At 34.9% G+C, this 57,671-nt stretch carries 59 protein-coding genes, 1 pseudogene, 1 riboswitch and 1 other annotated feature (2 of these 62 running past the window's edge); of the genes and pseudogenes, 48 read left to right on the forward strand and 12 right to left on the reverse strand.

What is annotated here, in order from left to right:
* The 3 genes in view from BW732_RS11000 to BW732_RS11735 are tightly spaced (at most 45 nt apart) and all read left to right on the forward strand, a layout consistent with a single transcriptional unit that may run on beyond the window.
* Positions 1-374, forward strand: partial view of an aldehyde dehydrogenase family protein gene (locus BW732_RS11000; protein ID WP_161485566.1) — the 3' end only. Its footprint begins 997 nt before the window's first position; only the last 374 of its 1,371 coding nucleotides appear in the window; its start codon lies beyond the left edge, outside the window; its stop codon occupies positions 372-374.
* A gap of 45 nt (positions 375-419) precedes the next feature.
* Entirely contained in the window at positions 420-1,115 is a 696-nt protein-coding gene (locus tag BW732_RS11840) for a hypothetical protein (protein WP_077276780.1), read from the forward strand.
* Positions 1,116-1,132: 17 nt separating this feature from the next.
* Complete coding sequence (locus BW732_RS11735) at positions 1,133-2,758, forward strand: DNA translocase FtsK (protein ID WP_418369025.1); 1,626 nt, start codon at positions 1,133-1,135, stop codon at positions 2,756-2,758.
* Positions 2,759-2,813: 55 nt separating this feature from the next.
* Here BW732_RS11735 and BW732_RS11015 read toward each other — a convergent pair whose 3' ends face one another.
* The 3 genes from BW732_RS11015 to BW732_RS11025 all read right to left on the reverse strand — a co-directional run bounded on the left by BW732_RS11015 (position 2,814) and on the right by BW732_RS11025 (position 6,634).
* A complete protein-coding gene (locus BW732_RS11015; RefSeq protein WP_077276781.1) occupies positions 2,814-4,925 on the reverse strand; it encodes a cation:proton antiporter in 2,112 nt (703 codons plus the stop codon).
* A 107-nt stretch (positions 4,926-5,032) separates the two neighbouring features.
* Positions 5,033-5,815 carry a pyrroline-5-carboxylate reductase gene (proC, locus tag BW732_RS11020; protein ID WP_077276782.1) on the reverse strand — a complete coding sequence of 261 codons (783 nt, stop codon included), beginning with the start codon at positions 5,813-5,815 and terminating at the stop codon, positions 5,033-5,035.
* 66 nt (positions 5,816-5,881) lie between these two features.
* Entirely contained in the window at positions 5,882-6,634 is a 753-nt protein-coding gene (locus BW732_RS11025) for a helix-turn-helix domain-containing protein (protein ID WP_161485567.1), read from the reverse strand.
* 287 nt (positions 6,635-6,921) lie between these two features.
* Here BW732_RS11025 and adhE point away from each other — a divergent pair, with 287 nt between their 5' ends.
* The 5 genes from adhE to BW732_RS11050 all read left to right on the forward strand — a co-directional run bounded on the left by adhE (position 6,922) and on the right by BW732_RS11050 (position 14,128).
* The gene (gene adhE, locus BW732_RS11030; RefSeq protein ID WP_077276784.1) at positions 6,922-9,516 is read left to right on the forward strand and encodes a bifunctional acetaldehyde-CoA/alcohol dehydrogenase; all 2,595 of its coding nucleotides are present in this window, start codon (positions 6,922-6,924) and stop codon (positions 9,514-9,516) included.
* 455 nt (positions 9,517-9,971) lie between these two features.
* On the forward strand, positions 9,972-11,921 hold the full coding sequence (thrS, locus tag BW732_RS11035; RefSeq protein WP_077276785.1) for a threonine--tRNA ligase: 1,950 nt from the start codon (positions 9,972-9,974) through the stop codon (positions 11,919-11,921).
* A 136-nt stretch (positions 11,922-12,057) separates the two neighbouring features.
* Complete coding sequence (locus BW732_RS11040) at positions 12,058-13,200, forward strand: cysteine desulfurase family protein (RefSeq protein ID WP_077276786.1); 1,143 nt, start codon at positions 12,058-12,060, stop codon at positions 13,198-13,200.
* A 73-nt stretch (positions 13,201-13,273) separates the two neighbouring features.
* Positions 13,274-13,615, forward strand: coding sequence for a cysteine desulfurase (locus BW732_RS11045; protein WP_077276787.1), 342 nt, complete (start codon positions 13,274-13,276; stop codon positions 13,613-13,615).
* A 93-nt stretch (positions 13,616-13,708) separates the two neighbouring features.
* Positions 13,709-14,128: a phosphate-starvation-inducible PsiE family protein gene (locus tag BW732_RS11050; protein WP_077276788.1), complete on the forward strand. Its 420-nt coding sequence runs from the start codon at positions 13,709-13,711 to the stop codon at positions 14,126-14,128.
* Between the two features lie 78 nt (positions 14,129-14,206).
* Here the strand turns inward: BW732_RS11050 and BW732_RS11055 are convergent, their stop codons facing one another.
* Entirely contained in the window at positions 14,207-15,418 is a 1,212-nt protein-coding gene (locus tag BW732_RS11055; RefSeq protein ID WP_077276789.1) for an FtsW/RodA/SpoVE family cell cycle protein, read from the reverse strand.
* A gap of 208 nt (positions 15,419-15,626) precedes the next feature.
* Here BW732_RS11055 and BW732_RS11060 point away from each other — a divergent pair, with 208 nt between their 5' ends.
* Positions 15,627-17,159 (forward strand): AMP-binding protein, encoded by a 1,533-nt coding sequence (locus tag BW732_RS11060; RefSeq protein ID WP_077276790.1) that lies wholly within the window; start codon positions 15,627-15,629, stop codon positions 17,157-17,159.
* A gap of 108 nt (positions 17,160-17,267) precedes the next feature.
* Here the strand turns inward: BW732_RS11060 and BW732_RS11065 are convergent, their stop codons facing one another.
* The 4 genes from BW732_RS11065 to BW732_RS11080 are packed head-to-tail and all read right to left on the reverse strand — an operon-like array spanning position 17,268 to position 20,536.
* A complete protein-coding gene (locus BW732_RS11065; RefSeq protein ID WP_077276791.1) occupies positions 17,268-18,017 on the reverse strand; it encodes a TatD family hydrolase in 750 nt (249 codons plus the stop codon).
* Positions 18,018-18,043: 26 nt separating this feature from the next.
* A complete protein-coding gene (locus BW732_RS11070; protein WP_077276792.1) occupies positions 18,044-18,766 on the reverse strand; it encodes an ABC transporter ATP-binding protein in 723 nt (240 codons plus the stop codon).
* A 2-nt stretch (positions 18,767-18,768) separates the two neighbouring features.
* On the reverse strand, positions 18,769-19,791 hold the full coding sequence (locus tag BW732_RS11075; protein WP_126844162.1) for an ABC transporter substrate-binding protein: 1,023 nt from the start codon (positions 19,789-19,791) through the stop codon (positions 18,769-18,771).
* Positions 19,784-20,536, reverse strand: a complete 753-nt coding sequence (locus BW732_RS11080) for an ABC transporter permease (protein WP_077276793.1) — start codon at positions 20,534-20,536, stop codon at positions 19,784-19,786. Before BW732_RS11080 ends, BW732_RS11075 begins: the two co-directional genes overlap by 8 nt.
* A gap of 60 nt (positions 20,537-20,596) precedes the next feature.
* Positions 20,597-20,704, reverse strand: a riboswitch (TPP riboswitch).
* A gap of 112 nt (positions 20,705-20,816) precedes the next feature.
* On the opposite strand from BW732_RS11080, the gene BW732_RS11085 reads away from it, so the two are divergent.
* The 7 genes from BW732_RS11085 (at position 20,817) to BW732_RS11115 (ending at position 27,060) form a co-directional block, all read left to right on the forward strand.
* Entirely contained in the window at positions 20,817-21,779 is a 963-nt protein-coding gene (locus BW732_RS11085) for an asparaginase (RefSeq protein WP_077276794.1), read from the forward strand.
* A gap of 136 nt (positions 21,780-21,915) precedes the next feature.
* Positions 21,916-23,226: a ribosome biogenesis GTPase Der gene (gene der, locus BW732_RS11090; protein ID WP_077276795.1), complete on the forward strand. Its 1,311-nt coding sequence runs from the start codon at positions 21,916-21,918 to the stop codon at positions 23,224-23,226.
* 237 nt (positions 23,227-23,463) lie between these two features.
* On the forward strand, positions 23,464-23,739 hold the full coding sequence (locus BW732_RS11095) for an HU family DNA-binding protein (protein WP_077276796.1): 276 nt from the start codon (positions 23,464-23,466) through the stop codon (positions 23,737-23,739).
* Positions 23,740-23,884: 145 nt separating this feature from the next.
* Entirely contained in the window at positions 23,885-24,127 is a 243-nt protein-coding gene (locus BW732_RS11100; RefSeq protein WP_077276797.1) for a GlsB/YeaQ/YmgE family stress response membrane protein, read from the forward strand.
* 75 nt (positions 24,128-24,202) lie between these two features.
* Positions 24,203-25,246, forward strand: a complete 1,044-nt coding sequence (locus BW732_RS11105) for a hypothetical protein (RefSeq protein ID WP_077276798.1) — start codon at positions 24,203-24,205, stop codon at positions 25,244-25,246.
* Between the two features lie 12 nt (positions 25,247-25,258).
* Positions 25,259-26,518: a tetratricopeptide repeat protein gene (locus BW732_RS11110; protein ID WP_077276799.1), complete on the forward strand. Its 1,260-nt coding sequence runs from the start codon at positions 25,259-25,261 to the stop codon at positions 26,516-26,518.
* Positions 26,519-26,520: 2 nt separating this feature from the next.
* Positions 26,521-27,060: a YpiB family protein gene (locus tag BW732_RS11115; RefSeq protein ID WP_077276800.1), complete on the forward strand. Its 540-nt coding sequence runs from the start codon at positions 26,521-26,523 to the stop codon at positions 27,058-27,060.
* A 46-nt stretch (positions 27,061-27,106) separates the two neighbouring features.
* Here the strand turns inward: BW732_RS11115 and BW732_RS11120 are convergent, their stop codons facing one another.
* Positions 27,107-28,003: a YitT family protein gene (locus BW732_RS11120; RefSeq protein WP_179946095.1), complete on the reverse strand. Its 897-nt coding sequence runs from the start codon at positions 28,001-28,003 to the stop codon at positions 27,107-27,109.
* Positions 28,004-28,280: 277 nt separating this feature from the next.
* Between BW732_RS11120 and BW732_RS11125 the strand changes: the two genes are divergently transcribed.
* The 8 genes and pseudogenes from BW732_RS11125 to BW732_RS11160 all read left to right on the forward strand — a co-directional run bounded on the left by BW732_RS11125 (position 28,281) and on the right by BW732_RS11160 (position 35,089).
* A complete protein-coding gene (locus BW732_RS11125) occupies positions 28,281-28,622 on the forward strand; it encodes a nucleotide pyrophosphohydrolase (protein ID WP_077276801.1) in 342 nt (113 codons plus the stop codon).
* Positions 28,619-29,419, forward strand: coding sequence for a 4-hydroxy-tetrahydrodipicolinate reductase (dapB, locus tag BW732_RS11130; protein ID WP_077276802.1), 801 nt, complete (start codon positions 28,619-28,621; stop codon positions 29,417-29,419). Before BW732_RS11125 ends, dapB begins: the two co-directional genes overlap by 4 nt.
* Positions 29,416-30,630, forward strand: coding sequence for a CCA tRNA nucleotidyltransferase (locus tag BW732_RS11135; protein ID WP_077276924.1), 1,215 nt, complete (start codon positions 29,416-29,418; stop codon positions 30,628-30,630). Before dapB ends, BW732_RS11135 begins: the two co-directional genes overlap by 4 nt.
* Positions 30,620-30,982: a thioesterase family protein gene (locus BW732_RS11140; RefSeq protein WP_077276803.1), complete on the forward strand. Its 363-nt coding sequence runs from the start codon at positions 30,620-30,622 to the stop codon at positions 30,980-30,982. Before BW732_RS11135 ends, BW732_RS11140 begins: the two co-directional genes overlap by 11 nt.
* Before the next feature lie 104 nt (positions 30,983-31,086).
* A complete protein-coding gene (locus tag BW732_RS11145; protein WP_077276804.1) occupies positions 31,087-31,545 on the forward strand; it encodes a hypothetical protein in 459 nt (152 codons plus the stop codon).
* Positions 31,546-31,689: 144 nt separating this feature from the next.
* Positions 31,690-33,596 (forward strand): annotated as a pseudogene (locus BW732_RS11150) (ABC-F family ATP-binding cassette domain-containing protein).
* A 13-nt stretch (positions 33,597-33,609) separates the two neighbouring features.
* The gene (locus BW732_RS11155) at positions 33,610-34,557 is read left to right on the forward strand and encodes a thymidylate synthase (RefSeq protein ID WP_077276805.1); all 948 of its coding nucleotides are present in this window, start codon (positions 33,610-33,612) and stop codon (positions 34,555-34,557) included.
* Positions 34,558-34,591: 34 nt separating this feature from the next.
* On the forward strand, positions 34,592-35,089 hold the full coding sequence (locus BW732_RS11160) for a dihydrofolate reductase (protein WP_077276806.1): 498 nt from the start codon (positions 34,592-34,594) through the stop codon (positions 35,087-35,089).
* 40 nt (positions 35,090-35,129) lie between these two features.
* On the opposite strand, the gene trhA is transcribed toward BW732_RS11160, so the two are convergent.
* Positions 35,130-35,786, reverse strand: a complete 657-nt coding sequence (gene trhA, locus BW732_RS11165) for a PAQR family membrane homeostasis protein TrhA (RefSeq protein WP_126844166.1) — start codon at positions 35,784-35,786, stop codon at positions 35,130-35,132.
* A gap of 109 nt (positions 35,787-35,895) precedes the next feature.
* Here trhA and BW732_RS11170 point away from each other — a divergent pair, with 109 nt between their 5' ends.
* The 6 genes from BW732_RS11170 (at position 35,896) to BW732_RS11195 (ending at position 40,626) form a co-directional block, all read left to right on the forward strand.
* Positions 35,896-36,732 (forward strand): DegV family protein, encoded by an 837-nt coding sequence (locus tag BW732_RS11170; RefSeq protein WP_077276808.1) that lies wholly within the window; start codon positions 35,896-35,898, stop codon positions 36,730-36,732.
* Positions 36,733-36,795: 63 nt separating this feature from the next.
* Positions 36,796-37,701 (forward strand): SGNH/GDSL hydrolase family protein, encoded by a 906-nt coding sequence (locus tag BW732_RS11175; RefSeq protein WP_077276809.1) that lies wholly within the window; start codon positions 36,796-36,798, stop codon positions 37,699-37,701.
* Positions 37,702-37,711: 10 nt separating this feature from the next.
* Complete coding sequence (locus BW732_RS11180) at positions 37,712-38,374, forward strand: YpmS family protein (protein WP_077276810.1); 663 nt, start codon at positions 37,712-37,714, stop codon at positions 38,372-38,374.
* Positions 38,375-38,379: 5 nt separating this feature from the next.
* Positions 38,380-38,895, forward strand: a complete 516-nt coding sequence (msrA, locus tag BW732_RS11185) for a peptide-methionine (S)-S-oxide reductase MsrA (protein WP_077276925.1) — start codon at positions 38,380-38,382, stop codon at positions 38,893-38,895.
* Between the two features lie 5 nt (positions 38,896-38,900).
* Positions 38,901-39,119 (forward strand): YozE family protein, encoded by a 219-nt coding sequence (locus BW732_RS11190; protein ID WP_077276811.1) that lies wholly within the window; start codon positions 38,901-38,903, stop codon positions 39,117-39,119.
* A gap of 19 nt (positions 39,120-39,138) precedes the next feature.
* Positions 39,139-40,626, forward strand: coding sequence for a S41 family peptidase (locus tag BW732_RS11195; protein ID WP_228414945.1), 1,488 nt, complete (start codon positions 39,139-39,141; stop codon positions 40,624-40,626).
* Between the two features lie 121 nt (positions 40,627-40,747).
* On the opposite strand, the gene yidC is transcribed toward BW732_RS11195, so the two are convergent.
* Positions 40,748-41,680, reverse strand: a complete 933-nt coding sequence (gene yidC / locus BW732_RS11200; protein WP_077276812.1) for a membrane protein insertase YidC — start codon at positions 41,678-41,680, stop codon at positions 40,748-40,750.
* Between the two features lie 80 nt (positions 41,681-41,760).
* Entirely contained in the window at positions 41,761-42,033 is a 273-nt protein-coding gene (locus BW732_RS11205; protein WP_077276813.1) for an acylphosphatase, read from the reverse strand.
* Between the two features lie 119 nt (positions 42,034-42,152).
* On the opposite strand from BW732_RS11205, the gene BW732_RS11210 reads away from it, so the two are divergent.
* From BW732_RS11210 to fabZ, 18 genes are all read left to right on the forward strand, one after another.
* On the forward strand, positions 42,153-42,911 hold the full coding sequence (locus BW732_RS11210) for a TrmH family RNA methyltransferase (protein WP_077276814.1): 759 nt from the start codon (positions 42,153-42,155) through the stop codon (positions 42,909-42,911).
* A 120-nt stretch (positions 42,912-43,031) separates the two neighbouring features.
* Positions 43,032-43,532: an HD domain-containing protein gene (locus BW732_RS11215; RefSeq protein WP_077276815.1), complete on the forward strand. Its 501-nt coding sequence runs from the start codon at positions 43,032-43,034 to the stop codon at positions 43,530-43,532.
* Between the two features lie 86 nt (positions 43,533-43,618).
* A complete protein-coding gene (locus BW732_RS11220) occupies positions 43,619-43,966 on the forward strand; it encodes a winged helix-turn-helix transcriptional regulator (protein WP_077276816.1) in 348 nt (115 codons plus the stop codon).
* 38 nt (positions 43,967-44,004) lie between these two features.
* Positions 44,005-44,217, forward strand: a binding site (T-box leader).
* 49 nt (positions 44,218-44,266) lie between these two features.
* Positions 44,267-45,313 (forward strand): phenylalanine--tRNA ligase subunit alpha, encoded by a 1,047-nt coding sequence (pheS, locus tag BW732_RS11225; protein WP_077276817.1) that lies wholly within the window; start codon positions 44,267-44,269, stop codon positions 45,311-45,313.
* Positions 45,314-45,317: 4 nt separating this feature from the next.
* The gene (gene pheT / locus BW732_RS11230; protein ID WP_077276818.1) at positions 45,318-47,735 is read left to right on the forward strand and encodes a phenylalanine--tRNA ligase subunit beta; all 2,418 of its coding nucleotides are present in this window, start codon (positions 45,318-45,320) and stop codon (positions 47,733-47,735) included.
* An 82-nt stretch (positions 47,736-47,817) separates the two neighbouring features.
* Complete coding sequence (locus BW732_RS11235; RefSeq protein ID WP_077276819.1) at positions 47,818-48,846, forward strand: 3-deoxy-7-phosphoheptulonate synthase; 1,029 nt, start codon at positions 47,818-47,820, stop codon at positions 48,844-48,846.
* 35 nt (positions 48,847-48,881) lie between these two features.
* Positions 48,882-49,283 (forward strand): hypothetical protein, encoded by a 402-nt coding sequence (locus BW732_RS11240; RefSeq protein WP_077276820.1) that lies wholly within the window; start codon positions 48,882-48,884, stop codon positions 49,281-49,283.
* A gap of 28 nt (positions 49,284-49,311) precedes the next feature.
* The gene (locus tag BW732_RS11245) at positions 49,312-50,058 is read left to right on the forward strand and encodes an NADPH-dependent oxidoreductase (protein ID WP_077276821.1); all 747 of its coding nucleotides are present in this window, start codon (positions 49,312-49,314) and stop codon (positions 50,056-50,058) included.
* A gap of 144 nt (positions 50,059-50,202) precedes the next feature.
* Positions 50,203-51,072, forward strand: a complete 870-nt coding sequence (locus tag BW732_RS11250) for a YitT family protein (RefSeq protein WP_077276927.1) — start codon at positions 50,203-50,205, stop codon at positions 51,070-51,072.
* Positions 51,073-51,397: 325 nt separating this feature from the next.
* The gene (locus tag BW732_RS11255; RefSeq protein ID WP_077276822.1) at positions 51,398-51,838 is read left to right on the forward strand and encodes a MarR family winged helix-turn-helix transcriptional regulator; all 441 of its coding nucleotides are present in this window, start codon (positions 51,398-51,400) and stop codon (positions 51,836-51,838) included.
* Positions 51,839-51,860: 22 nt separating this feature from the next.
* Positions 51,861-52,835 (forward strand): beta-ketoacyl-ACP synthase III, encoded by a 975-nt coding sequence (locus tag BW732_RS11260; RefSeq protein WP_077276823.1) that lies wholly within the window; start codon positions 51,861-51,863, stop codon positions 52,833-52,835.
* A 36-nt stretch (positions 52,836-52,871) separates the two neighbouring features.
* A complete protein-coding gene (locus tag BW732_RS11265; protein ID WP_077276824.1) occupies positions 52,872-53,117 on the forward strand; it encodes an acyl carrier protein in 246 nt (81 codons plus the stop codon).
* Positions 53,118-53,193: 76 nt separating this feature from the next.
* The gene (fabK, locus tag BW732_RS11270; RefSeq protein WP_077276825.1) at positions 53,194-54,159 is read left to right on the forward strand and encodes an enoyl-[acyl-carrier-protein] reductase FabK; all 966 of its coding nucleotides are present in this window, start codon (positions 53,194-53,196) and stop codon (positions 54,157-54,159) included.
* Between the two features lie 9 nt (positions 54,160-54,168).
* Positions 54,169-55,107: an ACP S-malonyltransferase gene (gene fabD / locus BW732_RS11275; protein ID WP_077276826.1), complete on the forward strand. Its 939-nt coding sequence runs from the start codon at positions 54,169-54,171 to the stop codon at positions 55,105-55,107.
* Positions 55,108-55,113: 6 nt separating this feature from the next.
* On the forward strand, positions 55,114-55,848 hold the full coding sequence (fabG, locus tag BW732_RS11280) for a 3-oxoacyl-[acyl-carrier-protein] reductase (RefSeq protein WP_077276827.1): 735 nt from the start codon (positions 55,114-55,116) through the stop codon (positions 55,846-55,848).
* 15 nt (positions 55,849-55,863) lie between these two features.
* On the forward strand, positions 55,864-57,105 hold the full coding sequence (gene fabF / locus BW732_RS11285; protein WP_077276828.1) for a beta-ketoacyl-ACP synthase II: 1,242 nt from the start codon (positions 55,864-55,866) through the stop codon (positions 57,103-57,105).
* Positions 57,106-57,579, forward strand: coding sequence for an acetyl-CoA carboxylase biotin carboxyl carrier protein (accB, locus tag BW732_RS11290; RefSeq protein WP_077276829.1), 474 nt, complete (start codon positions 57,106-57,108; stop codon positions 57,577-57,579).
* 12 nt (positions 57,580-57,591) lie between these two features.
* Positions 57,592-57,671, forward strand: the start of a protein-coding gene (gene fabZ / locus BW732_RS11295) for a 3-hydroxyacyl-ACP dehydratase FabZ (protein WP_077276830.1). 349 nt of this gene lie beyond the right edge of the window; the window shows 80 of its 429 coding nt (coding positions 1-80); the start codon lies at positions 57,592-57,594; its stop codon lies off the right edge, out of view.

The following is a 57,671-nucleotide window of genomic DNA, read 5'->3' on the forward strand; positions in this document are numbered from 1 at the left end:
TGACTGAAATTTTTGGGCCAATTTTTCCTGTGTTAGGCTATGATAAGTTAGGAGAGGCTGTGCAATTTATTAAACGTCATCCGCATCCACTAGCTTTTTATCCTTTTTCAAATAAAAAACCAGAAATTAATTGGTTAGTTAATCAAGTTGATTGCGGTGGTATTACAGTCAATGATACAATTTTACATTTAGCGAATGATCATTTACCGTTTGGTGGAGTTGGGCCTTCTGGTATGGGAGATTATCATGGGATTGAAAGTATCCGGGCCTTCACTTATAATAAGTCTGTCTTAAAACGTTCACGGATTATCAGTATTCCGTTTTTATTCCCACCATATACTGAAAAAAACATAAAATCATTCGTTTATTTTTAAAATAAACTTGATGGTATCTGAAAATTTAATATAAGGAGTAGAGCAATGGTTAAGAAGAAACAAACAAAAAAGGCTACTAAGAAGCCGACTGCCAAGCAAAAGAAACAACAAGACCGTACAACCTATTTCATCATTGGACTTAGTTTTATTATTTTTGGTTTGTTAGGTGCGCTTAAACTAGGCTTTCTTGGTTTGCTAATGGCAAATGTGTTTCGGTTATTAGTTGGTAATAGTTATTTAGTAATGGCTATTTTCTTAATTTTTTATGGTGCTCTGCTAATGTTTATGGGGAAAGACCCTAAATTCAAGCGAGCTACAATTTGGATTGGTGCCTTAGTTTTCTATTTGGGTGTATTACTATTTCTAGAAATGGGCTTATTCAAACAAATTACACGAGATACACCTATTTTTTCTCATACATGGAGTAAAATTTACGCTGATTTAAAAGTTAATCAAATCACTCAGTCAGTTGGTGGTGGAGTGATTGGCGCAAGTTTATATTCAATCACATACTTTTTGGTATCTAAAATAGGTTCATATATTATAGCCTTTGGTACAATGATTGTTGGTATTTTATTATTTTTAAATATTGGATTAAATGATGTAGCTAATAAAGTCAGAGAATTTGGCGGGAAATCAGCTGAGAACCTTAAAGAAAAATCTGATCAAATTATTGAAGAAAAAAAAAAGCTAGCTGAAGAGAAAAAAAAAGGAAACTTTCAGAGAAAACTAGCAAAATAAATAATGTGAAGGAGACATTGCCCGTTGAAAAAATGGTTGTTGATGTTCCAATAGACGAACCGGTTCAAACTGAATTGCTTAGACCCATGACACCACCGCCAGTTGTCGAGACTGTGCAACAACAAGAAAGCGAAGATAAAAGTACCTTAGATTGGGATATTCCATTAGGAGAAGGGGATAATCCCAACTATCAGTTGCCGACAGTGTCACTATTAACAAAAGTACCAGCGGTCGATCAAACTAATGAACTAAAAATAGTAAAGCACAATACGCAAGTTTTAGAACGTACCTTTGACAGCTTTAACGTTGATGCAAAGGTGACTAATTATAGTTTAGGACCATCAGTGACAAAATTTGAAGTTCAACCAGCTGTTGGAGTGAAAGTTAGTAAAATTGTTGGATTAACAGATGACATTGCTCTAGCTCTTGCAGCGAAAGACATCCGTATGGAAGCACCAATTCCTGGGAAATCGGTGATTGGAATTGAAGTGCCTAATCAGACAACTAGCATGGTTTCTTTCCGTGAGGTTATGGAAGCATCTCCTGTGCATCCAGATAAACTATTAGAAGTACCTTTAGGCCGTAGTATTTCTGGCGATATCGTATCGGCTGATTTAACAAAGATGCCACATCTACTAATTGCTGGGTCAACTGGTAGTGGGAAATCAGTTTGTATTAATGGGATTATTTCCAGTATTTTAATGAAAGCTAAACCTAATCAAGTCAAACTTATGATGATTGATCCAAAGATGGTTGAATTAAATGTTTACAATGGGATTCCTCATTTGCTGACGCCTGTGGTCACTAATCCACGTAAGGCAGCTCAAGCTCTACAAAAAGTGGTTGAAGAAATGGAAAAACGTTATGAGCTATTTGCAGGTTTTGGTGTCCGTAATATCAATGGATACAACGAGATGATTCAAAAACATAACTTAGAAACTGGTGATATTAAAACGTTTCTTCCATATATTGTGGTAATTGTTGATGAGTTAGCCGACTTAATGATGGTTGCTTCAAATGAAGTTGAGGATGCGATTATTCGTTTGGCTCAAATGGCGCGTGCTGCCGGAATTCATATGATTTTAGCGACACAACGTCCGAGTGTTGATGTTATTACCGGTATTATTAAAGCCAACGTGCCTTCAAGGATTGCCTTTGCCGTTTCAAGTGGAACAGATTCTCGAACGATTATTGACGGTAATGGTGCAGAAAAACTATTAGGTCGTGGTGATATGCTGTTTGTTCCAATGGGTGAAAATAAACCAATTAGGGTACAAGGCGCATTTATTTCTGATGGCGAAGTCGAGCAAATCGTCAGTTTTGTCCACTCACAACAGGAAGCTAACTATGTTGAGAGTATGATGCCAACAGATGAGGGGACATCATCTAATCAAAATAGTCAAGATGCGTTTGATGAGTACTATCAAGATGCGAAAGCATTAGTTATTGATATGCAGACAGCGAGTATTTCCCTATTGCAGAGACGTTTTAAAATAGGTTATAATCGTGCAGCACGAATTGTTGATGAACTTGAAGCAAGCGGTGTTGTTGGACCATCTGAAGGCAGTAAGCCACGTAAAGTGTTAATGACTAAGGCTGAAGAAAATTTGGTGCCAGCTTATGATGAAACGACACCAGGATAGTTTTAATAAAAAAACATTTTGCTTACTTAACAATAAGTAGGCAAAATGTTTTTTTTTAATCAATATTCCCTTGCAAGAACGTCGCTTCATTATAATTAATTGTTTGACGTAATTGATTTGCTAAGGTTGGTGAAATACGGCCTTTTTCTAATAATTTTTGGATAACAGCTCGTTCTTCATCGAGTGATTTTAAATAAAATTCACGATGTAGAAGTTGATATTCACTATGATCACTATTATCAGCGTAATTAATCCGTTCAATCTTATATTGGTATTCTAATGAAATCTGATTGATAATGCTAGTTTTTAAACGATAATATTGGTCTTGTTCAGATAAAGCGATTTGTGCATCTCTTAATGCATCAGTCGCTTTTTCAGCGCTAACTTTTTCAAGCAACATAATATCTTTACGATTAGTATTTTCTGTTGATCGTTTGCGTAAAATATTTTTGAAAATCATCCGTTTAGTCGCACGTTTAGCACGATAAAGAAATTGTTTCATAACGATTGTCACATTAGTCGAATGAGCTTTTTTCTTATAATTAATCATTTGTAAATAATTTTTGATTAATTTTTTATCGATGTTATCATTAATACCTAATTCCATAATGGCGTCAAATTCAGCATTAACAGCAATCTTACGGTAGTTTACGTCCAGTTCATGATAAAAATCATTTGACGTCTTTTCATTATGTAAGTATAAATAACGTAACTGTTTATCTAAATCTTCTAACAATTCCATAATAACGAATTGATTGGTATCATCAATATCAGCTTCTAAGGCTTTGATTGCCTGTTTGGTCATTAAGGTCTTGGCTTCGATTTCTGATAAATCTTCTAGATTCGACGTATCTTCACCTAAATTATTGCTTGTGCCTTGGGTAAAATGATTTTCCTCAACAGTCGATAAAATTAAGCGTTTTTTACCTTTTGTCATGATTGGTAGAGTAATCATAGCAGCTAATAAACTAGTTAAAATGACCCCACTCGCTAGAAAAATAATTAAATAGCGTTCAGTAAAGGCATCCCCATTTGGTAAGTAGAAGGGAATCGATAGAACCATAACCATCGTAATGGCACCTCTAACACCAGTTAAACCAGTTAATAACGCTGTTTGGAATTTTGGTTTAGCCAAATTATAGTCTTTCACTTTCCAGTGGTTGTACCACATAAATCCATAAGACCAGAATGTTCGAATAAATAATAAGATTAACCAGATAAAAATCACGTAAATAATTAATTTAATATTATTAATTTCAGGATTAATAATCGCTGCATGCATAGCTTTAGGCAATGTCGAACCTAATAACACAAAAATTACGCCGTTTAGTAAATAAATAATCATATCCCATAATTTTGCCGTAACTAGCTGAATTTCGGATAGTTGGCTACGGTATAAGGGCTTTTGTTGAATTGATAAAACACCCGAAACAACCACTGCAATTACACCAGAAGCATGAACAGTCTCAGCTGCAATAAAGATGATGAATGGTGTTAAAATTTGTAGAGAAGTATGGAGAATGGCATCTTGGATTCCTTGTCTAAGCAATGTCGCTTCAATCGCATACATAATACGAGTTCCGATAATACCGATAACTACAGCCATTGCACTTAGATAAAGAAAATCAAGTGTCGCCGTTCTTAATGAAAACTCTCCAGTTAAAAAGGCAGCTAACGCATATTTAAAAGCAATCAGTCCGCTTGCATCGTTAATCAAACTTTCACCATTAACTAGGTTTAATAAACGCTTAGGCAACTTAACTTGCTCAGCAATCCCTTGAACAGCAACGGGATCAGTCGGTGACAAGACAGCTGCTAAGGCGAAGGCTAGGGACAAGGATACTTGAGGTACAACTAGATTAATCAAGAACCCGCCTAATATCGTTGTTAAAAGTACAAGCCAAATGGCATTTGCAAAAATTGGCGCCCGTAACTCCCATAAATCTTTCTTAGGAAAATGTTTGGCATCACTATATAATAATGGTGCGATAAATAATAACATAAACCAATCTGTTTCTAAATGAACGTTTAAATCAAGAAAAATTGCAGCCGCAAAGCCCATCGCAATTTGGATAATTGCTGTTGGAATGGATACAAGGTAATGACTAATAACGTTTGAGGCAATTACTAAAACAACTAATAAAATAATTGATTCTAATACAGCCATAAATTCCTCCTTTATAGTGTTTATTCTGTTTATCTACCTCTAGTATAACAAAAAAGTAGAGAATTATAAAATCTCTACTTTTTATTTATTAGAAAATTAGTCTTGCTTTACGCTTTCATGATAGTATCTAAAGCGTTAATGACAGCGTAACGAAATCCTTCTTTTTCTAGAGCTGTGATACCTTTAATAGTTGTGCCACCGGGTGATGTTACTTGATCTTTTAATTCACCTGGATGTTGTCCAGATTCAAGTAATAAGTTAGCCGAACTGCTAACCATTCGTGCAGCGACTTCATAAGCTAGATTGCGGTCCATCCCATGCAGTACAGCGCCATCAGCTAAAGCTTCCATAAAAACATCAACAAAGGCAGGACCACAACCAGCTAATGTTCCAAAAATACCAAGTTTTTCTTCATCAGTTTTAATCAAAGTTCCAAGGGGTTTAAAGGCTGCTTCAATTAGTTCCATAACAGCTATAGTCAGTTGTTTATTATATGAAATTCCAATTGTTCCTTGATGAATTTGTACGGGTGTGTTTGGTATGGCATGTGCCATTGGATAATCTGCTCCTAGAACAACTGCCATTTCATCTAATGAAACACCGGCAGACACAGAGACTACTGGAATTTTTTTCTCACTTATAATTGGTGTTAAATCAGTCAGTGTTGGTAGAACAATTGCTGTATTAACAGCAATAAAAATGATATCACAATAAGTGAATTCTTCTAACGATGACACTAATTGATAATTTAAGTCACGTTGTAGTTTTTCAGCTGTACCACCTGAACCGCCTTTAACGTACACATCTTCCGGTTTTATATCTGGTGAAGTGAGCCAACCTTTTAACATAGCGCCACCCATATGACCAGCACCTAAAATTCCAATTTTCATTTATTATCATCCCTTTAGTTAGTAAGTTAACATCTAGCTTTATTATACCATGTTTTATTATCTGACTTAAACTAAGGCAAAATTCTTTTTATAATAATCACGATAGTCAGTTGGACTAATCCCTTCGATTTTTTTAAACTGACGACTAAAATAAGCAGGATCAGCGTAACCAATATAATCAGAAATATCACATAACGCCCAATCTGTTTCGCGAAGTAATTTTTTAGCTTGCTCAACTCGGTAATTACTGAGGTAAGTTTTAAATGTCATACCAACTTCCTTTTTAAATAATTGACAAATATAATTTTTATTAAGATGCATATAGTTAGCTAACTCATCGAGGCTAATTTCTTTTTGGAAATTCTTATGAATGAATTGAATTAGTGGTAGTACGGCATTATGGGCAGTCGAGTTAGTAGATTGTTTTTGATAATTTAATAGTGAAATATGATTTAAAGAAATAATGGCACGGTGGATACTATTTAAGGTATCGCTTTCATTTAGTGGTTCCACTAGATAGTCGATTCCCCCACTACGAATGACTTTTTGAATATTCGGAAAATTCTCGCTAGAATCAATATAAATGGCTCTTAAATTAGGAAATTTATTAGTTAAACTGTCGTGTAAGATAAAAACGTCATCATTTAAAGATAAATCATATAAAATAATTTCTGGAATTGTACTTTGACAAATGTGAATCGCTTGTTCAGAATTGTCGGCTTGTGGAAGGATAAAAACATTCACAAAATATTTTTTGAAGAGATAATCCAGTTGAGATTTTAACGTCATATTAGACGAAACAATTAAAATATTACACATACACATTCTCCATTCATTTCATTATTAAATAGTCATAAAATAGATTTTTTTGTACGATAGATGACTTAATTATAACATGTAATGATAAATAATATAATAACTAACTATCTTAAATTATTCGAAATAATATTTATTTTTCTAAATTTTGTACAAGAATACCTAAATTATGTCCTACCGTAAATTTGTGAATTTTTGTTAGTATATTGGTGAAAGGGATGGCCATGAGTAATCTTTTTTCACAAATGTAAGCCCTTTAAAAAACGAAATATATAGGAGGACTTTTTACGATGTCAAATGAAGAAGTGACAATTACAGAAGTATTGAATACTGAGGAAATGATTCAGACTCTTGCAACTAACGGTCTAAAAGCGTTAGCAGCTATGGAGTTATTAAATCAAGAACAAGTCGACCATATTGTGGCAGCAATGGCTTTAGCGGCAATTGATCAACATATGCCTTTAGCTAAATTAGCAGTCGAAGAAACTGGTCGAGGCGTTTATGAAGATAAATCTATCAAAAATATGTATGCGTCAGAATCAATTTGGAATAATATTAAAAATGATAAAACAGTCGGTGTTGTCCTAGATGATCCTCAAACAGGTATTATCGAAATCGCTGCACCAGTTGGCGTAATTTGTGGTGTAACACCAACAACTAATCCAACGTCAACAGTTATTTTTAAAGCAATAATTGCTATGAAGACTCGTAATCCTATTATTTTTGCTTTTCATCCTGGGGCTCAAGAGTGTTCGAAAGAATCAGCAAGAGTTGTTCGAGATGCAGCGATTAAAGCGGGCGCACCAGAACATTGTATCCAGTGGGTAGAGTATCCGTCAATTGAAGCAACTGGCTTATTGATGAATCATCCGGATGTAGCAGTTGTTTTAGCAACTGGTGGTTCTGGCATGGTTAAAGCGGCTTATTCAACTGGTAAACCTGCTATTGGCGTAGGACCTGGTAATACTCCAGCTTATATTGAAAAAACTGCCAAAATCAAACGTGCAGTGAATGATTTAATTGTATCTAAATCATTTGATAATGGTATGATCTGTGCTTCTGAACAAGGAATTATTGTCGATAAAGAAATTTACGATGATGTGAAAAAAGAATTTGAAGCTCATCAAGTTTACGTAGTGAAACCAACGGAATTAAAACAATTAGAAGACGCTGTGATGAATGAGACAAAAACAGCTGTTAATCCAAGTATTGTTGGTAAACCTGCCAAAGAAATTGCTGAATTAGCTGGCATTTCAGTTCCAGAAGGGACAAAAATTTTAATTGCTGAATTAGAAGGAACAGGCAAAGGTTATCCATTATCACTAGAAAAATTATCACCAGTTTTAGCAATGGTTAAATCAAATAATACAGAGCATGCATTTGAATTATGTGAAGGAATGTTAGAGACTGGTTTAGGACATACAGCATGTATTCATACAGAAGATGAGAATTTACAAATTGCCTTTGGAACACGTATGAAAGCATGTCGTATCCTAATTAATTCACCAGCTTCACAAGGCGGTATTGGTGATATTTATAATGAAATGATTCCATCATTGACATTAGGTTGTGGTTCATATGGTAAAAACTCAGTCTCTAGAAATGTTACAGCAGTTAATCTTTTAAACTACAAAACTTTAGCGAAACGGAGAAATAATATGCAATGGTTTAGACTACCTTCACGAATTTTCTTTGAGAAAAACTCAGTTCAGTACTTACAAATGTTAGAAAATGTTGAACGTGCGTTTATCGTTTGTGACCCTGGTATGGTTAAATTAGGTTATGTCGATATTATTGTGGACCAATTACAACGTCGTTCGAATAAAGTTTTAGTTGAAGTCTTTTCAGAAGTTGAGCCAAATCCATCAACGGATACTGTTTACCGTGGAACAAAACAAATTGTTGACTTTAAACCGGATACAATTATCGCTTTAGGTGGTGGATCAGCAATTGATGCAGCTAAGGGTATGTGGCTATTCTATGAGCACCCAGAAACAGAATTCTTTGGAGCAAAACAAAAATTCTTAGATATTCGTAAACGTATCTACAAATTCTCTAAACCTGAAAAATCTCGTTTGGTGTGTGTACCAACAACATCTGGAACTGGAGCAGAAGTGACACCTTTTGCGGTAATTACAGATAGTGAAACACATGTTAAATACCCATTAGCAGATTATGCTTTGACACCGGATGTGGCGATCATTGATGCACAATTTGTTCAATCAGTACCTAAATCAATTACTGCAGATACAGGTATGGACGTATTAACACATGCCTTGGAATCGTATGTATCTGTAATGGCATCTGACTATACACGTGGTCTAAGCTTACAAGCTATTACTTTAGTCTTTGAAAACTTAGAAAATTCTGTTAATCATGCTGATTTCAATTCAAGAGAAAAAATGCATAACGCATCAGCATTAGCTGGTATGGCATTTGCGAATGCTTTCTTAGGAATTTGCCACTCAGTTGCTCATAAAATTGGTGGAGAATACAATATTCCACATGGACGTACAAATGCTATTTTATTACCACATATTATTCGTTACAATGCGAAAGATCCACAAAAACACGCAATGTTCCCTAAATATGAATACTTTAGAGCGCATGAAGATTACGCTGAAGTGGCACGTCACATTGGTTTAGAAGGTGACACAACAGAAGAATTAGTAGAAGCGTTAGTGGAAAGAATTATTGCTTTAGGTAAGAGTGTTGGAATTGACATGAGCTTACGCGCTCAAGGCGTGACAGAAGAAGTATTAGAAAGTACAGTTGATCGCATGGCAGAATTAGCTTATGAAGATCAATGTACAACAGCAAATCCAAAAGAGCCATTAATTAGTGAGCTGAAACAAATCATTATTGATGCATACGAAGGTGTTTAAATCATTATTGATTGTTAGATAATGACTGAATGCTATAGTCAAAACGGCACCTGTCTGTTAACAGACAGGTGTCGTTTTCTATTATTTAGGTAAAATTAAAGAAATATTGGTTGAGCTCTTGCAAAATGTTGTGAAAAGTGCTTAAATTAATGTTATAGAAAATAATTAAAATTTTTGAGAAAGACATGATTAATAGATCACTGTTTTAAAGGGAGAGAAACCTAGGCTGAAAGTTTCTTAAATAAGGACTATTAATTACCACTTTTGAAAGTTTGATTGAAATCAAACCGGTCGTCCCGTTAACACGTCAAAGAGAGATTAGTCTATTTGTGTTAGTCTCAAAAATTAGGTGGAACCACGATAAATTGTCGTCCTAGTAGGTCATTTGGCTTGCTAGGGCTTTTTTTATTATCTATTTTTATTATTATTATTATTATTTATTAGGAGGAAATATAATGTCAGAAATTAAAATTACCTTTCCAGATGGTGCCGTTAAAGAATTTGCAGTTGAGTCAACTACACAGGATATTGCTAAGAGTATTAGTAATAGTTTAGCGAAAAAAGCTTTAGCTGGAAAATTAAATGGTGAATTAATTGATTTAGATCGTCCAATTACAATAGACGGTAGTTTAGAAATTATTACACCTGATCATGAAGACGCTCTAGGTATTTTACGTCATTCAACTGCTCATTTAATGGCTAATGCACTACGTCGCTTGTATCCATCGATTCATTTTGGTGTTGGACCAGCAATCGAAAATGGTTTTTATTACGATACAGATAATGGTGAAGCGCCAATATCTGAAGAAGACTTACCAAGAATTGAAGAAGAAATGATGAAGATTGTTAAAGAAAACAACCCAATCGTTCGTCGTGAAGTATCGAAGGAAGAGGCCTTAGATTTATTTAAGGATGATCCATATAAAGTAGAATTAATTACAGAATTACCAGCAGATGAAGTCATCACAGTTTATGATCAAGGTGATTTTGTTGATTTATGTCGTGGCGTTCACGTACCGTCAACAGGACGAATTCAAGTCTTTAAATTATTATCAGTAGCAGGTGCTTACTGGCGCGGTAACTCTGATAATCACATGATGCAACGAGTTTATGGAACAGCCTTTTTCGATAAAAAAGACTTAAAAGCGTACCTAAAAATGCGTGAAGAAGCTAAAGAGCGCGATCACCGTAAATTAGGAAAAGAATTAGATTTATTTATGATTAGTCCAGAAGTTGGTTCTGGTTTACCATTTTGGTTACCAAAAGGTGCAACAATTCGTCGTATTATTGAACGCTATATTACTGACAAAGAAATTAGTTTAGGTTACTTGCACGTTTATACACCAATTATGGCTGATGTAGAATTGTATAAAAAATCTGGACACTGGGATCATTACCATGAAGATATGTTCCCACCAATGGATATGGGCGATGGCGAGATGTTAGTGTTACGACCAATGAACTGTCCACATCATATGATGGTTTATAAAAATGATATTCATAGCTATCGCGAATTACCAATAAGAATTGCTGAACTTGGTATGATGCATCGTTATGAAAAGAGTGGGGCTTTATCTGGTTTACAACGTGTTCGTGAAATGACGTTAAATGATGGACATACATTTGTGCGTCCAGACCAAATTAAGGATGAGTTTAAACGTACACTTGAGTTGATGGTAGCCGTTTATCGTGACTTTAATATTACAGATTACCGTTTCCGTTTAAGCTATCGTGACCCAAATAACACAGATAAATATTTTGATGATGATGCAATGTGGGAAAAAGCACAGATTATGCTTAAGGCAGCAATGGATGAGCTAGAATTGGATTACTTTGAAGCAGAGGGAGAAGCCGCATTCTATGGTCCAAAACTTGACGTTCAAGTGAAAACAGCGATGGGCATGGAAGAAACGTTATCAACGATTCAATTAGACTTCTTGTTACCAGAACGATTTGATTTAACTTATGTTGGTGAAGATGGTGAAAATACCCATCGTCCAGTGGTTATTCACCGAGGAATTGTCTCAACAATGGAACGTTTTGTTGCGTACTTAACCGAGGTACACAAAGGAGCTTTCCCAACATGGTTATCACCTGTTCAAGGGACAATTATTCCAGTTAATTTAGACTTACATAGTGATTATGCCTTTGAATTAAAGAAAAAATTAGATGCTAAAGGATTGCGTTTTGATGTTGATGTGCGTAATGAAAAAATGGGTTATAAAATCCGTGAATCACAAACACAAAAAATTCCTTATCAAGTAGTAGTTGGAGATAAAGAAATGGAAAGTGGAGATGTCAACGTCCGTCGTTACGGTAGTAAAGATATGCAAACAATGGGTATTGATATGTTTGTTGAATCTGTTGTTGCTGAAGTAGAAAATTATAGTCGTCACGCAGATTAATCGATTATAAGCAAAAGAAGTAGCTACTGGCTAGTATAGCAGTAGCTACTTCTTTTATTTTTTAAGTAATCAAAGCGAATTTTTTAGAGAATATGTGTTATGATACTAACAAAAGAAATGAGAGCGAGTGAAAAATATGGGAGCTGTTTATTTAGATCATGCGGCGACTACCCCGATGCGTCAAGAAGTCATTGGTGAGATGTTACGTATTATGACATCTGTTTATGGAAATCCATCAAGTATTCATCAATTTGGTCGTCAAGCAGAATTTGAATTAGTGTTAGCACGTGATACGGTAGCTGCAGCCATTAATGCAAAGCCCGATGAAATTATTTTTAATAGTGGTGGAACAGAAGGCGATAATACGGTTTTAATCCAAACTGCAATGGCACAAAAAGCTAAAGGGAAACATATTATTACGACAAATGTTGAGCATAGTGCTGTTAGTCAATCCATGCTTTATTTGGAAGAATCAGGTTTTGATGTGACATATTTACAGGTGGATAATACTGGTAAAATTACAGTAGAACAAGTTGCTGAAGCGCTTAGAGATGATACTATTCTTGTTAGTGTGATGTATGGAAATAATGAGATTGGTACATTAAATCCGATTAAGGAAATTGGGGCGTTACTGGTTGATCATCAAGCGTTTTTCCATACGGATGCTGTTCAAGCTTTTGGGACACAAGATATTGACGTTAAGAAGCTTCAAGTAGATTATCTTAGTGTATCTGGACATAAAATAAATGGTCCAAAGGGTATTGGATTTATCTACATTAAACAGGGTGCCATTGTCCCTGTTATGCTGTACGGTGGGGACCAAGAAGAAAAGAAACGTGCCGGAACTGAAAATGTTGCAGGAATTGTCGGTATGGCTAAAGCCGTCTCTTTAATCACCCCAACTGTACGTCAAGATAAAAATGAGTTATACCAATTATTTAAGACAATCATCATCAATCAATTGACCGCAGCAAATATTGAATTTGAATTAAATGGCGACTTAACGAACACCTTACCACATATTATAAATATTTGGTTAAAGGGTATCTCAAATAATATTGTATTGTCTAACTTGGATTTAAGAGGGTTTGCTATTTCTACTGGTTCTGCATGTACAGCGGGAACTGTAAAGCCGTCGCAGGTTATTACGAATCTTCGTCCAACACAACCGGAAGCAGCGGCAGAATCAATCCGCATTAGTTTTGGTTATGGAAATACAGTAGAAGAAGTCACAGCATTTACTCAAGCTTTGATTGAGATTAGTCAAAAAATGCGTTAAAGGCAAGAAAAGATAGCATTTTCTTTTTTGATTGCCTATAATAGAAGTGACAATAGTTTGAGGAGGAATTTAGATGTCTTTTTTTGATAAAGCAACAATAGAAGGATCACAAGAATATTATAAAATTTCTACAACTGCTAGACCATATAGTTTTAAAGATTACGGTTTTAAAGAAACAAAAGCGGGTAATTTTCAGTTAGTTAGAGCGTTGGATTTAAACCCACGCAATACCCAAAGTCCAAAACTAAAAATTACCATTGCTAAAGATTTAAAAACGCTAAAAATGTCTTTGACTACTGCTAATGGTCTTAAAGCACTCAATATATTTAAAGGTGCCAATCAAGAAGAAAAACAAAAACAATTTGCCTATATTATGGCTGATTTAATTGAACATGGGTGTTTAGAGAAAGCTTAGAGATAAGCTTTTTTCTTTTTAGTTTTTAAAGTTGACAATATTCTAGTAAATAAGGTAATATTTGCTAAATCACTTATAAAAGGGGATAACAATTTGTTACATAACTTTCAGCTTATTTTAACCCGAATCATGGACGTCTTTTTGGGTTTGCTTGCGCTATTAATCATTGTTTACATGGCATATGACTTATGGGTTTTAGGCCGCATTATTTTATTACCGGCAGAACGTGGGAGTATTGAGGTCATTTCAGAACATATTTTAGCATTTTTCATGCTATTTGAGTTTATTATTATGATTATCAAATATATTGAAGATTCACACCATATTCCAACTAATTACTTAATTTTAATTAGCATGACGGCTATTTTACGTCAGCTACTAGTGGTTCACAATAATGGGGTTCAAACGTTATTATTAACAGCCAGTATTTTATTGCTAACCGGTGTACTGTATTTATTAAAGATAACGCAATTAAAAAGCGAAGCAAAACTAAAAGAAAAAAACTCACACTAAACTTTTTGAAGTCTAGATAGTTGTCTGTCAAAGTCTAAGTCAACTATCTAGATTTTTCACAAAAAGTAGTGTGGGTTTTTATTTTTTGGCTAAGGTTGCTAAGCTATGATTAGTAAGAGAGTGTTCTTGTTGCTGAGCAAGAGCATATTTTTTTTCATTCGCACTAATATTTAAGACAAGTCCAATCATAATTGACAGAGTCAATAAGTTTGATCCTCCATAGCTCATAAAAGGAAAAGGCACACCTGTTAATGGTATAAAGCCTAAAATACCTCCAAGATTAACAAAGACTTGGATAAGGATAGCTGAGCTAATACCGATACAAACGAGTGAGTTAAAAGTTGAATGAGCATTGATTCCAATTGCCAAGATTCTTAAAATTAAATATAAAAGAACAGCTAAAATGAGGATAGCAAATAAAATACCAAGTTCTTCTGTTACGATTGAAAAAATAAAATCGGTTTCTGCGACTGGCAGGAAGCCTTTTTTTTGAATACTTTGTCCTAAACCACGTCCAAACCAACCGCCATTATAGATAGCAAAATAGGAATTGACTAGTTGATAGCCATTTTCAAATTGGTAATCAAAGGGATTCTTAACTACCGAAAAACGATCGAAAATATAATGATATTTTTGGGGTAGTAAGACACCGTTATGGAAAAGTATCAAGCGTGTCATGATGAAATTAAATAGCATCATAATGCCAAATCCACCTAACATATATTGATAGGGGATACCGCTAGCAAAAAGTAAAATCAAAAAAATTAAGGTTAAGATAGCGGCCCCGCCAACATTTGGTTGTGTGAAAACTAACAAAATTAAACTAGCTACGATGATTGTTGGACCTAAGATAGTATCTTTAAAATTATAGTGAAAAAATTGTTCTCTTTTTGAGAAAATATAAGCAGTATAAAGAATAATAGTAATCATAATAAATTCTGAAGGTTGAATACTGATTGGTCCGATAGAAATCCACCGTTGAGCCCCTCCAGTGATTGTCCCTAAACCAAGTACAGTTGTCGCTAACAACAAAAGAAATGAGAAAGAAATAATAATCTTTTGGAACAGCGCTGAACAAAAAATACTAAGTTTAGTTTTATAGATTATTATCATCACTAAGAGAGAGACAATTAAAAAAAATAATTGTTTCAATCCAGTTGCTGTTGTTTTTTTACCTAATTGGTCTAAATTATATGAACTTGCACTTAATACCATTACAATTCCAATAATGCTTAAAATAAGATAAGGAATTAAAATTTTAAAGTCAAGAAATTTTAATTTTTTAAACATTTTTTACCTCCTATAAATGAACTGATTTTTGTATAAAAAACATGTTTTAAATATACTATAACACGTTTTAATATGGGAAGTAATTTGGTAAAAATAAGTTAAATTTAATTTTTTGTCGTAACTTATCAGATAACTAATAAAAAAAATCACATACTTATGATATGATATTTTCTATATGATACATGATTAACTATCTGGAGGATGACATATGACACAAGAGTTACAGTATGCACCATTAAATTTATACGAAAATTTTCGAGATTCAGCCCAGACTTTTCCTGAAACAGCAATTATTTTAGATGAGAATTTGAAAGCTTTCCCAGAATTACCATTAGAAACTAATTATCAAGTGGCTCACCAACTTGTTTTACTTCGTGCTTATCAATTGGCGGCATGTGGTATTCAACGAGGCGATAAAGTGATTATTTATAAGAGTCCAAGTTTTGATACGTATTTACTAGCCGTAGCAGTCACTTTTCTAGGAGCCGTCCCAGTTATGGTATCTTATCATTTGCCGGCGTCAACGATTGATGTTTTTATTGATCGCTTAAGTGTAGCTTATTTACTATACGATGACGTGACTGATCCACGTGTGGAACAAATGACTAAGTGTGATGAGGCACATAAAATTAGTCTGGACAAACTATTACTTGTAGAGGCAATTCCTGTCGAGCAAAATTTTTTAGATTTACATGATATTGCGTATATGACGCACACATCTGGAACAACTGGGATTCCAAAATTAATTTGTCATTCGCAGGCCTCAATGGGGTGGCGAACAAAATGGCAACGAACGATATTTGCTAAAATGGTAAGTCGTGAGTTAGTTGCCTGTCATATTTCACCGGTTCATTCGCGCTTTAATATTGGTATAGCATCTTTAATGTCGATGGGCTTTCCAATGATGCCACTAACAAGTGCGACAAAAGAAACGCTTCGCCGTATGTTACCGAAATATCAACCAATTGCCTTAGAAACTCATCCAAATAATTTTGTGCGTTGGTCGCATTTAGCAGTAGAAGAGCCAAATGTTTTTCAAAGTTTGATTTATTACCACTCGACATTTGACGCGATTAATAATGAGACAATGGCACGCTTTTTACGTGCTTCGAGTGCTAACACACCAATATTTTTACAAGTTTACGGTCAAAGTGAGTGTGGTCCAATGATTTTAAAAGCGCACACTTTAGACTCTTTAAAAACGTCTGATGCAAGAGATATGGGAGTTGGTTTGAAAGGATTAACCAAAGCATGTATTGCAGATGAAAAAGGGAACGAATTACCTGTAAATACCGACGGACATATTCATTTTTTATCGAAAGGTCGAGCATTAACATATTTTGGTGAAGATGATCGATTTAATACAACAGTTTACGGAGATTGGTGGGATAGTGGAGATTATGGTTTTATCGATGATGATGGTCATTTACATTTAAAAGATCGTCAAGTTGATTTGATTCAACGTGTTGATAGCAATTTAGCGATTGAAGACGCATTATTAGATCAGTTACTTTTTTTAGAAGAAGTTGTCATTGTACGCGATTCATCGGGGAAACCACAGCCGATTATTTCAGTTGCTGATAATGAAGTGATGGACTGGGAACAATGGTGGACTGCTGTTGAGGAATTACCGCAGCTTAATTATCCAATCATTAAAGCTTTTGATGATATTCCACGTACAGCAACAATGAAAGTTCAAAGGCTCCAAATTGAACGTGAGTTAATTGCTGGTACTTTTTAATGTCTCTCAATTAACCAATAGATTATAAAAACGAAAAAATCACAAAGAATTAGTATGTTTAACTAAGCGATTCTTTGTGATTTTTGATGATAATAGTGTTATAACTATTTAGACTGAACTGTTATTGATTTTCGATAAGTTTAACCAATGATTAAAATTAGTTACTAGTTGTTGACTAAGGTCATTAATGCTTAAATGCTTTAATTTGGCAATGTAGGCTAAGTGATTACGCATCTCTAATAGATAATCGACTTGTGATATTTTTTTATTTAGAACCCATGCAAGTGCTTGTAAGCCGTCAGATTCCATTAATAACTTATCAACGGGAATTTTTTCAATAATTAATTTAGAAATTTCATTAAATCGTGCATCTAGTGGTGCGGTAAAATAACAGCCTAATCTAATATAGTCATCAAGATATTCAAAGGTACCATACCAATGGACTAGATAGGTATTGGGATATTGCTGAATCAGTCTTAGGCAATTTTTTTCTTGACCTTTCGTGTGGAGAATAACAGGTTTTTTATGCGATGAAGCAAATGCTAATTGTTGGATAAATAAATTTTCTTGGTCTAATAAGTCATTCGTCGTCCAAACGCTATCCATACCAATTTCTCCAATCACAGTAGCCTGTTCTAAAATAGGGAGAAATTCTTCAAAGGAGTGTGTTTGACTGTCCCAAGGATGAATTCCCGCAGACAATGATAAAAAAGGGTAATCTTGACTAAATACTGAATTTTTTGTCCATTCTAAATTAGTTTGACAGTTTAGTTGAGCTGGAATTTGATTGGCGATTAAAATATCCACTAATGGCTTACTATAATGACAATGTGCATCAATTAAATCATTTGTTTCCATGTGTTATCCCTCTCTTTCATAGGTGATTATTTTAATTGTTGAAAAATACTATGTCGGCGTGCACCTTGATTGGCTAGCCATTCACGTGTTTGTATTTCAGCCGTTAAATCAATATCAGCGACAAAGTGACTTGGTTTATCACTTAAAATTAAAATTCTATCAGATAGATAAAGTGCCTCATCAATATCATGGGTTACTAAAATGATGGTTTTGTTTAACGTTTTAGCAATTTTTTTCAACCAGTCTTGTAGGTGTTGTCGAGTAATCACATCAAGTGCACCAAATGGTTCATCAAGCAGCAAGATATCGCGATTGGCTAAAACTGTTCTTAGGAGAGCAACTCGTTGTCGCATACCGCCAGATAGTTCATCGGGATAGCGATTAACGGTTGTTTCTAATCCAAAAATCGTTAAGTAGTGTGTAATCAATGCATTATCAATCGGTTCTTTATGAATAGTTTGGTACAAGGTGATATTTTCTTTAACAGTCTTCCAGTCGAAGAGTAAATCTTCTTGTGGCATATAAGCAAAGCAATCATTGATACCAACAATTTTTTGTTGATTAACAAAAAATTGTCCTTTATCCGCAATTAAAATTCCTGATAATACATTTAATAAAGTTGATTTACCACAACCACTAGGACCCAAAATAGAAACGAACTCGCCTTGATTGACTGTTACAGATAAATGTTTGAATATCCAGTTTTCACTAAATTGAATGCTTAAATCTTTTATCTCTAGTTGTGTCATGGTTATTCAGCCTTTTCGATAAATTCATTTGTATACATGTCTTTTGCAGGTATTTTCTTATCAATTAGCTTATTTTCAAACATAAAATCTGTGTAGTTATTCCAAACTGATTCTTGCATGATACCCCACTTATCTGGATTAGATGTATAATTTTTTGATAAAAATTCTTGTGATTTTTGTAAGAAATCTAAATCTTGATCGGGTGTTGCTTTATAAAGAATATCCGCACTTTCTTTCGGATTCTCAATAGCATATTGATATCCTTTTTTTGTGGCATTGGTAAATTTTTGAACTAACTCAGGGTTACTTTCAATTGTTTTGTCTTGCGCTAAAATAATTGGGGTATAAAAATCTAACCGTTTATCTAGCTTATTTAAAGGCATAAAAGAGATATCGTAGCCATCCATCTTAGCTTTTGTGTAATCCCAACCTTCAAAAAACCATTTAATATCTACATTTTTACCTAAATCAGCTGCCCCAGCACCCGAGTCACCGACTAAGGTTAATTTTGAGAAATCGCCACCATCATTTGTCATTGTAGCTTTTAAAACAGCTTCTTCACTAGCAGATTGCCAACCTGAATAAGTTTTATTTTCAAACTGTTTTGGTGACGTGATACTATCCTCAGTCAAGGTAACAAAACCGGATGTATTATGTTCTAAGACTGCAGCAATGGCTTTAACAGGTATAGGTTCAGCAGAAGCAGTTGCGTAAGTTAAATCTTCTTGATAGCTCAGAGCAAAGTCACCTTTGTTGGCACCTAATAAGGTGATACTTGTGTTATTTTGCCCAGGTTCGATAATGGATAAATCAATCCCTATGTCTTTATAGTAACCTTTTTCTTTCGCTACGTAAACACCTGTATGATTCGTATTTGGTAAATAATCTAAAATTAGTGTCACTTTTTCTGTTTTATCATTACTTTTATTTGTTTTTTGTTCTTTATTTTCGGTTTGACAAGCAGTTAGCATGACTGTAGCTAAAGTTAATGTACAAATACTAACTATTTTTTTTATTTTAACCATGAGAAATCATCCTTTTCTTGAGTAATATTTTTTGTAATAATGTAATACACCAATTTAATAATAAACTTAGTCCAATAATGACTAAGACAGTTGCAAAGACTTTATCTAGTAAATAGCCATTTTTTGCACGGATCATGTAATAACCTAAACCTGAGGAAGCACTGAGCCATTCACCAACAATTGCACCACCAATACAATAAGTTGCTGATACACGTAACCCAGAAAAAAATGCGGGCAAAGCTTCTGGGATTTTGACTAAACGATAAATTTGCCATGAATTTGCACCGTATGTTTTTAATAAATTGATTTTTTTATGATTGACATTTTTTAAAGCATCCGTAAACGCAATGGCAATTGGAAAAAAACACATTAGTAAAACAATTAAGACTTTTGGTGTTAGGCCAAAACCAAACCAGATAGAAAAAATTGGACCCAAAACTAGGATTGGGATTGTTTGCGAAATCACTAGGTGAGGATAGGTTGTTAACTTTAATGTTTCGAAACGGTCCATCAATAAACTGATAGTAAAAGCTAAAATAGCAGATAAGATAAGGCCAATGACTGCTTCCGCTAGTGTTGTCAGACTATGCTGAAATAAAATTGCTCGGTTAGTATAAAGGGATAAAAAAATTTTAGATGGGGCTGGCAAAATATAAAGTGGAATGGCCAGTACTTTTACTAAAACTTCCCAAATTACTAAAAGAATTATTAAACTTGATACAGGATAAACCCATTTTTTATTCAAATAATCACCTCTAAATTAATCACTAACAAAAAACGACAACTCACCTAGTAGTTGTCGTTAAATGCACTATGCAAATCGCTCCCTACAACGGTACTAACCGACAGGTTCAAAGGGTCTAGCTTAATAAGCTACTCTCAGATTGTCACACAATCTCCCCTGAATATTTTGTTATTAATTGAAGTGTAACACTAAAAAAAATAAGGGTCAAATTGTTTCGCTAGCTATCTAATTGAGCTATAATGTAAATCGATACTGTGAAGAAAATAAGGAGGTTAATAACATGCGGAAAGTGTTAGTCTTACATACAGGTGGAACCATTTCAATGGTTCAAGAAGAAAGTGGGGTGACGTTGTCTCAACAACATCCTTTAGCAGAAACAATGACAATTATTCCAGAATTTATTGATATTACTTCAGAAGAAATTTTTAATCTGCCGTCTCCCCATATTACACCGGAGAATATGTTGATGCTAAAGCAGCGTATTCAGTTAGCTTTTGAAGAAGGCTTTGATGGCGTTGTTATTACGCATGGGACTGATACACTAGAAGAAACTGCTTATTTTTTAGATTTGACTATTAATGAATCAATTGCAGTTGTACTGACAGGGGCTATGCGTTCAAGCAACGAGATTGGTTCAGATGGTGTATACAATTTTGTTCAAGCGGTCATTACAGCTGCAAATGAGAAAACCAAAGAACAAGGTGTTGTTGTCGTTATGAATGATGAAATTCATGCTGCTCGTTTTGTGACTAAAACGCATACGACAAGTGTTGATACTTTTAGAACGCCAACGTTTGGTCCAATCGGAATTCTTTCCAAACATGAAGTTTATTATTTAAAAGAGGTAGTTGATCATCAAATCAAAAATATCCAGACAACTAATGGACGTGTAATTTTACTAAAAGCTTATGCAGGTATGGACACTTATTTATTTGAAAAGCTAGCAGATGATGACATTGATGGCTTAGTTATCGAGGCGTTAGGTGCAGGTAACTTACCGCCAACAGTTGTTCCAAGCTTAAAAAAAGTTATTGATAAAGGTATCCCAGTAGCATTAGTTTCGAGATGTTCCAATGGTATTGCGCAAGATATCTACGACTACCCAGGTGGTGGAGTTGAATTAAAAAAAATGGGTGTTAATTTTGTTAAGGGACTCTCTGGGCAAAAAGCGCGTTTGCGTTTATTAGTTGGATTGAATGCAGGATTATCTGGAAATTCTTTGAAAGATTTTTTAGTAAATTAGTTAAGTATCATTAAAACTATCTCAATAAACCTAAGCTAAACGATTACTTAGCTTAGGTTTTACTTGCAACAACGCGACTCTTCCTATAAACTACATAAGGATAGAATATTAGTGAAAATTATAGGAGGTGACTAAAATGACAAAACCAACCTTAGCTATCGTTGGCCGTCCGAATGTCGGCAAGTCAACATTATTCAACCGAATTGCTGGTGAACGTATTTCGATTGTGGAAGACGAGCCAGGAGTTACACGGGATAGAATCTATGCACATGGTGATTGGTTAGGTCGTGAATTTAGTATCATTGATACTGGTGGTATTGAAATGAGTGATCAGCCATTTATGGAGCAAATTAAGCACCAAGCAGAAATTGCAATTGAAGAAGCAGATGTCATTTTATTTGTAGTAAGTGGAAGAGAAGGTATTACGGATGCTGATGAGTATGTAGCTCGTATACTATATAAAAGTGACAAGCCGGTGATTTTAACTGTTAATAAAGTAGATAATCCAGAAATGCGTAATGATATTTTTGAGTTTTACTCACTTGGTTTAGGTGATCCGTATCCGGTATCTGGGACACATGGTATCGGCTTAGGTGATGTATTAGATGAAGCATGTCAGCACTTTTCAACTGTTGTTGAAGAAGAAGACGACGACATTATTCGTTTTAGTTTGATTGGTCGACCAAATGTTGGGAAATCATCATTAATTAATGCGATTTTAGGTGAGGAACGTGTCATTGTATCGAGTGTTGCTGGAACGACTCGTGATGCGATTGATACATCGTTTGTTTCTGATTCGGGACAAGAATTTTTAATGATTGATACAGCCGGTATGCGTAAAAAGGGTAAAGTTTATGAGAATACTGAAAAATATAGTGCGATGCGTTCGATTCGTGCGATTGAGCGTTCAGACGTCGCTTTAGTCGTCTTAAATGCTGAGGAAGGCATTCGTGAATACGACAAGCGTATTGCTGGATTTGCACATGAAGCGGGTAAAGGTGTTATTATCGTTGTCAACAAGTGGGACACATTGGAAAAAGATAATCACACAATGAAAGAATTTGAAGAAGATATTCGTCAAGAATTTCGTTATTTAGACTATGCACCAATTGTTTATGTATCTGCTAAAACTAAGCAACGTCTACATTTATTACCAGAGATGATTGAGACTGTTAGTCAAAATCAAACCTTACGTATTCCGTCATCTGTATTAAATGATGTTATTATGGATGCTGTTGCGATTAATCCAACACCAACCGATAAAGGAAAACGTCTAAAAATCTTTTATGCAACGCAAGTGGCCGTTAAACCACCGACATTTGTGGTCTTTGTTAACGAAGAAGAGCTTATGCACTTTTCTTATGCACGTTTCTTAGAAAATCAAATTCGTCGAGCGTTTGAGTTTGAAGGGACACCAATTCGCATTATAACAAGACGTCGCAAGTAAATTTTGCATTTTACCACAATTAAAATTAAAATTCAATTATCTTTTTTGATTTCGCAAAAATAGTTTTTAAAACTGTTAAAAGCCTTGATATCACTTGTTTCATGTGTTATCTTTGTTTAAGAAATATTGAAAGGCAATATTTCCATTTATCATTTTTGGACCACTCAAAAATGATCGCCTGTAAAAAATGATGTTGAATAATACATCAATTTCCTTTTGAGGAGGTGAAACTTAGACATGGCTAACAAAGCAGAATTAATCGAAAAAGTTGCTGAAGCAACGGGCTTAACTAAAAAAGATGCAACTGCATCTGTTGACGCAGTTTTTGCATCAATTCAAGACTTTTTATCTGAAGGAGAAAAAGTTCAATTAATCGGTTTTGGTAACTTTGAAGTGCGTGAACGTGCAGCTCGTAAAGGTCGTAACCCACAAACTGGTGAAGAAATCCAAATCGCAGCTAGCAAAGTACCTGCATTTAAACCAGGTAAAGCGTTAAAAGATGCTGTAAAATAATTGATTCTTTAAATGTTTAAATTATAAACATTCAAACAAAAAACTCAATTCTAGTGCTTACTAGAATTGAGTTTTTTTGTTTGATTGCAATTTTATTTAAAACGTTTTAGAATAGAGTTAATTCTAATTAAGGAGGGTTTCGTCTATGTATTGGATTTGGGTACTAATTGTCGGTGCAATTATTGGTGCGATTGCAGGTGCAATTGCTAACAAAGGAGACTCTAAGGGCTGCATTTTTAATATTATTGCTGGATTATTAGGTTCAACAATTGGGCAAAAATTATTTGGTGAATGGGGATTTCAATTAGGCGGTATGGCAGTCATACCATCTATCTTAGGTGCTGTGATTGTCGTTGCAGTGGTATCTGTTTTTACTAGTCGTAGTTAATCATAAAATAAATTTTTGAGTAAAACTACCAGGGCGATAGTGTCTAATGGTAGTTTTTTTAGGAGGCCAGATAAATTGAAAACAATCCATGAGGGCATGACAGTGATTTATGCTGAGTCTTTTCGTCAACTTTTACAGGAAAATAAACTAACTACTTTATTTCAACCCCCGTCATTATTATTTGTATCGACCGTTGATATCTATGATCAATTATACGATAGCGTAACGAGACATTGTGATTCATCTGACCAATTTCAGTGGTTTATTTGTCCCAATGAGTTCAAAGTGAATACGTTAGAGACGATTCAAAAATTATATCAGTTTATTGATGACATGAAGTTGCCTACTGGGACGCGATTAATTGGATTTGGTGATGATGAACTAGCTAATATGTGTGGTTATTTAGCAGAAAGTCATATTGTCATCAAAGATTATTATTTTTTGGCAATCAATTTTTCTGGCTTTGTGACAGCAGTTAGCTGTCAACCAAGTTTAATTAATCGATCACTGACAACTACGACTCGTTTTTTGACTAATGATAAATTAAAAGGGCTAATCTATGATGCATCACTAGCTAGGCATTTGGCTAAAGGAAATGCTGAGTCACTGAGCTTGCTAGTCCTTTTTAAATATGCACTGACCACTAATAAGATGCTTTTAAAACGTTTGTATCAAGAAAGTTTAACGAAACCCTTATCACTGACTGTTTATTGTGATGATATTTTAAGAACGCTTACTAATCAAACGGCCGATTTTTTATGTTTTGGTGATTTTTTTACGACGGGTCTATATCAAACCGAGGGAGCGCACTATCTAACGTTTACGCAAAAAAAGTGGCTGGGCTGTTTACTACAATTTTTTTGGTGTCAACGCCAATTCAATGTTAAAATAGAAGGAAATCAACTGATTGAGTGGTTGCAATGGTTAATTAAAGAGTCGCTAGTTTTACCGAATAATATTTTATCTTCTGATTTAAGTAATGAGATTTATCAAGAATGTCGACGATATCAGCAAATTCAAGCGATTACGGCTCTTGGTGTGAGTAATCAAGTCACGATTCCTAGTCAAGAGAGTCTTTATGAAACCATTGAAGAGTATCGTCAGTTAATTAAAATATAAGGGGTTTTCCAGATGTCATATAGTAAAGAAATGTTAGAAGCAATCTCCGAAGGCGAATTAATTGACGCACAGGAAAAATTTGAACAGGCGATGATCTTAGATACGCCTGAAGAAAAATACCAATTAGCAGCCTATTTATTTGAATTGGGCTTTTTAGAAGAATCAGAACAGTTATATCAAAATTTATTAGCTGACTTTCCTGAAGAAGAAGGGATTAAAATTTCTTTAGCTGAGATTGCTATTGAAAACGACGATATTGGTCGCGCACAAACATTATTAAATGACATTCTGCCAAGCAGTGATGTCTATGTTCAAAGTTTATTGACGCAAGCAGATTTATATCAACAACTTGATATACCTGAAGTTAGTCAACAAAAATTACGGGAAGCTAAGCTAATTTTGCCAGATGAGCCATTAATTGATTTAGCTTTAGCGGAATTATTCTTTTCCATTGAAGATTACAATGATGCTGTACCGATTTATGAAGAGTTATTGGTAGCTGAAGATTCTGGTGAATTAGCATCAACTATCAGTATAACTGAACGCTTAGGCGTTGCATTATCACGTATGGGGAATTTTGAGGAAGCTGTCATGTATCTAGAACAAGCTATTGAGCGTGATGAAACTGCAGAAGCACTCTTCCAATTAGCCTTAACTTATTATCAATTAGAGGAATTAGAGCGAACAACTGAGTTACTGCAACATATTAAGGAATTAAATGAAGAATTTTTACAAGTGTATTATCCTTTAGCGCAAGTCCTAAGTGATCAAGGTTTATTTGAAGAAGCTGCAGAAGTTGCTCAAATTGGTATTGACAAAAATCCCTATGATCTTAATTTATACCATGTGGCATCTATTGTAGCATATCAACTTGGTCAAAGTGAGAATGCGAAGCAACAGTTAATGCAAGCAATTGCTTTAGACGATAGTGATTTTTCAAAATTAAAATTAGCTGAATTATTATTAAAAGAGGACGACTATGACGATGTGATTGACCTTGTTGATCAATTAGAAAATAGCGAACAAGGTCATGCACAATGGTATTTAGCTCAAGCTTATAATGGTTTAGAAGAGTATGAGCAAGCCAAAATTGCCTTTAATTTAGCTAAAATTGAATTGGCTGACGAGCCAGGTTTTATTCGTGATTACGGACTGTTCCTACGTGAAGAAGGCCAATTGGATGAAACTAAAAAATGGCTCACACATTATTTAACGTTTGTACCGGATGACATTGAAGTGGTGGAATTATTGTCTAGTATAGGTGGTGACTAATTGTGTCTAAGCTTAGTGGAAAAAAGCAATTTTTAAATTGGCTGATTCAAACGATTCCTTTGAAGCAACGTGAAGCTTATTGGATATTGAATTATTTGTTGAATCATGAAATTATTCTAACTAAAACACAATTTGTGGAACGGACAGATGTCACACCAAGAGGGTTATATATTGCTGATGTGCACTCAACTAATAATGGATTGATTCTATATAAAGATGAGTTAATGTTTGAGGATCCCGAACAAATTTTTCATGAAATCCGAATGAATTGGCGACAACCATTATATTTGGCGATCGATTTTGTTGATTCAGAAAAGGCATTACTCTATCAATCAATTTTAGAAACTAATCCTTATTATGATGAAAGTGGGACAGATAGCCTATTTTATGAGCGGCTAGATGCTGATTTTAATAATGAGCAGTATCGTTATCAGCTGGACTGGTTAACCTTAAAAATTAATGAAGCTTTAGAAACGGGGAATCGTGCTTTATTCGAAAAGTACAGCTATCAGTATAATGAGTTAAAAAATCTATCTAATTAATTAAAACGCCTTTTAAGTACATAAAGATACTTAAAAGGCGTTTTATTTAGTTTTTTTTCAGTTTAAAACTGCGTCTATTTTTGATTTTGTTTTCTGGATGATAGGTAAACCCCTCACCTAAAACTTCTTTAACATCTGTAATCGATATAAAGGCATTAGGATCTCGTTCTGCACAAATATCTTTGATCTGAGCAAGTTCAGCTAAACTTGCTACACAATAAATGACGTCACGTTCCTTACTTGTGTAGGCACCCTCAGACTTTAAGAAAGTCACACCACGATCTAAATCATGGACAATGGTTTTAGCGATGTCACGACTATAATCAGAAATAATCAGCACACCTTTCGCGCTATAAGCACCACCTTGGACAACATCGACCACCTTGCTAAAAACAAAAACAGTGATTAAGGTATAAATCATTTCACGTAAATCAAGATAGGTTAATGATAATAATAAAACAAAAACGTCTAACATTAGCAAAGATTTACCAATTGTAAAACCAAGTTTTTTTTCAATGACTCGGGCGATGATGTCGGTTCCACCAGTTGTCCCACCAAATTTATACACAATACCACTGCCGATTCCTGTACAAATACCTGCTAAAAGAGCAGCGATTAATAAGTCTTGGTGAACAGAAATATGCAATGGGTGATCTTGCCAAAACCATAAGTTTATCGTGAGTGAAATCGTCCCGATTAGGGTATAAATAATAGGTTTAAAACCTAATTGCTTGATTCCAAATAATAAAAGTGGAATATTTAAAACTAATGTAGATAGGGCTGGTTTGATGTGAAATAAATTGTAAATAATCAAGGTGATACCAGTTAATCCACCTTCCGCTAAATTATTTGCCATGTTAAAATTAACCAACCCAACACTGAAGATACTTGTTCCAATAAAAATCATCAGTGAATCTAAAAAAAATTGCTTTGATAACTTCACTTTTTTCACTCCTTTTCCTAGCTATCATCATATCACTGAGAATATACAACAACAAGATACTGTCGGATTTTTTTATCATTTGCTTCGATAAATAACTTGAATAAACTTTTTTGAAATGTTATTCATCAAGATGATTAATTTGTTATTAGTTATCGATTTAAGTCTAAGTGCATGTTAAAATGTTTTAAAGATAGATTGAGCTCGTTTTAGTTGATTAACTAGACGGTTCTAATTAATTTCAATATCATAGGTTATAAAAATTTTAGGGAGTGAGCTCATGGAAAAAGAACAATCAATGCGTCAAATGCAAGAGCAGGTTGACCATTATATTCAACAATTTAAAACTGGTTATTTTTCGCCATTAGCACAAATGGCAAGATTAACGGAAGAATTGGGAGAGTTAGCCCGTGAGATAAATCATGTTTATGGTGAAAAACCAAAAAAAGCAACTGAAGCTGAAAAAAAAGTCGCAGAGGAATTAGGAGATGTTCTGATTGTGTTAATCACTATGGCTAATTCATTAGATATCGATTTAACTGAAGTCTTTGATGAAAATATGGCAAAGTTTAATCAGCGAGATGCTTACCGATTTGAGAGAAAGGATGGTCGGACTAAATGATTCAAGTTATTGTTGCAGGTTTTAGAGGTAAAATGGGTCAAGCGTGTACACAAATGATTTTAGACCATCCCGATTTTCAACTGGTCGGTGTCATGGATCCTAAAGTTGATGTCAAGGAATTAGCAGATGTATCTGGTTATCAAGCGTGTCAAATGACTGTTCCTGTTTTTAATTCTCAAATTCAAGCTTTTGCTAGTGTACCGCATGCTGACATTTGGATTGACTTTACAGTACCAGAAGTAGCCTATCAACATGTTGAGACAGCCTTACGTAATGGTGTTCGCCCTGTTGTCGGCACAACAGGATTTAGTGATGAAGAAATCACTAATCTGATTGAATTGTCGCAAATTCAAAAAGTGGGAGGGATTATTGCACCTAACTTTGCTATCGGAGCAATTTTGATGATGGAATTTGCTCAAAAGGCTGCTCAGTATTTTCCAGATGTTGAAATTATTGAACTCCATCATGACAATAAAATTGATGCTCCTAGTGGAACGGCATTAAAAACTGCTGAAATGATTAGCGATGTTCGTGGAATAAACATCCAAGGCCACCCGCATGAAGTTGAGTTGATTCCTGGAGCAAGAGGAGCAGACTACCAAGGGTTGAAAATTCACAGTGTACGGCTACCAGGTTTAATTGCCCATCAACAAGTCCAATTTGGTGGGAAAGGTGAGGGTTTGCTTATTCGTCATGACAGCTATAATCGAGAATCATTTATGACTGGTGTTGCCTTAGCGTGTATGAAGGTTATGGGAACCGATGAATTAGTGTATGGATTGGAACGATGGATATGATAAGTAATCAAGAATTACCAACCGAATTTTTAGAAGCTATTCCTGTTTTAAAAGAAATTGAGCAGGCAGGATTTGAGGCATATTTTGTTGGTGGTAGTGTTCGAGATATGTTTTTGGGGCATCCGATTCATGATGTAGATATTGCGACTAGTGCTTATCCTGAAGAAATTAAACAAATTTTCAAACGGACAGTTGATGTGGGAATTGAGCATGGAACAGTTTTAGTGCTAATTGGTGAAGAACAATATGAAGTCACAACTTTTAGAACTGAATCAACCTATCAAGATTATCGTCGTCCGGATAAAGTGACATTTGTGCGGTCACTGGAGGAGGATTTAAAACGCCGTGATTTCACGATGAATGCCCTCGCAATGACGGCTGATGGTGAATTGATTGACTTGTTTGATGGTTTGAAGGCTATCAAACAGCAACAAATTATAGCTGTAGGAAAACCTAATGAACGTTTTAATGAAGATGCTTTAAGAATGATGCGAGGCTTACGATTCGCTTCACAATTAGATTTTAGTATTGAAGAAGCAACACTGTCAGCAATTACTGAACATGCTCACCTTTTAAAAGAAATTTCAGTTGAACGGATTTGTGTTGAATGGGTGAAATTGTTACTTGGTAAGAATCCTAGATGGGGTGTTGAGCTATTTCTTACAACCGAATGTTTTAACTATTGTCCTGGACTGATTAATCAACAATTAGAATTATGTCGTTTACAAACGAAACTCACTACTGTTATATCTAGTGAAGAATTAGCTTGGATTTTACTCCTTGATCATTTAACTGTTAAAAATACTAAAAAATGGTTGAAACAGTGGAAGTTATCGAATAAGATGATTCAATCTGTCACAGATGCCCTAAATTATTTACCTATTAGACGTACCAAGGGAGATTGGACAAAAGATATGCTGTATGAAGCTGGTGCAGAAACCATTTGTTTAGTTGAACAGGTGCTAACATATCTAGGTGAAGATGGCCATGAATCACTCTATTTAGAAGCATATCAAAAGTTGCCTATTCATTCATTACATGAACTAGAGATATCTGGTAAGGACTTGCTCGAAAATTTAGATAAATCGCCAGGTGCTTGGGTTGGAATCACCTTGAATCATTTAGCAAATTTAGTCTTACATAATCAGTTAACTAATAACCATAATGAATTATTACTTTATTGTCAGAAGGAGCTAAGAGATGATGTATAGTCAAGACTATTTAGTTACGCAAGAAATGACTGCAGAATCAATGAAGTCAGGTGATTTGCCGGTATTAGCAACACCTAGCGTGATAGCCATTGTTGAGCAAACGTGTCGTGATTATTTGAGCCAAGAACTTGCTACTGAAATGACAACAGTCGGTGTTGCTATCGAGTGTCAACATCTTTTACCGACTGTGGTTAGTAAGCACGTATTAGTAACTATTAAATTAATAGAGCAAACCGAACGGAAAAGTCGATTCACTTATTCAGTTTTTGATAACCAGCAAGAAATTGCTAGGGGAACACATACACGTGTGATAGTTAATCGGGAAAAATTTATGCAAAATATTAGCATGTGAAGAATTTGTGAAATATTTAATAAAGTTGTTTTATTTGTGAAGCTTACATGTTATAATAATCTTGTAAGAACGAAAACACCCTATTGAGAAAGAGGAGATTATATATGTCAAAAGAAATGACTTCTTTTAAATTTTACTTTAGAAATGGTGAAACATGGACGATTAATCGTGATTGCATCGGAGATTTGTGGATTCGCCACGTAACTACTAGCTATGGTCGAATCAATGGTAGTGATTTCCAAAAGATTAACCCTTGTGAAGGAATCAAAATTGAAATTTTTGATGAAGCTGATCACGTTCAAACAGATGATATTAACTTAGGTGGTCTAGAGTCTGGTATGTTCGGTCGCGCATTAAAATATCAAGATATTGAAAAAATGAGTATTCATTTTGACGATAATACAAGTGATTTAATCTATTTCCCTTACAAAGACAAAGGCACACCTGGACAAGAAGGTTTAGATAATGCTTATCAAACCACACAAATTTCAGGCGACAATAAATTATATATTGTTATCGATGCTGAAAAAACAGTCAATGATATTTACGGCGATAAATTCTAAATAAATCTTTCGATAAAATATTGTACTTATAATGACTTCACAAGCTATTTCCTTGTGAGGTGATTGTAAGTATTTTTTTGTTTATTTGATGATGGCTTGAAAATCTGTTAAAATAAATAAGATTATTAGGAAATTAGGTGGACTATGAAAATATTAAGAGCGGATCATCTATCAAAATCATATGGAGAAAAAGTTCTTTTAAATGATGTGTCATTTTTGATAAAAGAAAAAGACCGTATTGGTTTGATTGGAATTAATGGGACTGGAAAATCGACGTTGATGTCAATTTTAGCGCGTGTTGATCAAGCAGAGACGGGTGATATTGATCATCCGCACGACTATCAAATTGGTTACTTATCACAACAAGCAACATTTAATGATGATGATTTAGTATTAGATGTGATTTTTGACAGCCATTCTCCTATTATGCAAGCAGTCAAACGTTATGAAAAAGCACTCGATAACTTAACGACTGATAGCACTAATGAGGCTTATCAACTTGCTTATACTAAAGCTGAAGATGAGATGAATCGTGAAGATGCTTGGATTGCTGATACAAATGCGAAAACTATTTTAAGTAAATTAGGTATTTTAATGTTACATAAAAAAGTTAGTGAATTATCGGGTGGACAAAAAAACGTCTAGGGTTAGCTCAAGTACTTATTCAAGAACCTGATTTATTATTACTAGATGAACCCACAAACCATTTAGACTATCAAAGTATTGAATGGCTTGAAAATTATTTAAAAGGTTACAGAGGGGCACTAGTAGTCACGACACATGATCGATATTTCTTAGATCGAGTAACAAATAGAATTCTTGAGTTGTCTAAAGGTGATTTATACGAATATCAAGGAAATTATGAAGCGTATTTAGTGCAACGCGCTGAACGTGAAGAAATTGAAGAAAAACAACAGCATAAGAATAAACAGTTATTTAAACAAGAGTTAGCCTGGATGCGTGCAGGTGTTCAAGGTCGCGGTACAAAGCAGCAAGCTAGAATTAATCGTTTTAACGACTTGAAAGAGACCGTTAATCAGTCGCAAGCTGCTGATGATTTAACGTTTTCAACCGGGACACAACGTCTTGGGAAAAAAGTCCTTGATTTAGTTCATGGTAGTTATCACATAGAGGATAAAGTGATTTTAGATGATTTTTCGTGCTTAATTCAATCTAGAGAGCGACTAGGTATTACCGGTGAGAATGGAAGCGGTAAATCAACGTTATTAAACCTCTTAAGTGGCCGATTAACGCTTGACTCTGGTGAGCTAGAAGTTGGGGAAACAGTTAAAATTGGTTACTATACGCAAGAAAATGAGCAAATGGATGAATCAAAGCGAATGATTGCTTATTTGCAAGAAAAAGCCGAAGAAGTGAAACAAGCTGATGGGACAACAATCAGTGTCACAGAATTATTAGAGCGGTTTTTATTTCCACGCAACATGCATGGGGCACTTATCTCTAAGCTATCGGGTGGGGAAAAACGACGCTTATTTTTATTAAATATTTTAATTCAACAGCCAAATGTATTGCTACTAGATGAACCAACCAATGATTTAGATATTGAAACTCTGACAATTTTAGAAGATTATCTAGAGTCGTTTCCGGGTGCTGTTATTACAGTCAGCCATGATCGGTATTTTTTAGATAAAACAATGGATAAATTACTAATTTTTAAAGGGAATGGACGTATTGAGCGTTATTTTGGTCGTATGACAGATTATTTAATGACTAGTCAAACGGAAAAAGAATCACAGTCAGTGGCAACTAAAACAACTACAGCTAATAAGCAGCAGGCTGACCATAAGATTGAACAAATAAGTGACAATAAAACTAAATTAACGTACAATGAACAAAAAGAGTGGCAAACGATTGAACAAGAAATAGATGACTTAGAACAAAAAATTGACACTGTTAATCAAACTATGTTAACTTTTTCAAATGATTCGTTAAAACTTCAAGAACTTCAAAAAGAATTAACAGAAACAGAACAGGCATTAGAAACAAAAATGGAGCGTTGGGAATATTTAAGTACGTATGCCGATAACTAAGTAGGGGGATACCATGGAAGAAGCATATTTAGATTTAGGTCGCACCATTTTACAAAATGGCGTAGAAAAAACTGATAGAACAGGTACTGGAACCAAGAGTGTCTTTGGATACCAAATGCGGTTTGATTTAGCAAAGGGTTTTCCTTTACTGACAACCAAGCGTGTGCCTTTTTCATTAATTAAAAGTGAATTATTATGGTTTATACACGGTGATACAAATATCAAGTATCTATTAGAGCATAATAATCATATTTGGGATGAGTGGGCTTTTGAACGCTATGTGAAAAGTTCTGATTATAAAGGACCCGATATGACAGATTTTGGGCGTCGTTGTTTAGTTGATGAAGATTTTAATGAAATCTACCAAAATGAATTGGCTAAATTTTGTCAATTAATTTTGACTGATGACCAGTTTGCTTTAAAATATGGAGAGTTAGGTAATATTTATGGAGCACAATGGCGTCATTGGAAAACATCACAGGGGGAAACGATTGACCAGTTGCAACAAGTTATTGATATGATTAAAACAACACCAGATTCTAGACGACTATTAGTTTCTGCTTGGAATCCAGAAGATGTACCTAATATGGCATTGCCACCGTGTCACACGATGTTTCAGTTTTATGTTGCTAACGGTAAATTGAGTTGTCAGTTATATCAACGCAGTGCTGACGTTTTTCTAGGTGTACCATTTAACATTGCGAGCTATGCATTATTAACTCATTTAATTGCACATGAAACAGGGTTAGCTGTTGGAGACTTTGTTCATACCCTTGGTGATGCTCATCTATATACTAATCACTTTGAGCAAATGTCATTACAATTAAGTAGAGAACCTAGGGAGTTACCTACTATTGAATTGAATCAAGCGAAAAAAAGTATATTTGACTTTGATATGGATGATATCCAATTGAAAAATTATCAACCACATAAAGGTATTAAAGCACCAATTGCTGTATGATGAAATGTGTTAATCTTTGGGGGAGGAATATAAAATGATAGCTGCTATATGGGCTCAGGATATGAATGGTTTAATTGGAAATAATGAGGTGTTACCATGGTATTTACCTGATGATTTGCAATTTTTTAAGCAGATGACGGAGAATAATGCCATCGTGATGGGACGTAAAACGTTTGAAGGTATGGGTAAACGACTCTTACCTAATCGTGAAACAATTGTTCTAACATCTGATAAAAATTATGATGGTAATGGAGCTATCGTAATGAACTCAGTGGAAGAAGTACTAGAATTTGCTAATGAGTTTGAAGGAATTACATTTATCACAGGTGGCGGTGAAATCTACAAAACCTTTTTACCTCATTTAGATGTATTATATCGAACGCTAATTAAAGCAGAGTTTGAGGGAGATACTTATTTTCCGTATTTAGATTGGGATGAATGGCATATTGTTAGTACAAGTGCAGGGACAGTTGATGATAAAAATCTCTATGCGCATGATTTCGAAACGTATCAACGCCATGTGAATAATTAAAAAGGTTAGGAAAGCATTGGCTTTCCTAACCTTTTTCTTATTATGTAAATAAATAAATTGAAAAATAGATAAAGCATGCACCTAGCATGACAAAAATATGCCAAATGACGTGCATGAAACGTACCTGTTTCATGCTGTAAAACCAAGCGCCAACAGTATAAGATAACCCACCCAAAAACAAAAGTAGAAAGCCATTGAAACCTAACCCATCATATAGTGGTTTGATAGCAATTAAGCACAACCAGCCCATTGCGATATATAGAAGAACACCGGCTTTATTTTTTGATTTCAACCAAATTGACTTGTAGACAATACCCATAAGAGCCAAGCTCCAAATAATACCAAAGAGTGTCCATCCTAGCCATCCTTTAATTGTCAGTAAACAAAATGGAGTATAGCTACCAGCAATTAATAGGTAGATTGAGCTATGGTCAAATATCTGAAAGACTTTTTTTGCTCGTGTGAAAATTAAACTATGAAACAAAGTAGAAAATAAAAAGAGTAAAATCATTGAAGCGCCAAAGATACTGTAAGAGACAATATAGATTGGAGAGCCAATCTTAACTCCGCGAATAATTAGTAACACTAATCCAGCAATACTTAGACCTGCACCAATACCGTGAGTGATAGCATTAAAGACTTCATTGACAATTAAATATTTCTTTGAAAAAGTTGATGGTTGTTGCATCGATGACATCCTTTCGTTTTTTTTTAAGTGAAAATCTGCCTTTTATCTGTTATACTGTACAACAGATAGGTTAATACAATTCTACACGAATATGTCGGATTTTGAAAGAGGTTTTATAATGACTAAAATAAAAATTGTTACAGACTCATCTGCGATGATTGTTCCAGAGCGTTTAAAGGAAATAGATATTCACATTGTGAGTCTGTCCGTAATGATTGATGGCACGGTTTATACTGATAGTGGTCTTGATAATATTGAATTTATAACAATGATGGAAAATTCTAAGGCACTTCCAAAAACTAGTCAACCGCCAATTGGTGAGTTTATTGAAATGTATGATAAATTAGGTGCTGATGGCAGCGAAATTATTTCAATTCATTTAACCGAAAAATTAAGCGGTACAGTCAATACAGCACGACAAGCAGCGCAAATGACACATTCTAATGTAACGGTGATTGATAGTAAATTTATTGATCAAGCATTAGGTTTTCAAGTGTATGAAGCAGCTAAACTAGCGCAAGCTGGTGCTAGCAAGGAAGCAATTCTTGAAAAAATTCAAGACGTGAAAGAAAAAACGCAGTTATTTATTGGTGTAGCAACACTAGAAAACTTGGTTAAAGGTGGACGTGTTAGTAAGTTGGCAGGTGCCTTATCAGGTTTCTTAAACATGAAGGTTATGATGGAGCTATTAAATGGTGAATTAGTTGTTGTGACTAAAGGTCGTGGTAACAAGACGTTTACTAAATGGTTGAAAAAATTGGAAGAATCTTTAGCAACACTAGATTTGAATTATATCGGCATTTCTGACGCTGGAAGTCGTGACTTAACAACTGAAATGCGAGCTTCCTTACAACAAATTTTACCAAATCAAGAAATACCAATCGTTCACACAACACCGCTTGTTTCAACACATGCTGGAAAAGGTGCCTTTGCGATAATGTTTTATTCAAAATAGAAAACTGTTTGAAGGCAGATCACAATGGTCTGCTTTTTTTTTACAAAGGGGCGAAATAAAAATATGAATAAATTAAAAAAATTACTACCAGTTGCAAGTTTTTTTATTGTTATCTGCCTTGTTACTTTTACCTTATTATCGCTATTAATTCCGCCAGCCGGTAAAATAGAGGTAAATACTAAGCCACAAGCAAAAGAAAAACGCATGGATATCTTAAGAATCAGTGCTATTGGAGATTCATTGACTGAAGGCGTTGGTGATACCACTAAAGCAGGTGGGTATGTACCGATTTTGCAACGAGATTTAACTGATTCTGAACCAATCAATGTTATTCAAATGTCGAATTTTGGTAAATCAGGTGATCGAAGTGATCAAATTCTAAAGAGACTAAAAAAAAATGAAGAGATGCAAAAATCTTTGGCCGAAGCTAATATCATTACGTTGACTGTGGGTGGGAATGATTTGATGAAAGCAATTCAAAGTCATATTTTTGGTAAACTATCACTTAAGAGTTTTGTTAAACCACGTAATCGTTACGAAGATGAGTTACAACGACTATACGATGAAATTAGGAAATATAATGCAACGGCACCTATTTATCAACTAGGAATTTATAATCCATTTTTTATGAATTTTGAAGATATCAAAGAAATGCAAGAAATTGCGGATTATTGGAATGAGGGATCGAAAGAATTTGTTAGTCGCCAAGATAATGCTTTCTTTGTACCAATTAATGAGGAGATTTCGCGGGGACTCGATGGTAAATCAGCATTAAATAATGTCGCCGATCCAACTGATAGTATAGAAGAAAATAACTCTAGCGCACAAGAAGATGCTAAAAAGGCTGTTGTAAATAATTTGATTTCAGAAGAAGATAGCTTTCATCCAAATAATCTAGGCTACCAAGTGATTGCTAATGCCTTTAAAAAAGAAATTATTGCAACGAAAGAATTATGGTTTAAGAAATGAGGAATAAAGAATGAAACGGTCAAAACCAACTGAAAAGACAGGTCAGATTGTCAGTGACAATAAATTATTAAATTTTTTTAAAAATCCTTGGAAAATTGCTTTTTTGACCTTAATAGCAATTATTCTAGGGATGGTACTATTTGTTGGGACAAGAGTTACCACAACTCGTTCGAACTATGATGCTAATGCAAAAACTAATCAAATCAGTAAAGAGCCGACGTTTCAAGTTTTACTAAAAAAAGATCAAATCAATAATATTTTAAATTTTTATTTGGATGATTTTATGAAAAAATCAGGCGTTGACTATTCATTTGCATTAGATAATGAAGCAATGTTAGAGGGTACTTTTGAGTTGTTAGGTCATCCAACACATTTTTATTTATATTTTGAACCTTATGTGCTAACTGATGGTAATGTTCAGTTACGAGCTAAAAATCTATCTGTAGGCACGTTGAGTATTCCGATTTCAGCAATGATTAACTATATCTCCCATAGTGTTGATTTTCCTGATTGGGTAGAAGTTAATGCTGATAAGCAGACGATAACGCTACATTTAGATAAATTTACATTATCAAATGGTATGCAAATTCGGGCGGATAAAATTAATTTGATTGATGATGAAATTAGTTTTAGTGTGTATTTGAATAAAAAAGAATTAGAGAAAGGCAAGTGAGAGTAATGAGTGAAACAGCAATTTTTGCAGGTGGATGTTTTTGGTGCATGATTGAACCATTTGACACACGTCCTGGTATTATATCTATAGTTTCTGGTTATACTGGTGGTTACAAAGAACACCCAACATATGAAGAAGTTTGTACTGGCTTAACTGGCCATACAGAAGCTGTTAAAATTGAGTTTGATCCTGAAATTATCTCTTACGATGAGTTATTACAAATTTACTGGCAACAGACAGACCCAACAGATGCTTTTGGACAATTTCAAGATCGTGGTGATAGCTATCGTCCAGTGATTTTTTATACAAATGACGCTCAAAAAGAAGCGGCTGAAGCAAGTAAACAAGCCTTAGCTGACTCTGGTAAGTATCTCGAGCCGATTGTGACTCAAATTGAACCAGCAAGCCCATTTTATTTGGCTGAAACCTATCATCAAGATTTTTACAAAAAACATCCAATGCGTTATAAGTTATCTCATTTAGAGAGAGAACGATTTTTAAAAAAAGTTTGGGGTGACTAGAGTTAATGAAAAGAAGTTTTTATCACTATGTTCAAACGTTTCGTGATGCTAAATTGCAAACGCCGGAAACATTATTAGCCGAAGAAATTTTTCGGGATCTGCAATTTCCAAAGCAATCAGAAGATTATGATGAACTGTCTCATTATCTAGAAACAAACGCATACTATATTCCTAGTATGGATTTATTTGATGCACTATGGGAGAAATATATTGAAACAAATTAACTAAGGAAGTGACCTGCTTGTGAAAAATGAAGATGAGAAGGATAAACAATCCTTGAATGACTTACAGCCTAAAAAGAAAAAACGTGGTATTTCGACGTTTCAATATATTATTAGTCTGATTATTATTGCGATTGTTGCATCTGGGGTGACAGTTGTAACATATGAAATGACGCATCGAGAGAAATTATCGTCGGATTCGTCTGTTAGTTCGTTACAAAGTGTTGACTACCTAAATGAACTAATTAAATTAGGGTATATTGACAAAGTTGATGAGCAAAAACTAGTTGATGGAGCATTAAAGGGGATGGTCGATGCATTAGATGACCCTTATTCGACTTATTTCAGTGCAACTGAAGCGAAAGACTTTGATGATAGTATTTCTGGTAGCTTCGAAGGAATTGGCGCTACAATGACACTTGAAGATGGTTTGCCTACAATTGCTGAACCACCGATTAAAGATTCACCAGCGGAAAAAGCTCAATTAAAAGCTGGCGATAAAATCATTAAAGTGGACGGTAAAGACGTTAAAGGTAAAGATTTAAGCGACGTGGTATCGAAAGTTCGTGGTGAAAAAGGAACTGTTGTTAAGCTTGAGATGATGCGAGATAAAGAACCATTTAATGTTGAAATTAAGCGTGATAAGATACCAATGGAATCAGTAAAAGCAACGCTTGATAAAAAAAATAAAGAAGTGGGCTATATTCAAGTTACAAGTTTTAATGAAACCACTTCTGATGAATTCAATCAAGCCGTTTCTAAGCTAGAAAAAGAAGGTGCAAAAGGATTTATCATTGATGTAAGAGGTAATCCTGGTGGTGTCTTACCTGAAGTTGAAAAAATGACAAGTCGTTTCCTTGAAAATGGTGAGACGATTGTACAATTTGAAGGTCGTGATAAAGAAAAGACAGATGATGTTGCTAGCAAAGAATTAGATGGCGGTAAGAAAATCAAGCAACCGACTGTTCTCTTGACCGATGAAAATAGTGCCAGTGCCTCTGAAATTATGGCTGCAGCCTTAAAAGATACTGGACGTTATGATATTATTGGAACAAAAACTTTTGGTAAAGGCACGGTTCAATCACTTATTCCCTTAGGTGATCAAGGTGAAGTAAAACTAACAATTAAGAAATGGTTGACACCAAAAGGAGAATGGATTCATAAAAAAGGGGTTGAACCAACAATTGAAGTAGCATATCCTGAGTATTTAAATCATCGAATGATTGATATGTCTAAGACGTATAAAGAAGGTATGATTAGTGAGGATGTTACAATCATTAATGACTACTTAAATGCTTTAGGCTATCAGACTGAGACCAAGTCTGATGTTTATACTACTGAAACAAAAACTGCAGTGAGTGAATTTCAAGACAAAGAAGGCTTAGGCGTAACTGGTGAAGTTAATAAAGAAACAGCTCAACGCTTAGTAGAAGCAATTTTAAATCACTGGAAAGAAAATGATAGTCAGTATTTAAAAGGCTTAGAAGTTATTCAAGAAAAACTAAAGTAATCAATTTGATACAAGACTAGGTGTATTGCCGTGATTAGCGGTAGACACTTAGTCTTTTTTAGCTTGATTTTTTTGATAAAAAAATGAGTCTACTTAGTTTCAAGTAGACTCATTTAAATATTTATTTTTTACGTTGTTGCTTACCTGCATTACGTCCGTTTTTATTAGTTACAGTCGCTTTTTTAGCGGGTTCTTTTTTCTTTGGACTAGGTGTTACATCTTTTAATTGTCCAGTAGTTGAGACTTTAATTGGATTCTTTTCAAAATAAGCTTCCAATTCTCGCTTGATTTTTGGTTTTTGATAAAGTGTTGAAATAGCAGATTGGATACAACTAAAAATCCCACCGATTGCCCAATACAATGTCACTCCTGCTGGAGAAGAAAACGAAATAAAGATAATCATCAATGGAGAAATATACGACATCATCCGCATTTGTTTCTTTTGCGCTTCATCCATACCAATCATTGTGACAAAACTTTGGACAAAATAACTAATACCAGCAATTGCAACTAAAAGCAAACTAGGTTTACCCAAATTTATGCCTAAAAAGACTGATTCTGAAATACCTGGAGTTACTTTGGCAGCGAAGAATAAAGCAGTAAATATTGGCATTTGGATGAGTAATGGTAGACAACCAATCCCACCAACAATACTAATATCATTTTCTTTGTATAATTTTTGTAGCTCTTGTTGCGCGGCCACAAGTTCTTCTTGTGACTGAGTATTTTTCATTTTAGCATTAATAACATCCATATGTGGCTTTAATGCAGCAATTTTTTCTTGCTGAATGGTTGATTTTTTCATTTGGCTTAAGCCTAATGGTAAAATAATTAACCTAACAACAAGGGTTAAAACGATAATAGCTAAACCAAAACCAAGGCCTAGATTATCGGCTAAATAGGTTAGGAGTTGACTCATAGGTTTCACTAAAAAATTATAAATGATTCCTTCTCCCGTTGGATTACCTGCCTTATCTGTTTTGACACAGCCTGACATCGTAATTAAAAGCATCAACAAGCCGGATGAAACCAGCCATTTCCTTAAATTTTTCATTCAATTCTTCCTTTACAATAATCTACACAAAGATAACTATAACGAATTGCTTAGGTTTTTTCAATCAATTTTAATGATTTTTAATAGGTTACTTGAAAACCTTTCGTTTTTTGATTAGTTGTATGATAGGTAACATCACAGGTATCAACACGTCCAGATGGTGTAGGTGATTTTTTAACAGCGTCAATAAATGTTGAAATTTTATTTTCTTCCCCACTTGCTTCAATATATACACGTCCATCAGACAGGTTTTTCACTAACCCGCTGACACCAATTTTATCTGCAACTATTTTAGTTAAATAACGAAAGCCAACACCTTGGACTCTACCTGATACAATTATTTGAATTTGCATAGTTTCTTCCTCACTTTCTTTCATTAATTGTAGTATATAATGCTTAATTTAAATTAACAAACTATACATGATAAAAAAATTTGTTATAATGGATGCACGAACGAGAAAAGGAAGACATCATGAAAGAAATTACATCAACTAAAAACCCATTGATTAAAGAATTAAAAAAATTACATAAAAAGAAACACCGCATCGAAACAAATAGTTACTTAATTGAAGGTGAACACCTCGTTGAAGAGGCATTTACTTACCAAGCAGAGATTATAAGCTTACTGGTTACCAAAGATAGCTATCAAGATTATCACTATTTAACAGAACAAGTGAGTGATGATTCTTTATACGTTGTGACTGATGACGTCTTAAAAGTCGTTTCTAGTTTACCCACTCCGCAAGGAATTATCGCGGTCATCCGTAAAACTGAGGTAGTGAAAAACCAACAATTAGGTCGGATGTTATTACTTGATCGAGTGCAGGATCCCGGAAATGTTGGAACAATGATTCGAACGGCGGATGCCGCTGGTTTTACTCATGTTATTTTGGGTGAAGGTTGTGCAGATATCTATCAATCAAAAGTACTCCGTGCTATGCAAGGTAGTCAATACCATTTAACGCTTGAAGAGGCTAATTTAACTGACTTTATTTTAAAACTAAAAGAAGAAAATTATCAAGTTTATGGCACTGAATTAAATGAAGAGGCAATTGATTATCGAGAAATCGAGTCAACTGATAAACTAGCTATTATCATGGGGAATGAGGGACAAGGTGTCGCTCAGGAACTATTAGAGCTAACGGATAAAAATCTGTATATTCCAATTAAAGGGAAAGCAGAATCGCTAAATGTTGCAATTGCTGCTGGTATTATTATGTTTTCGCTTTAAAAATTTACGAATTTATTAAATTAATTGACTTTTATGGTTGGAATACTTGTTACATGTTAGAATAGTTTATGTTTAAAGGTTTGTGAAGGATTATTTAAAAAGAAAGTATGTGACTCGAAAATGGCGTTAGATTGGAAAAATGATAAAGAATATGTTGCACTTGTGGAAGATTTAATTTTTACTGACGAGGTTCAAAGTTTAGCTAAATTTACACAACATCATTACTCTAATAGATTAGATCACTCAATTAGTGTGTCATATAGAAGCTATTTATTAGCAAAAAAATGGAATGGTGATGAACGAGCAACTGCCCGTGCAGGGTTACTTCATGATTTATTCTTTTATGATTGGCGAGACCAAAAAATGGGTGATGGCACGCATGCTTATGTCCATCCGAGAATTGCGTTAAAAAATGCACGTGAATTAACTGAAATTTCAAAATTAGAAGAAGATATTATTGTAAAACACATGTTTGGAGCGACAATTGCGCCACCAAAATATAAAGAAAGTTACATTGTGACTTTAGTCGATAAGTATTGCGCTTGCGAAGAAGCTATTGTTCCGTTGTATCAAAAATTGAAACACAAAGCCTCTGCTTACTTCGGACTCTCTCAAATTTAAGCCAAAAGCTAGCATTGTCTAGCTTTTTCATTTATACTAAATTGATAGAATAGTAAGTAGCAAATGTTGAATTAGGAGTGATTTAAATGACATCATGTCGAGAAAGACAATTTCAACTCTGTCCTCGTTTTGAAAAGACGTTTGCAATTTTAGGAAAAAAATGGAACGGCTTAATTATTGATGTCTTACTAGAAGAGGGGCCACAGCGCTTTGTGGAACTTGCTTCTAAGATTCCAGATGTTAGTGACCGTGTCTTAGTCGAACGTTTAAAAGAACTTGAAGAAAAAGAAATACTGGCACGTTTAGTCCTTGAAGATGAAAATAATCGAATTGTCTACCAATTAACCGAAAAAGGCCAAGATTTAAAACGTGTGATGGATGAAATTCAGTCATGGGGTGAACGTTGGGTGACTATTAGTCAACCAACGACTTGACCTTTTAGTCGAAATCTTGTAGACTAACTGATAAATAAAGAAATACATTTTAGGGAAAAGAGTAACTTAAAAATATCTTCAAAAGGGAAATCTGTCATTGGACTGTAAGCAGATTGTAGATGATTTAGGTGAAGTTCACTTCCTGAGTAGTTTATTGCTAAAATAAACCGGTGCTAGTCATCGTTAACAATTTAGAGATGCTTATTTTTAGTAGGCAAATTAGGATGGTACCGCGAGACATCGTTCCTTATCAGGAATGGTGTCTTTTTTGTGTAGTAAAAAAAGAAAGGGTTGGAAAATATGTCATTACAAGATACATTGGAACAATTAAAAACGGCAACACTTGCACAAATTAATCAAGTACAAGGATTAACTGAATTAAATGATATTCGCGTGCAAGTTTTAGGTAAAAAAGGCTCAATTACTGAAGTTTTACGTAGTATGAAAGATTTATCACCAGAGATGCGTCCAGTCGTGGGTGCATTTGCAAACGAGGTGCGTGATGAATTGACGATAGCTTTAGAGCAAAAAAAGATTGATTTAGAAGAAATGGTCTTAAATCAAGCATTAGCATCTGAAACAATTGATGTTACGTTACCAGGTAAAACAGTTAAAACGGGGACACCCCACGTATTAACACAAATTATTCAAGAGATTGAAGATATCTTCCTAGGATTAGGCTATCAAGTAATTGAAGGTAATGAAGTGGAACAAGATGAGTATAATTTTGAACGAATGAATTTACCAAAAGACCATCCAGCACGTGATATGCAAGATTCTTTTTATATTACAGATGATTTGTTGTTACGGACACATACGTCACCAGTTCAAGCAAGAACAATGGAGCAACATGATTTTTCAAAAGGGCCTCTAAGAATGATTAGCCCTGGTAAAGTTTTCCGTCGTGATAATGATGACGCGACACATAGTCATCAATTTCATCAAATTGAAGGACTAGTTATTGATGAAAATATTACAATGGGTGATTTAAAAGGAACCCTTGAAGTGTTGTTAAAAAAAATCTTTGGTGATGAACGCAAGATTCGTTTAAGACCAAGCTACTTCCCATTCACTGAGCCATCTGTTGAGGTAGATATTAGTTGCTTTAAATGCGGTGGAGCAGGTTGTAATGTTTGTAAACACACTGGTTGGATTGAAGTCTTAGGTGCGGGTATTGTTCACCCCCGAGTGCTTGAAATGTCTGGTGTTGACGCAACAAAATACAGTGGTTTTGCCTTTGGTTTAGGTCCGGATCGTTTAGCAATGTTGAAATACGGAGTTAATGATATTCGTTATTTCTATCAAAATGATCGTCGCTTTTTAAAACAATTTAACGTAAAGGGGTAGAAAGATGTTAGTTTCATATAAATGGTTAAACGAATTAGTTGATTTATCGGACATTAGAGTTGATGAATTAGCAGATAAAATGTCACGCTCAGGAATTGAAGTCGAAGATGTCACAATTCCTGAAGAAGGGTTAAAGAAAATCGTTGTCGGTGACGTGAAAGAATGTCAACCACATCCAGACAGTGATCATTTATCAATTTGTCAAATTGATGTTGGTGAAGATGAGTTATATCAAATTGTGTGTGGTGCACCGAATATCACAGCAGGTAAAAAAGTAATTGTTGCTTTACCTAACTCACGTATCACTGGTAATGTTAAAATTAAAAAGGGTAAAATGCGTGGAGAAGTATCTTTAGGAATGGTCTGTTCATTACAAGAGTTAGGTTACTCTGACAGTGTGGTTCCAAAAGCTTATGCAGAAGGAATTTATTTTTTACCAGATCATGCAGTAGCAGGTGAAGCTGTTTTTCCATATTTAGATATGGACGATGCTATCATCGAGTTATCAGTCACACCAAACCGGGCAGATGCACTAAGTTTACGCGGAGTTGCATATGAAGTAGCTGCACTTTATAACAAGCGAGTTACTTTTCCAAGCCAAGAAGTTTTAGAAGATGATAGTGATTCAGTCGAAAATTATGTTAAAGTAACGGTTGATCACGCAGAGGATACACCAACTTATTTAATGCGCGTCATTAAAAATGTTACCGTTAAAGAGAGCCCTCTTTGGTTACAAACACGTTTAATGAATGAAGGGATTCGCCCAGTTAATAATGTAGTAGATGCAACAAACTATGTTTTATTATTATTCGGTCAACCTCAACATGCGTTCGATTACAATCGTTTAAATAGTCAGAATATCCATGTCCGTCGTGCAGTAGCTGGTGAAATGTTAACGACACTTGATGGTGTTGAACGTGAATTAAGTTCGGATAACTTAGTGATTACTGATGGTAAAACACCAGTTGCTTTAGCCGGTGTAATGGGCGGTGAAGCGACTGAAATTACCTCTAATACAGTCACTGTCGCGTTAGAAACAGCCCTATTTGAGCCAACATTGATTCGCCGAACAGCGCGTTCATTTGGCCTATCTAGCGAGTCTAGTAAACGATTTGAACGTGGTATCAATACAGCAACCATCATGGAAGCCAGTGATTTCGCAGCAGCATTAATTGCTGAGTTATCTGGCGGGCAAGTTGTACAAGGTACAGTTGTTAGTACACCCTATCAAGCTCAATCTGTTACGGTTTCTATTACATTAGATAAAATTAATCAGTCATTAGGTACAAGTTTAACGGCTCAGGAAGTCACTGCGATTTTTGAGCGTTTAGGTTTTGAAGTGGCTGAAAATAGTCATCATTTTACAGTTACAATTCCACCACGTCGTTGGGATATAACGATTGAGGCAGATTTAATTGAAGAAGTTGCACGGATTTATGGGTATGATAATTTGCCCTCGACTTTACCAAGTGGTAGTTCATTACCAGGTCAACTGACGCCAAAACAACAACTCATTCGGGATATTCGTCGTAATTTAGAAGGTAACGGTTTGACTGAAGCAATCAGTTATGCACTAACTACGCCAGAACTAGCTACTAAGTTTGTTAAGGAACCTAAAGCAGTTGTTGAATTAGATTGGCCAATGAGTCAAGACCATTCTGTTTTACGTCAAAATTTAACAACTAGCTTACTTATTGATACGGCTTATAATTTAGCACGTAAAAATAATCAAATTGCTTTCTACGAAATTGGAAATATTTTTGAATCATTATCAAAAACTGAGTTACCAGTTGAAACACAGCATCTTGCGTTAGCTATTGCGGGTAATTGGGAAGAAAAAGATTGGTCACATCCAGCAGCAACCGTTGATTTTTATACATTAAAAGGGATTGTTGAAGATTTGATGTCTATCCTTGGTGTGAGTGAACGTGTACGCTATGTAGCATCAACTGAATATGTAGAGTTACATCCAGGTCGAGCTGCTGAAATAATGATTGATGATTTAACAGTTGGTTTTATTGGTCAAGTTCATCCGAAAATGGCAAAAGAGATGGATTTAATTGAGACCTACGTGGCTGAATTAGATTTAGAAAAATTATGTGAATTAAGTGTACAACAAGTTGCCATTCAAGAAGTTGGGAAATACCCATCAATTAAGCGTGACATGGCACTTTTGGTTAATCAAACAATTACTAATCAAGAAATTGTTGATGTCATTACAGCAAAAGGTGGTCGCTTCCTACGTTCAGTCCATTTATTTGATGTGTATCAAGGTGAGAAGTTAGGAAACGATAAAAAATCGTTAGCTTATTCATTAACATTCCAAGATGACGAAGGAACATTGGTCGATGAAGACATAACAAAGGCTATCGAAAAAATTACTGAAGCATTAATCGCAGAGTTAAACTGTGAAATTAGATAAAAAATTACACAAATGAAGGAATTTTGAACGACTTTATCATTAAAGATAGAGTCGTTCTTTCTAATAATGGAGGGGCACTAGTATGGGATTTCAAGCAATCAGTCAAAAAATTGATGTCGCGACAGTTTTAAAAAGGTATGCTTTGTCGGGAGAAGCATTACAACGTAAACAACAGCGAGACAATGAATTAACTAATATTTTAAGTGGGAAAGATTCGCGTTTTTTAGTCATTATTGGACCTTGTTCAGCACATGATGAGGAAGCTGTAATGGAATATGCTAGACGATTACAGGAAGTTCAAGAGCGTTTGAAAGATAAACTATTGATTATTCCTCGAGTTTATACTAATAAACCTCGGACCAATGGTGATGGCTATAAAGGCTTATTACATCAACCAAATGCCACGGGTAATGTCAATTTGATTAAAGGAATTGATGCTGTGCGACGTATTCACTATCGTGTGATTACGGAAACTGGTTTAACAACTGCAGACGAAATGCTGTATCCAGAAAATTTAGAATTAGTCAAAGATTTATTAAGCTATGTTGCGATTGGTGCTAGGTCTGTTGAAGATCAAAACCATCGATTTGTAGCAAGTGGGATTGATCAGCCAGTTGGTATGAAAAATCCAACTAGCGGTCATTTAAATGTTATGTTCCATTCAATATATGCAGCCCAGCAATCACATGAGTTCATTTATAATAATCAAGAGGTGAAAACAACTTCTAATCCGTATGCCCACGCGATATTACGAGGCGGACTAGACAACTATGGTAAAAATATTCCTAATTATCATTACGAAAATTTACTTGACGTTAAAAATGAATATGATAAATTAGAGTTAATAAACCCATTTGTTATTATTGATACGAATCATGATAATTCTGGCAAACAATTCAAAGAACAAGTCAGAATCATCCAAGAAGTTCTTAATAATCGTCAATGGAATACAGATTTACAGCCATTAGTGAGAGGTTTTATGATTGAAAGTTTTCTTGAAGAAGGACGACAAGAGATGACAGGTCAGGTGTTTGGCCAGTCAATTACGGACCCATGTCTAGGCTGGAAAGAAACCGAAGAACTGCTTACTTACATTGCCTCATTCAGTTGATAAGTGGGTTTAACTGGTAAAAGAGGTGTGAGATAATGTCAAAAAAAGCATTACATCAAAAAATAATTAACTTCATGAAAAATCGTTATGGTAAAAATGATTTGTTAAATCGACATATGTTATTTATTAGTGTTGTTTTATTATTAATTTCACCATTCGTATCTTGGAAATACTTTGTAGTTGCTCCCATAGTAATTATTGTGATAATCTATATGCGTATGCTCTCTAAAAATAGTTATAAACGAGAAGAGGAAAATCGTCAATATTGTCTTTTCATGAAACCTTTGTTATTTAATTGGACTAAATTTAAAGAGCGTAATAAATATGTTTATTTATCCTGTGACAAGTGCCAACAAAAACTTCGTTTACCAAAAAACCAAGGAACAATCCGGATTACTTGTCCAAACTGTAAGCATCACCAAGAAACAAAGACTTAAAATTTTAATAATTTAGGGGGACTTTCGAATGAATGATACTATTCAAACGCAATTAAATCATCGCAGTATTCGAAACTTTAAGGAAGAAACGGTATCACAAAATATTATAAATACATTAGTTGATGTGGCGCGTCATACTGCAACAAGTAATTTCATGCAATCTTTTAGTATTGTTTGTTTGACTAGTAATGAGAAAAAGACCGCCTTGGCCAAAATTTGTAATCAGCACTATGTTGCAGAAGCAAGTCATGTATTTATTTTTGTTGCTGATCAACATCGTAATGAGCAGATTGCTAAGGAAAATAGTCAAGATACAAGTGTCTTGTCGACAATGGATCGATTTATGGTTGCTATGACCGATGCTAGCTTAGCCGCACAAAATGTAAATGTTGCTGCTGAGAGTTTAGGTTTAGGTACGGTATTTTTAGGCAGTATTTTAAATGATGCTAGAGCAGTAATAGATTTAATTAATTTACCAGAAAAAACATTTCCAATTGTTGGATTGGCTATTGGTTACCCGAATCAAGAACCACAATTAAAACCACGTTTACCAAAAGATATGATGTTTTTTGAAAATGAATACGAAGTTGTCAACGACATGAAAGCAACCTTATCTGATTATGACACGGTTGTGACAGAATATTATGATTTACGTGATGCTAATAAACGAATTGATTCCTTTACTAAACAAATAACTGATGGAATGTTAAGACGTCCAGCGAAGCGAATGGATATTCTAAAAGAAATTCAACGACAAGGTCTATTATTAAATTAAAACAGAGTGATAAAATAAGGAGAGGCGAGTGGTTTCTCTTTATTTTTTTTGAATTACTTGCTATTTTTGTAGTAAGTACATGTATTCGTATTATAGGGGGAGTTTGAATTGGTAAAATTAAGTAAAGCATATCAGCAAAATGAAATGATGAAGCGAATTGCTGTGATGCTTTTAGCAGGTGTATTGATTGCGGCAGGATTAAATTGGTTTTTAGTACCAGCCAATGTTTTTTCAGTCGGTGTGAATGGTATATCACAATTAATGTCAAGTACTCTTTTTTCACTTACGGGTATTTCAGTTAATACAGGGATATTAATCTTTTTATTAAATGTTCCAATTGCCATTTTAGGTTGGATAAAGCTAGGACGTTCAGCAACTATTTATAGTTTACTAACAGTTGTCTGTGTCTCTGTTATGGCCATTTTGATTCCAATAGAGCATGTAACTAATAATCCCTTGATGAGTGCCATTGCTGGGGGTGTCTTGACTGGATTAGCAACAGGATTAACGATGAAGTATGGTTTTAGTACAGGTGGAATGGACATCGTGTCGTTAGTGCTAGCTAAAACGACGGGGAGAACAGTTGGGTCATTAATGTTTGCTATTAATATTTTAATTGTGATAGCAGCTGGTTTCTTATTTAGCTGGGAAGCGGCACTCTATACAATGATTTCAATCTATTGTACAACGCAAGTTTTGGACACAGTTCATACGAGCCATCAAAAAGTAACAGCCTTTATTATGACGTCTAAACCTAATGAAACGATTAAGTCGATTCAAAGTGAATTAATTCGAGGAATGACCATTCTACCTGGAACTGGTGCATATTCTAAAAAAGAAGTTTCTATGCTGATGATTGTCGTAACACGATATGAGTTATATACTTTAGAACAGTGTGTTTATGCTGTTGATGAAGATGCGTTTATTAATATTATGCCAACTCAAACGGTTATGGGTAAATTTTGGAATGAAGATGAACAGAAAAAAATTAGAGAAGAATTAAAGAAGGTATAAACAGCCTTCTTTTTTTTTTTTTTGAAAAAAGCTTGCAAAAAAACGTATTTATATATATACTTTGATTATCAAATTGTTTGATGTTCAAAGTATTTATTTTTTTATAAAAAGAATTCAAAAAAAAGCTTGCAAAATAATTTTAATTTGCATATACTTTGATTATCAAATTATTTGATTATCAAACTAATTACTAACTATTTATTTTTTACTCAAATCTTTGATATTTAAACCATTTAAACTATTTAAACTATTTAAATCGTTGCATTTTTATTTTTTTTACTCATATACTTTGATTATCAAACAAAAAGTGAAAGAGGCATCTAATATGGAAAAAGAATTTAATCTAATTAATGCCCAACTAGTCAGAGTCTTTAATGATATTTTAACGATTGAAGAAACCGAGTTAAAAAAAAGTGACTTCAGTGATTTGTCAATTAAGGAAATGCATACGATTGAGGCGATTGGTATGGGTGGTAATAAAACAACTGGTGAGGTAGCAAAAGAATTATCGATTACGGTCGGCACCTTAACAGTAGCAATCAATAATTTGGTAAAAAAAGGGTACGTTGATCGTGTACGGAGTGATAATGACCGGCGTGTTGTTATGCTGAAATTAACTAACCGAGGGCGGCTGTTTTACCGCTCACATCAGCGATTTCATCGTGATATGGTTAATGCAGCTTTAGAAAACATGGCTGAAGAAGAAAAAGCGGCCCTAACCAAGGGATTACAGAGTTTACACCGCTTTTTGAAGCAACACTATTAGGATGAGGAGCTGTGTTAGTTAAATGAGCTTTCCAAAAATTACAAAAGTAGCAAAGTATGTTCCTGAACTGGTTATTCCTAATAATCAGTTATCGGAAATAATGGATACAACAGACGACTGGATTACATCACGAACGGGTATTCATCAACGTCATATTGCAACATCTGAAACGACTAGCCAACTTGCAAGTAAAGTGGCAAAAAAGTTAGTTGCAACTCTTGATGTTAAATCGATTGATTTTATCATTGTTGCTACGATGACACCCGATTATACAACGCCATCAACTGCTTGCTTAGTCCAACAAGAAATTGGTGCGACGAATGCTTTTGCCTTAGATGTTAGTGCCGCTTGCTCGGGATTTGTTTATGCTCTTAGTACAGCAGAGAAATTTTTACTAAGTGGCATTTACAAAAAGGGTTTGGTTATAGGAGCTGAGACAATGTCGAATATTTTAAATTGGCAAGATCGAAGTACAGCTGTACTATTTGGTGATGGAGCTGCGGGTGTTTTAATTGAAACAACTGCATCAGACCCAATGTTTTTAGCTGAAAAGTTACAGGCTGACGGATCGAGAGCGATGGCGTTAACAGCAAGGAAATTACCTAACAATCAACCGCTTGATGTATTATCTTCTGATGAACAGTCTTTCTTAGCTATGGATGGTAAAAAAATCTTTGACTTTGTTTTAAGAGATGTATCAGGTCAAATTGTGACACTATTGGCTAATAATAGCGAAATAGCACAATCGCTTGATTATGTCTTAGCCCATCAAGCGAATGAACGCATTTTAGATGCATTGGCAAAAAAAACAAAGATTGCACGCGATAAATTTTTATCGAATGTCCGTTATTATGGCAATACGTCTGCAGCATCAATTCCTTTGCTACTTGCTGATAAAGTGGAAGATGGTACGTTGACTCTGACTGGAAAACAAACAGTCTTATTAACTGGTTTTGGCGGTGGACTAACATTTGGTAGTCTACTGATTAAATTATAAAATTAAATAACTTATATATTATTGGAGGAAATTATTATGTCAACATTCGTTAAAATTCAAGAAATTATTGTGGATCAATTAGGAAAAGAAGAGGAAGAAGTACAATTAACAACTAACTTCCGTGAAGAATTGGAAGCTGATAGCTTAGATTTATTCCAAATTATGAACGATATTGAAGATGCATTTGAAGAATACGATGTAAAGATTGAAACAGATGAAGGCTTGACAACAGTTGAGGATTTAGTAAAATTCGTTGATCAGCAAATTGCTGAAAAAAAATAAGTTAAAAACATTGAAATAGCTAAGAAGTCACTACTTCTTTAGCTATTTTTTTAAAGAAAATTAAGAGGGTGAAATGATGACACAATCAAGAATTTGTCAAATGTTAGATATAGAATATCCGATTTTCCAAGGAGCCATGGCTTGGGTTGCAGAAGAACAATTAGCCAGTGCAGTATCTGAAGCTGGAGGATTGGGACTAATTGCTTCTGGTCATGCACCAAAAGAAGTCATCAAAGAAAAAATTGATCGCGCAAGAGAATTAACCGATAAAACTTTTGGTGTAAATATAATGCTCATGTCACCCTTTGTCGAAGATATTGTCGATTTAGTCATTGAAGAGCGAGTAAAAGTTATTACAACTGGTGCTGGATCACCAGGTAAATACATGAAACGCTTTAAAGAAGTTGGAATTATCGTTATTCCCGTTGTTGCTTCAGTGGCACAGGCTAAGCGTATGGAAAAAGAAGGTGCAGATGCCGTTGTTGTGGAAGGCATGGAAGGTGGCGGACATATAGGAAAATCGACTACTATGACATTAGTACCACAAGTTGCGGACGCTGTGAGTATTCCGGTTATTGCAGCTGGTGGAATTGGTGACGGGCGTGGTGTAGCGGCTGCTATTATGTTAGGTGCAGAAGCAGTTCAATTGGGGACGCGTTTCTTAGTCTCTAAAGAATCCATTGCACATGATAATTTTAAAGGCAAAGTATTAAAAGCCAAAGATATTGATACAGTCATTACTGGATTATTAACAGGCCATCCTGTTCGTGGACTACGAAATCGATTAACAAAAGTTTTCGAAAAAGCTGAGCGAGAAGAAGGTGGAAAAGCTAAACCAGATTTTGATCGTTTAGAAGATTTAGGAAAAGGTGCACTAAAACGAGCAGTTATTGATGGCGATACAAAAGATAGCTCGATGATGGCTGGTCAAATTGCTGGTTTAATTTCAAAAGAAAATCAAACGTGTGCGGAAATTATTCAAGAATTAATTTCGGAAACGACAGAAGTATTAAAAAATCGTACCACATTTTGGAACGTATAGGAGATTACTATGACATTAGGATTTATTTTTAGTGGGCAAGGTGCTCAATATCAAGGGATGGGAAAAGAATTTTTAGAATATTCAGATATTTATGCTGAAAAAATGACTTTAGCAAGTGAAATTCTAGGTTATGATGTTAGTCAAGTAATTGATGACGATGTATTACTACATCAAACGGAATATACTCAACCTGCCATTTTAGCGATGAGTTGCGCAGTGAGCGATATGATCAAAGAAGAATTGTCAATTAGTCCTACAATGGTTGCTGGGCTAAGTCTAGGTGAATACACTGCACTGGTTGAAAGTGGTGCACTATCGTTTGCTGATGCACTAAAAATTGTCCAATCTCGTGGAAAGCTAATGGCAGAAGCAGTACCAAAAGGTGTGGGTGCAATGTCAGCGATTATTGGTTTAGATCGTGAGATTGTTTTAGAAGCCTGTCAGGAAGCCCAGACATGTGGCGTGGTTATTCCTGCTAATTATAATATGCCGTTACAAATTGCTATTGCTGGTGAATTACCTGCTGTTATTGAAGCCGAACGCTTATTAAAAGATCGTGGTGCTAGAAGAATTATCCGGCTTAATGTGAGTGGTCCTTTCCACACACCATTAATGCAACCAGCAGCTGAAAAATTAGTTCCGATTTTAGAACGCGTAACCTTTCAGTCACCAATTATCCCAGTTGTCACAAACGTCACAGGTAAGGTTTTGACTGACGATACGTCAATTGTTGACAATTTGATGCAGCAAGTCATGTCACCTGTTTATTGGGAAGACGGCATCCAAACTATGATTAATCATGGAGTTAATACATTTGTCGAAATTGGGCCGGGTAAAGCTTTATCTGGTTTTGTTAAAAAAATTGATAAAGGCGTAGCGGTACAAAATGTGGACACTATTAAGACGTTTGAAAAATTAAGACAGGTTCTAAAGAATCAGGAGGCTTAGTAAGCAATGTTAAAGAATAAAACAGTGGTCATTACAGGAAGTTCAAGAGGAATTGGCCAAGAGTTGGCTCGATCATTTGCAAAGCAAGGTGCAAATATTGTCTTAAATGGGCGGAAACCAATTTCCAAAGAACTCATTGAAGAAATAGAAAGTTTTGGTGTCAAAACACATTGTGTTATTGGAGATATTCAATATTTTGCACAAGCTGAACAATTGATTTTAGAAGCTAAAGAGGTATTTGGTTCAGTTGATATACTAATTAATAATGCTGGAATTACACGAGATACTTTGTTAATGCGTATGACAGAAGATGATTTTAATTCAGTTCTACAGGTTAATTTAACAGGGACCTTTAATACAATTAAGCACGCATCAAAAATTATGTTAAAACAACGCAGCGGTATTATTATTAATATGGCGAGTGTCGTTGGTTTAACTGGTAATGCTGGGCAAGCCAACTATGCGGCAAGTAAGGCTGGTGTCGTGGGATTAACTAAGTCAGTAGCACGTGAATTGGCTAGTCGTGGAATTACTTGTAATGCCATTGCCCCCGGCTACATTAGCACAGATATGACAGATGTTTTGAATGAAAAAGTCAAAGAACAGGTTGTACAACAAATTCCATTACGCCGAATTGGGTCAGTGACAGATGTCGCACAGACCGCGATTTTCTTAGCGACAAGTCCTTATATTACAGGACAAGTAATTAATGTCGATGGTGGCATGGTTATGAATGGATAAGGGGGAAATAAATAAATGAGACGAGTAGTTATTACTGGTTTAGGTGCGATTACACCATTAGGTAACACTGCCCATGAGTTCATGGAAAATGTTAAAGCAGGGAAAAATGGGATTGCACCAATTACTAAATTTGATGCTAGTCAAACAGGAATTACTGTGGCAGCTGAAGTGAAAAATTTCGATCCTACTATGTATATGGCAAAAAAAGATGTCAAACGTATGGATATGTTCTCTGTTTATGGAATTGCAGCTGCGGCACAGGCTCTAGAAGATAGTAAATTAGTCGTAACAGAAGATAATGCCGATCGTATTGGAGTCATCGTTAGTTCAGGCATTGGTGGGATGGAAACAATTCAGAATCAAGTAATCAAAATGCATGAAAAAGGTCCAAAGAGAATTGCACCTTTATTTGTTCCCATGGTGATTGGAAATATGGCTGCGGGAAATGTTGCTATTAAAATTGGTGCTAAGGGTATTTGTACGTCCATTGTAACGGCTTGTGCGTCATCAACTAATGCTATTGGTGAAGCATTCCGCAATATTAAACATGGATATTCAGATGTTATTTTTGCTGGAGGTGCTGAGGCGACAATTTGTGAAATAGGTATTGGAGGTTTTGCAGCATTGACAGCTCTGACGCCTGCGGAAGACCCTAATCGAGCATCAATTCCATTTGATAAAGATCGTAGTGGTTTTGTTATGGGAGAGGGAAGTGCTGTTCTCGTTTTAGAAGAATTAGAACACGCTTTAGCACGTGGAGCTAAAATTTATGGTGAAGTTGTTGGATACGGCTCTAACTGTGATGCCAATCATATTACTAGCCCAGTAGCTGATGGTTCTGGTGCCGGAAAATGTATGGCATTAGCAATGGAAGAAGCACAAATAACCCCTCAAGATGTTAGTTACATAAATGCGCATGGAACAAGTACACCAACAAATGACGGTGCCGAAACAACGGCTATTAAGTATGCGTTTGGTGAACAAGCGAAACTTGTACCGATTTCAAGTACAAAAAGTATGGTTGGACACTTACTTGGAGCAGCCGGTGCTGTCGAAGCGTTAGCGTGTCTAGCAGCTCTGCAGAGTGACTTTATCCCGCCGACAATTGGCCTGGAGACACCCGATGAATCATGTGATTTAGACTATGTACCTAAAACAGGTCGTCAAGCCGAAGTGACGTATACCTTAAGTAATTCATTAGGATTTGGTGGTCACAATGCAGTAATTTGTTTAAAAAAATGGCGAGGTGAGTCATAAGTGTCTTTTTCAGAAATCAAAGAATTAATTGAGTTATTTGATACTAGTTCGATTCGTGAACTTGATCTGACGACGGAATCTACGCGGTTGTATTTGAGTAAGAACAATCATGCTAGACAGCCAGTTAGCTCAGAGCAACAAAATCAAATAGAAGTCACGACAACTTCAGCAACGAATCAATCAGAAACAACTAACACAGAGGTAGTCGTTGAGACAACTTTAGCTGATACTAAGGTGACTGGTCACACGATTTCATCACCAATTGTTGGTGTCATCTATACATCAAGTGAACCAAATCAACCACCTTTTAAAAAAATAGGCGACCGTGTAGAAGTTGGTGAGACGCTCTGTATTGTCGAAGCAATGAAAATTATGAATGAAATTAAAAGTGATCAGGCCGGTATTATCGGTGATATTTTAATTAACAATGAAGATGTGGTTGAATATGGACAACCATTATTTACAATTATTTAGGAGGCTATTAACATGCAGTTAAATTGTCAAGAAATTATGGAAATTATTCCGAACCGTTACCCAATTATGATGGTTGATAAAGTGACCGAATT

This window comes from Vagococcus penaei (genome assembly GCF_001998885.1).
Classification (GTDB): Bacteria; Bacillota; Bacilli; order Lactobacillales; family Vagococcaceae; genus Vagococcus; species Vagococcus penaei.

Bases quoted from the DNA above. Each gene is read 5' to 3' on its own strand.
- BW732_RS11840 (WP_077276780.1), top strand. From the start codon at position 420: ATGGTTAAGAAGAAACAAACAAAAAAGGCTACTAAGAAGCCGACTGCC.
- BW732_RS11015 (WP_077276781.1), bottom strand. From the start codon at position 4,925: ATGGCTGTATTAGAATCAATTATTTTATTAGTTGTTTTAGTAATTGCC.
- proC (WP_077276782.1), bottom strand. From the start codon at position 5,815: ATGAAAATTGGAATTTTAGGTGCTGGTCATATGGGTGGCGCTATGTTA.
- BW732_RS11025 (WP_161485567.1), bottom strand. From the start codon at position 6,634: ATGTGTAATATTTTAATTGTTTCGTCTAATATGACGTTAAAATCTCAA.
- adhE (WP_077276784.1), top strand. From the start codon at position 6,922: ATGTCAAATGAAGAAGTGACAATTACAGAAGTATTGAATACTGAGGAA.
- thrS (WP_077276785.1), top strand. From the start codon at position 9,972: ATGTCAGAAATTAAAATTACCTTTCCAGATGGTGCCGTTAAAGAATTT.
- BW732_RS11040 (WP_077276786.1), top strand. From the start codon at position 12,058: ATGGGAGCTGTTTATTTAGATCATGCGGCGACTACCCCGATGCGTCAA.
- BW732_RS11045 (WP_077276787.1), top strand. From the start codon at position 13,274: ATGTCTTTTTTTGATAAAGCAACAATAGAAGGATCACAAGAATATTAT.
- BW732_RS11055 (WP_077276789.1), bottom strand. From the start codon at position 15,418: ATGTTTAAAAAATTAAAATTTCTTGACTTTAAAATTTTAATTCCTTAT.
- BW732_RS11060 (WP_077276790.1), top strand. From the start codon at position 15,627: ATGACACAAGAGTTACAGTATGCACCATTAAATTTATACGAAAATTTT.
- BW732_RS11065 (WP_077276791.1), bottom strand. From the start codon at position 18,017: ATGGAAACAAATGATTTAATTGATGCACATTGTCATTATAGTAAGCCA.
- BW732_RS11070 (WP_077276792.1), bottom strand. From the start codon at position 18,766: ATGACACAACTAGAGATAAAAGATTTAAGCATTCAATTTAGTGAAAAC.
- BW732_RS11075 (WP_126844162.1), bottom strand. From the start codon at position 19,791: ATGGTTAAAATAAAAAAAATAGTTAGTATTTGTACATTAACTTTAGCT.
- BW732_RS11085 (WP_077276794.1), top strand. From the start codon at position 20,817: ATGCGGAAAGTGTTAGTCTTACATACAGGTGGAACCATTTCAATGGTT.
- der (WP_077276795.1), top strand. From the start codon at position 21,916: ATGACAAAACCAACCTTAGCTATCGTTGGCCGTCCGAATGTCGGCAAG.
- BW732_RS11095 (WP_077276796.1), top strand. From the start codon at position 23,464: ATGGCTAACAAAGCAGAATTAATCGAAAAAGTTGCTGAAGCAACGGGC.
- BW732_RS11100 (WP_077276797.1), top strand. From the start codon at position 23,885: ATGTATTGGATTTGGGTACTAATTGTCGGTGCAATTATTGGTGCGATT.
- BW732_RS11110 (WP_077276799.1), top strand. From the start codon at position 25,259: ATGTCATATAGTAAAGAAATGTTAGAAGCAATCTCCGAAGGCGAATTA.
- BW732_RS11125 (WP_077276801.1), top strand. From the start codon at position 28,281: ATGGAAAAAGAACAATCAATGCGTCAAATGCAAGAGCAGGTTGACCAT.
- dapB (WP_077276802.1), top strand. From the start codon at position 28,619: ATGATTCAAGTTATTGTTGCAGGTTTTAGAGGTAAAATGGGTCAAGCG.
- BW732_RS11135 (WP_077276924.1), top strand. From the start codon at position 29,416: ATGATAAGTAATCAAGAATTACCAACCGAATTTTTAGAAGCTATTCCT.
- BW732_RS11140 (WP_077276803.1), top strand. From the start codon at position 30,620: ATGATGTATAGTCAAGACTATTTAGTTACGCAAGAAATGACTGCAGAA.
- BW732_RS11145 (WP_077276804.1), top strand. From the start codon at position 31,087: ATGTCAAAAGAAATGACTTCTTTTAAATTTTACTTTAGAAATGGTGAA.
- BW732_RS11155 (WP_077276805.1), top strand. From the start codon at position 33,610: ATGGAAGAAGCATATTTAGATTTAGGTCGCACCATTTTACAAAATGGC.
- BW732_RS11160 (WP_077276806.1), top strand. From the start codon at position 34,592: ATGATAGCTGCTATATGGGCTCAGGATATGAATGGTTTAATTGGAAAT.
- trhA (WP_126844166.1), bottom strand. From the start codon at position 35,786: ATGTCATCGATGCAACAACCATCAACTTTTTCAAAGAAATATTTAATT.
- BW732_RS11170 (WP_077276808.1), top strand. From the start codon at position 35,896: ATGACTAAAATAAAAATTGTTACAGACTCATCTGCGATGATTGTTCCA.
- BW732_RS11175 (WP_077276809.1), top strand. From the start codon at position 36,796: ATGAATAAATTAAAAAAATTACTACCAGTTGCAAGTTTTTTTATTGTT.
- BW732_RS11180 (WP_077276810.1), top strand. From the start codon at position 37,712: ATGAAACGGTCAAAACCAACTGAAAAGACAGGTCAGATTGTCAGTGAC.
- msrA (WP_077276925.1), top strand. From the start codon at position 38,380: ATGAGTGAAACAGCAATTTTTGCAGGTGGATGTTTTTGGTGCATGATT.
- BW732_RS11190 (WP_077276811.1), top strand. From the start codon at position 38,901: ATGAAAAGAAGTTTTTATCACTATGTTCAAACGTTTCGTGATGCTAAA.
- yidC (WP_077276812.1), bottom strand. From the start codon at position 41,680: ATGAAAAATTTAAGGAAATGGCTGGTTTCATCCGGCTTGTTGATGCTT.
- BW732_RS11205 (WP_077276813.1), bottom strand. From the start codon at position 42,033: ATGCAAATTCAAATAATTGTATCAGGTAGAGTCCAAGGTGTTGGCTTT.
- BW732_RS11210 (WP_077276814.1), top strand. From the start codon at position 42,153: ATGAAAGAAATTACATCAACTAAAAACCCATTGATTAAAGAATTAAAA.
- BW732_RS11215 (WP_077276815.1), top strand. From the start codon at position 43,032: ATGGCGTTAGATTGGAAAAATGATAAAGAATATGTTGCACTTGTGGAA.
- BW732_RS11220 (WP_077276816.1), top strand. From the start codon at position 43,619: ATGACATCATGTCGAGAAAGACAATTTCAACTCTGTCCTCGTTTTGAA.
- pheS (WP_077276817.1), top strand. From the start codon at position 44,267: ATGTCATTACAAGATACATTGGAACAATTAAAAACGGCAACACTTGCA.
- pheT (WP_077276818.1), top strand. From the start codon at position 45,318: ATGTTAGTTTCATATAAATGGTTAAACGAATTAGTTGATTTATCGGAC.
- BW732_RS11235 (WP_077276819.1), top strand. From the start codon at position 47,818: ATGGGATTTCAAGCAATCAGTCAAAAAATTGATGTCGCGACAGTTTTA.
- BW732_RS11240 (WP_077276820.1), top strand. From the start codon at position 48,882: ATGTCAAAAAAAGCATTACATCAAAAAATAATTAACTTCATGAAAAAT.
- BW732_RS11245 (WP_077276821.1), top strand. From the start codon at position 49,312: ATGAATGATACTATTCAAACGCAATTAAATCATCGCAGTATTCGAAAC.
- BW732_RS11250 (WP_077276927.1), top strand. From the start codon at position 50,203: ATGATGAAGCGAATTGCTGTGATGCTTTTAGCAGGTGTATTGATTGCG.
- BW732_RS11255 (WP_077276822.1), top strand. From the start codon at position 51,398: ATGGAAAAAGAATTTAATCTAATTAATGCCCAACTAGTCAGAGTCTTT.
- BW732_RS11260 (WP_077276823.1), top strand. From the start codon at position 51,861: ATGAGCTTTCCAAAAATTACAAAAGTAGCAAAGTATGTTCCTGAACTG.
- BW732_RS11265 (WP_077276824.1), top strand. From the start codon at position 52,872: ATGTCAACATTCGTTAAAATTCAAGAAATTATTGTGGATCAATTAGGA.
- fabK (WP_077276825.1), top strand. From the start codon at position 53,194: ATGACACAATCAAGAATTTGTCAAATGTTAGATATAGAATATCCGATT.
- fabD (WP_077276826.1), top strand. From the start codon at position 54,169: ATGACATTAGGATTTATTTTTAGTGGGCAAGGTGCTCAATATCAAGGG.
- fabG (WP_077276827.1), top strand. From the start codon at position 55,114: ATGTTAAAGAATAAAACAGTGGTCATTACAGGAAGTTCAAGAGGAATT.
- fabF (WP_077276828.1), top strand. From the start codon at position 55,864: ATGAGACGAGTAGTTATTACTGGTTTAGGTGCGATTACACCATTAGGT.